At 71.9% G+C, this 57313-nt stretch carries 51 protein-coding genes (2 of these 51 cut by a window edge); 30 read left to right on the top strand and 21 right to left on the bottom strand.

Annotated features, from left to right (window positions below):
- Positions 1-573: the start of an NADP-dependent phosphogluconate dehydrogenase gene (gndA, locus tag ACZ4SW_RS19950; protein ID WP_468244909.1), read on the bottom strand. The gene continues 867 nt to the left of window position 1, outside the view; 573 of the gene's 1440 nt are visible here — the first part of the coding sequence; its start codon is at positions 571-573; the stop codon falls past the left edge of the window.
- A 310-nt stretch (positions 574-883) separates the two neighbouring features.
- Here gndA and ACZ4SW_RS19945 point away from each other — a divergent pair, with 310 nt between their 5' ends.
- Positions 884-2041: a transglycosylase family protein gene (locus ACZ4SW_RS19945; RefSeq protein ID WP_468244906.1), complete on the top strand. Its 1158-nt coding sequence runs from the start codon at positions 884-886 to the stop codon at positions 2039-2041.
- A 39-nt stretch (positions 2042-2080) separates the two neighbouring features.
- On the opposite strand, the gene ACZ4SW_RS19940 is transcribed toward ACZ4SW_RS19945, so the two are convergent.
- On the bottom strand, positions 2081-3166 hold the full coding sequence (locus ACZ4SW_RS19940; protein WP_468244904.1) for a DMT family transporter: 1086 nt from the start codon (positions 3164-3166) through the stop codon (positions 2081-2083).
- Between the two features lie 312 nt (positions 3167-3478).
- On the opposite strand from ACZ4SW_RS19940, the gene ACZ4SW_RS19935 reads away from it, so the two are divergent.
- From ACZ4SW_RS19935 to glgC, 3 genes are all read left to right on the top strand, one after another.
- Positions 3479-4186, top strand: a complete 708-nt coding sequence (locus tag ACZ4SW_RS19935) for a (2Fe-2S)-binding protein (protein WP_468244902.1) — start codon at positions 3479-3481, stop codon at positions 4184-4186.
- A gap of 74 nt (positions 4187-4260) precedes the next feature.
- Positions 4261-5412, top strand: coding sequence for a glycogen synthase (gene glgA / locus ACZ4SW_RS19930; RefSeq protein WP_468244899.1), 1152 nt, complete (start codon positions 4261-4263; stop codon positions 5410-5412).
- A gap of 44 nt (positions 5413-5456) precedes the next feature.
- The gene (glgC, locus tag ACZ4SW_RS19925; RefSeq protein WP_468244896.1) at positions 5457-6677 is read left to right on the top strand and encodes a glucose-1-phosphate adenylyltransferase; all 1221 of its coding nucleotides are present in this window, start codon (positions 5457-5459) and stop codon (positions 6675-6677) included.
- A 27-nt stretch (positions 6678-6704) separates the two neighbouring features.
- Here glgC and ACZ4SW_RS19920 read toward each other — a convergent pair whose 3' ends face one another.
- Positions 6705-7550, bottom strand: a complete 846-nt coding sequence (locus ACZ4SW_RS19920) for an SDR family oxidoreductase (protein ID WP_468244893.1) — start codon at positions 7548-7550, stop codon at positions 6705-6707.
- A 104-nt stretch (positions 7551-7654) separates the two neighbouring features.
- Between ACZ4SW_RS19920 and ACZ4SW_RS19915 the strand changes: the two genes are divergently transcribed.
- From ACZ4SW_RS19915 to ACZ4SW_RS19890, 6 genes are all read left to right on the top strand, one after another.
- On the top strand, positions 7655-8047 hold the full coding sequence (locus ACZ4SW_RS19915) for a winged helix-turn-helix transcriptional regulator (protein ID WP_468244886.1): 393 nt from the start codon (positions 7655-7657) through the stop codon (positions 8045-8047).
- Between the two features lie 78 nt (positions 8048-8125).
- Entirely contained in the window at positions 8126-8383 is a 258-nt protein-coding gene (locus tag ACZ4SW_RS19910; protein ID WP_468244879.1) for a hypothetical protein, read from the top strand.
- 54 nt (positions 8384-8437) lie between these two features.
- Entirely contained in the window at positions 8438-10768 is a 2331-nt protein-coding gene (locus ACZ4SW_RS19905; protein ID WP_468244876.1) for a GH92 family glycosyl hydrolase, read from the top strand.
- A gap of 144 nt (positions 10769-10912) precedes the next feature.
- The gene (locus ACZ4SW_RS19900) at positions 10913-12274 is read left to right on the top strand and encodes a wax ester/triacylglycerol synthase family O-acyltransferase (protein WP_468244873.1); all 1362 of its coding nucleotides are present in this window, start codon (positions 10913-10915) and stop codon (positions 12272-12274) included.
- Positions 12275-12555: 281 nt separating this feature from the next.
- Positions 12556-14046: an SDR family NAD(P)-dependent oxidoreductase gene (locus ACZ4SW_RS19895; protein WP_468244870.1), complete on the top strand. Its 1491-nt coding sequence runs from the start codon at positions 12556-12558 to the stop codon at positions 14044-14046.
- Between the two features lie 99 nt (positions 14047-14145).
- The gene (locus ACZ4SW_RS19890) at positions 14146-14382 is read left to right on the top strand and encodes a hypothetical protein (protein ID WP_468244867.1); all 237 of its coding nucleotides are present in this window, start codon (positions 14146-14148) and stop codon (positions 14380-14382) included.
- 35 nt (positions 14383-14417) lie between these two features.
- Here ACZ4SW_RS19890 and ACZ4SW_RS19885 read toward each other — a convergent pair whose 3' ends face one another.
- The gene (locus ACZ4SW_RS19885) at positions 14418-15239 is read right to left on the bottom strand and encodes an SDR family oxidoreductase (protein ID WP_468244864.1); all 822 of its coding nucleotides are present in this window, start codon (positions 15237-15239) and stop codon (positions 14418-14420) included.
- A gap of 179 nt (positions 15240-15418) precedes the next feature.
- Here ACZ4SW_RS19885 and ACZ4SW_RS19880 point away from each other — a divergent pair, with 179 nt between their 5' ends.
- Complete coding sequence (locus ACZ4SW_RS19880; protein WP_468244862.1) at positions 15419-16120, top strand: nucleotidyltransferase domain-containing protein; 702 nt, start codon at positions 15419-15421, stop codon at positions 16118-16120.
- A 175-nt stretch (positions 16121-16295) separates the two neighbouring features.
- Here ACZ4SW_RS19880 and ACZ4SW_RS19875 read toward each other — a convergent pair whose 3' ends face one another.
- On the bottom strand, positions 16296-16856 hold the full coding sequence (locus ACZ4SW_RS19875) for an HD domain-containing protein (protein ID WP_468244860.1): 561 nt from the start codon (positions 16854-16856) through the stop codon (positions 16296-16298).
- A 484-nt stretch (positions 16857-17340) separates the two neighbouring features.
- Here ACZ4SW_RS19875 and ACZ4SW_RS19870 point away from each other — a divergent pair, with 484 nt between their 5' ends.
- The 4 genes from ACZ4SW_RS19870 (at position 17341) to ACZ4SW_RS19855 (ending at position 20632) form a co-directional block, all read left to right on the top strand.
- The gene (locus tag ACZ4SW_RS19870; RefSeq protein WP_468244857.1) at positions 17341-17517 is read left to right on the top strand and encodes a hypothetical protein; all 177 of its coding nucleotides are present in this window, start codon (positions 17341-17343) and stop codon (positions 17515-17517) included.
- Between the two features lie 54 nt (positions 17518-17571).
- Entirely contained in the window at positions 17572-18054 is a 483-nt protein-coding gene (locus ACZ4SW_RS19865; protein ID WP_468244854.1) for a GNAT family N-acetyltransferase, read from the top strand.
- Between the two features lie 123 nt (positions 18055-18177).
- Positions 18178-19062, top strand: a complete 885-nt coding sequence (locus tag ACZ4SW_RS19860) for an SDR family oxidoreductase (protein ID WP_468244852.1) — start codon at positions 18178-18180, stop codon at positions 19060-19062.
- 43 nt (positions 19063-19105) lie between these two features.
- The gene (locus tag ACZ4SW_RS19855) at positions 19106-20632 is read left to right on the top strand and encodes an FAD-dependent oxidoreductase (RefSeq protein ID WP_468244850.1); all 1527 of its coding nucleotides are present in this window, start codon (positions 19106-19108) and stop codon (positions 20630-20632) included.
- A 55-nt stretch (positions 20633-20687) separates the two neighbouring features.
- Here ACZ4SW_RS19855 and ACZ4SW_RS19850 read toward each other — a convergent pair whose 3' ends face one another.
- The 4 genes from ACZ4SW_RS19850 to ACZ4SW_RS19835 form a co-directional block, all read right to left on the bottom strand.
- Positions 20688-21056, bottom strand: coding sequence for a TraR/DksA family transcriptional regulator (locus ACZ4SW_RS19850; RefSeq protein ID WP_468244847.1), 369 nt, complete (start codon positions 21054-21056; stop codon positions 20688-20690).
- Positions 21057-21100: 44 nt separating this feature from the next.
- Entirely contained in the window at positions 21101-22288 is a 1188-nt protein-coding gene (locus ACZ4SW_RS19845) for an alcohol dehydrogenase catalytic domain-containing protein (RefSeq protein WP_468244844.1), read from the bottom strand.
- A 118-nt stretch (positions 22289-22406) separates the two neighbouring features.
- Positions 22407-24677: a catalase gene (locus tag ACZ4SW_RS19840; RefSeq protein ID WP_468244841.1), complete on the bottom strand. Its 2271-nt coding sequence runs from the start codon at positions 24675-24677 to the stop codon at positions 22407-22409.
- 177 nt (positions 24678-24854) lie between these two features.
- Complete coding sequence (locus ACZ4SW_RS19835) at positions 24855-25028, bottom strand: hypothetical protein (RefSeq protein ID WP_468244839.1); 174 nt, start codon at positions 25026-25028, stop codon at positions 24855-24857.
- A gap of 244 nt (positions 25029-25272) precedes the next feature.
- Between ACZ4SW_RS19835 and ACZ4SW_RS19830 the strand changes: the two genes are divergently transcribed.
- On the top strand, positions 25273-25692 hold the full coding sequence (locus ACZ4SW_RS19830) for a CBS domain-containing protein (RefSeq protein WP_468244836.1): 420 nt from the start codon (positions 25273-25275) through the stop codon (positions 25690-25692).
- A gap of 9 nt (positions 25693-25701) precedes the next feature.
- On the opposite strand, the gene ACZ4SW_RS19825 is transcribed toward ACZ4SW_RS19830, so the two are convergent.
- On the bottom strand, positions 25702-27078 hold the full coding sequence (locus ACZ4SW_RS19825; RefSeq protein WP_468244833.1) for an amidase: 1377 nt from the start codon (positions 27076-27078) through the stop codon (positions 25702-25704).
- Positions 27079-27219: 141 nt separating this feature from the next.
- Complete coding sequence (locus tag ACZ4SW_RS19820) at positions 27220-29406, bottom strand: alpha-galactosidase (protein WP_468244831.1); 2187 nt, start codon at positions 29404-29406, stop codon at positions 27220-27222.
- Between the two features lie 550 nt (positions 29407-29956).
- Here ACZ4SW_RS19820 and ACZ4SW_RS19815 point away from each other — a divergent pair.
- From ACZ4SW_RS19815 to ACZ4SW_RS19800, 4 genes are all read left to right on the top strand, one after another.
- Positions 29957-31138, top strand: a complete 1182-nt coding sequence (locus ACZ4SW_RS19815) for an ROK family protein (protein WP_468244829.1) — start codon at positions 29957-29959, stop codon at positions 31136-31138.
- A gap of 418 nt (positions 31139-31556) precedes the next feature.
- A complete protein-coding gene (locus ACZ4SW_RS19810) occupies positions 31557-33389 on the top strand; it encodes an alpha-galactosidase D (RefSeq protein WP_468244827.1) in 1833 nt (610 codons plus the stop codon).
- Positions 33390-33573: 184 nt separating this feature from the next.
- Positions 33574-35991 carry a glycosyl hydrolase family 95 catalytic domain-containing protein gene (locus ACZ4SW_RS19805; protein WP_468244825.1) on the top strand — a complete coding sequence of 806 codons (2418 nt, stop codon included), beginning with the start codon at positions 33574-33576 and terminating at the stop codon, positions 35989-35991.
- A gap of 191 nt (positions 35992-36182) precedes the next feature.
- Positions 36183-37382 (top strand): SGNH/GDSL hydrolase family protein, encoded by a 1200-nt coding sequence (locus tag ACZ4SW_RS19800; protein WP_468244822.1) that lies wholly within the window; start codon positions 36183-36185, stop codon positions 37380-37382.
- Positions 37383-37691: 309 nt separating this feature from the next.
- Here the strand turns inward: ACZ4SW_RS19800 and ACZ4SW_RS19795 are convergent, their stop codons facing one another.
- A complete protein-coding gene (locus ACZ4SW_RS19795; RefSeq protein ID WP_468244819.1) occupies positions 37692-38393 on the bottom strand; it encodes a FadR/GntR family transcriptional regulator in 702 nt (233 codons plus the stop codon).
- A gap of 164 nt (positions 38394-38557) precedes the next feature.
- On the opposite strand from ACZ4SW_RS19795, the gene ACZ4SW_RS19790 reads away from it, so the two are divergent.
- The 8 genes from ACZ4SW_RS19790 to ACZ4SW_RS19755 all read left to right on the top strand — a co-directional run bounded on the left by ACZ4SW_RS19790 (position 38558) and on the right by ACZ4SW_RS19755 (position 46438).
- Positions 38558-39631, top strand: coding sequence for a sugar ABC transporter substrate-binding protein (locus ACZ4SW_RS19790; protein ID WP_468244816.1), 1074 nt, complete (start codon positions 38558-38560; stop codon positions 39629-39631).
- The gene (locus ACZ4SW_RS19785; RefSeq protein WP_468244813.1) at positions 39628-41124 is read left to right on the top strand and encodes a sugar ABC transporter ATP-binding protein; all 1497 of its coding nucleotides are present in this window, start codon (positions 39628-39630) and stop codon (positions 41122-41124) included. The genes ACZ4SW_RS19790 and ACZ4SW_RS19785 overlap by 4 nt, the downstream gene beginning before the upstream one ends.
- Positions 41117-42142 carry an ABC transporter permease gene (locus tag ACZ4SW_RS19780; RefSeq protein ID WP_468244810.1) on the top strand — a complete coding sequence of 342 codons (1026 nt, stop codon included), beginning with the start codon at positions 41117-41119 and terminating at the stop codon, positions 42140-42142. The genes ACZ4SW_RS19785 and ACZ4SW_RS19780 overlap by 8 nt, the downstream gene beginning before the upstream one ends.
- Before the next feature lie 73 nt (positions 42143-42215).
- Entirely contained in the window at positions 42216-43556 is a 1341-nt protein-coding gene (locus ACZ4SW_RS19775) for an L-fuconate dehydratase (protein ID WP_468244807.1), read from the top strand.
- Positions 43553-44308 carry an SDR family NAD(P)-dependent oxidoreductase gene (locus ACZ4SW_RS19770; RefSeq protein ID WP_468244804.1) on the top strand — a complete coding sequence of 252 codons (756 nt, stop codon included), beginning with the start codon at positions 43553-43555 and terminating at the stop codon, positions 44306-44308. Before ACZ4SW_RS19775 ends, ACZ4SW_RS19770 begins: the two co-directional genes overlap by 4 nt.
- The gene (locus ACZ4SW_RS19765; RefSeq protein WP_468244801.1) at positions 44305-45291 is read left to right on the top strand and encodes an aldo/keto reductase; all 987 of its coding nucleotides are present in this window, start codon (positions 44305-44307) and stop codon (positions 45289-45291) included. Before ACZ4SW_RS19770 ends, ACZ4SW_RS19765 begins: the two co-directional genes overlap by 4 nt.
- On the top strand, positions 45288-45602 hold the full coding sequence (locus ACZ4SW_RS19760; protein WP_468244799.1) for an L-rhamnose mutarotase: 315 nt from the start codon (positions 45288-45290) through the stop codon (positions 45600-45602). The genes ACZ4SW_RS19765 and ACZ4SW_RS19760 overlap by 4 nt, the downstream gene beginning before the upstream one ends.
- On the top strand, positions 45599-46438 hold the full coding sequence (locus ACZ4SW_RS19755; protein WP_468244797.1) for an amidohydrolase family protein: 840 nt from the start codon (positions 45599-45601) through the stop codon (positions 46436-46438). The genes ACZ4SW_RS19760 and ACZ4SW_RS19755 overlap by 4 nt, the downstream gene beginning before the upstream one ends.
- On the opposite strand, the gene ACZ4SW_RS19750 is transcribed toward ACZ4SW_RS19755, so the two are convergent.
- Complete coding sequence (locus tag ACZ4SW_RS19750; RefSeq protein ID WP_468244794.1) at positions 46426-47850, bottom strand: lipase maturation factor family protein; 1425 nt, start codon at positions 47848-47850, stop codon at positions 46426-46428. The two genes, ACZ4SW_RS19755 and ACZ4SW_RS19750, sit on opposite strands and share 13 nt — an antisense overlap.
- A gap of 142 nt (positions 47851-47992) precedes the next feature.
- Between ACZ4SW_RS19750 and ACZ4SW_RS19745 the strand changes: the two genes are divergently transcribed.
- Both ACZ4SW_RS19745 and ACZ4SW_RS19740 read left to right on the top strand, forming a co-directional pair.
- On the top strand, positions 47993-50065 hold the full coding sequence (locus tag ACZ4SW_RS19745; protein ID WP_468244792.1) for a SpoIIE family protein phosphatase: 2073 nt from the start codon (positions 47993-47995) through the stop codon (positions 50063-50065).
- Positions 50066-50112: 47 nt separating this feature from the next.
- Positions 50113-50973, top strand: coding sequence for an Fpg/Nei family DNA glycosylase (locus ACZ4SW_RS19740; protein WP_468244789.1), 861 nt, complete (start codon positions 50113-50115; stop codon positions 50971-50973).
- A gap of 29 nt (positions 50974-51002) precedes the next feature.
- On the opposite strand, the gene ACZ4SW_RS19735 is transcribed toward ACZ4SW_RS19740, so the two are convergent.
- The 8 genes from ACZ4SW_RS19735 to ACZ4SW_RS19700 all read right to left on the bottom strand — a co-directional run.
- Positions 51003-51662, bottom strand: coding sequence for a zf-HC2 domain-containing protein (locus tag ACZ4SW_RS19735; protein ID WP_468244786.1), 660 nt, complete (start codon positions 51660-51662; stop codon positions 51003-51005).
- Positions 51663-51819: 157 nt separating this feature from the next.
- Entirely contained in the window at positions 51820-52335 is a 516-nt protein-coding gene (locus ACZ4SW_RS19730) for a hypothetical protein (protein ID WP_468244784.1), read from the bottom strand.
- A gap of 136 nt (positions 52336-52471) precedes the next feature.
- Complete coding sequence (locus tag ACZ4SW_RS19725) at positions 52472-53020, bottom strand: sigma-70 family RNA polymerase sigma factor (protein ID WP_468244781.1); 549 nt, start codon at positions 53018-53020, stop codon at positions 52472-52474.
- 119 nt (positions 53021-53139) lie between these two features.
- The gene (locus tag ACZ4SW_RS19720) at positions 53140-54564 is read right to left on the bottom strand and encodes an amino acid permease (RefSeq protein WP_468244779.1); all 1425 of its coding nucleotides are present in this window, start codon (positions 54562-54564) and stop codon (positions 53140-53142) included.
- 95 nt (positions 54565-54659) lie between these two features.
- Positions 54660-55121, bottom strand: coding sequence for a universal stress protein (locus tag ACZ4SW_RS19715; RefSeq protein WP_468244776.1), 462 nt, complete (start codon positions 55119-55121; stop codon positions 54660-54662).
- 194 nt (positions 55122-55315) lie between these two features.
- A complete protein-coding gene (locus tag ACZ4SW_RS19710; protein ID WP_468244774.1) occupies positions 55316-55996 on the bottom strand; it encodes a class F sortase in 681 nt (226 codons plus the stop codon).
- A 53-nt stretch (positions 55997-56049) separates the two neighbouring features.
- A complete protein-coding gene (locus ACZ4SW_RS19705) occupies positions 56050-56607 on the bottom strand; it encodes a hypothetical protein (RefSeq protein WP_468244771.1) in 558 nt (185 codons plus the stop codon).
- Between the two features lie 216 nt (positions 56608-56823).
- Positions 56824-57313 carry the 3' portion of a bestrophin-like domain gene (locus tag ACZ4SW_RS19700; RefSeq protein ID WP_468244768.1) on the bottom strand. It continues 275 nt past the right edge of the window, so 490 of the gene's 765 nt are visible here — the last part of the coding sequence; its start codon lies off the right edge, out of view; the stop codon is at positions 56824-56826.

The following is a 57313-nucleotide window of genomic DNA, read 5'->3' as shown; positions in this document are numbered from 1 at the left end:
GATGCCGTTGTGGACCATCTTCACGAAGTGACCGGCGCCGTCGGGGCCGACGTGGGTCACGCACGGCGCGCCGTCCTTCGCCTTGGCGGAGATCTTCTCCAGCATCGGGCCCAGGGACTCGTACGACTCGGGCGAGCCGCCCGGCATGATGCTCGGCCCGTGCAGCGCGCCCTCCTCGCCGCCGGAGATGCCGGTGCCGACGAAGTGGATGCCCCGCTCCCGCAACTCCTTCTCACGGCGGCGGGTGTCCGCGAAGTGCGCGTTGCCGCCGTCGATGATCATGTCACCGGGCTCGAGGAGGGGCGCGAACTCCTCGATCACGGCGTCCGTCGGCCCGCCGGCCTTCACCATGACGATCAGACGCCGGGGCCGCTCCAGCGCCGCGACGAACTCCTCCGCGGACTCGGTCGGCACGAAGTCGCCCTCGTGCCCGAACTCCTTCACCAGCTCATGGGTCCGTGAGACGGTCCGGTTGTGCAGGGCGACCGTATAGCCGTTGCGCGCGAAGTTGCGGGCGAGGTTGCGGCCCATGACCGCGAGACCCGTGACGCCGATCTGGGCTGAAGTGCTCATAACCGTTGGCTCCTAAAGGTCCTGGAATCGGCGGTGCCGGTTCGGTCCTGAAGACATCGACAATTCTGGTTCCGGTCGTGGTCGTCAGTATTGCCCGGTGACCATCCTGACGCGCCGGTACACCCGCCGCACATCCGGAATCTTCCGTCCAGGACCAGGCGCCACGCGTATCGAAGGTTCCCCGCGGGCCGCCGTAACCAGGCGCGATTCCCGGCCAGTTGGCGTGCCGGAGCGGCCGATTCCCCGTCTTGTCATGGCCTGTTCGCGGCGTTTACTTTTTCCCCTCCTGACGCATGTCGAGGGGGCTTCCATGGCCGTACGCGGCCGGCACCGCCGGTATCAGCCGACAAGGATCAACCGTGCCTCGCTCACCGTCACGGCGAGCGGCGCCGGCATGGCGCTTCCGCTCATCGGCACCGGCGTCGCGCACGCCGCCGACGTGGACACCTGGAGCAAGGTCGCCGCCTGCGAGTCCAGCGGCGACTGGGGCATCAACACGGGCAACGGCTACTACGGGGGACTGCAGTTCACCCAGTCCACCTGGGAGGCCTACGGAGGCACGGCGTACGCGCGGCGCGCGGATCTGGCCACCAGGGACCAGCAGATCGCCGTGGCCGAGAAGGTGCTCAAGGGGCAGGGGCCCGGCGCCTGGCCGGTGTGCTCCGTACCCGCCGGTCTCACTCGGGGCGGCCCCGGCCCCGACACCTCGGGGGCCGCCCCGCACACCGCCCAGCGGTCCGTGCGCGACGTGAAGCCGCAGACCACGCCCCAGTCACGGGCGGGCACCACCGAGATGTACACCGTGGTGCAGGGCGACACGCTGTCCGGCATCGCCGACTCGCACCACGTCCAGGGAGGTTGGGAGCGGCTCTACGCGGCCAACCGGACGACGGTCGGCGCGGACCCGGACCTCATCCTGCCCGGCCAGCGGCTGAACCTGCGGGCCACGGCGCCCAGGGCCCCGGCGCACCCGGAGACGACACCGGAGCGGACCCACAAGAAGCCCGAGCGGACCCACCAGCAGGCCCCCCGCAAGACGTCCTCGCACCACAGCGCCACCACCCGCTCCATGGTCGCCCCGGTGAACGCCGCGACGGGCACGCCCTACCACGCCGCGGGGTCGGCGTGGTCGAAGGGCTATCACACCGGCGTCGACTTCCCCGTGCCGACCGGCACGTCCGTGCGGGCGGTCGAGGCCGGGCAGGTGGTCGACGCCGGCTGGGGCGGTGCCTACGGGTACCAGGTGGTCATCCGGCACCCCGACGGCCGTTACACGCAGTACGCCCATCTGTCGGCGATCTCCGTCAGGGACGGGCAGAGCGTGGCGGCCGGCCAGCGCATCGGCCGTTCGGGCTCCACCGGCAACACCACGGGCCCGCATCTGCACTTCGAGGTGCGGACGGGGCCCGGGTTCGGCAGCGACATCGATCCGGTCGCCTATCTCCGCGCGGGTGGTGTCACGGTCTGACACCGGCCGCTCCGGTGCCGGCCGACGGCGACGGACCGGTCAGGACCCGGCCCCGGCGCGATGCCGGTCCAGGACGGGCGCCGGAATGAACACCCCGGCGTGCAGGGGGTCGTACGGGCACGACGGCCCGCCGTACGCGGTGGGGTCCCAGTCCTCGTACGTCTTCCCGGCCCCGTCCTGTTCGCCCGGGACGCGCTGCCGCGCGGACACCGGGAGCTCCGGGGCCGGCCGTTCCGCCGGCCGCGGCTCGGCCACGGGCTCCGTGACGGCCTCGGCGGGCGCCGCCGGCTGCCGGTCGCCGTCGATGCGTTCCGTCGTCAGCAGGATCAGTCCGCCGGCGGCCACGACACCGCAGCCCAGGGCGAGCACGGTGCCGGCGGTGCCGTGGCGGAAGGATTCGCCGAACAAGGTGATGCCCACCGCGGCGGCCGCCACCGGATTGACGACGGTCAGCGTGGCGAGGGGTGCCGCGAGGCCCGCGTCCCGGTAGGAGGCCTGCGACACCAGCAGACCGGCCGTCGCGAAGACGCCTATGGCCGCCAGGCTCGGCAGGTCCGCGCGGGAGACACCGCCGGTCCAGTCCACGGCGACCGTCTTGGTGAACACCGACGACATGCCGAACGCGACACCGGACGCCACCGCCAACAGCACACTGCGCACCGCCGGGTGCCGGCGCGTCGCCCGCCCCGCGACCATCAGCGCCGCCACGCCACCGGCCGTGACCAGGGCCAGCGCCGTCCGCTGGGCCTGGCCGAGGGAGTGCGTGTCGGAGGCACCGACCAGGGACAGCAGGCCCGCGAGGCCCACGGTCGCCATGACGGCGCCGCGCCAGGCGGTCGCCCCGGCCCCGCGGCCCACGCACAGGGCCGCCATCGGCAGTGCGAACACGATGGTCAGCGCGCCCAGCGGCTGGACCAGGCTCAGGGGGCCGTAGGCGAGCGCCGCCACGTGCAGCAGCCCGCCGAGACCGTTCAGCACGACCGCCGCCCACCAGGCCGGCCTGCGCAGCGGCGCGTAGGACCGGTCGGGCGCGGACACGGCGACCTGCTCCTGCACGATCGCCCCGCCGGCGTACGCGACGGCGGAGACGAGCGACAGGAGCACGGACAACGCGAGGCCGCTCATCGGCGACTCCTTCGCGAGGGGCCGGGGCGGGCGGCCCGGCGCGGCGAACGGTCTTCTTCCATGGTCAACACGATGCCGCCCGAGGCTCTTCCCGTCGTCGTCCCTGAGCACGCATTGGGTCATACTGCCGATGGAGTACGAGGGCGTCTCCCTCCTCCCCAAGAGGGGTGCCGGGGAGCGAAGTCCCCTGGATCGGAGCCCGGAGCCCGGAGCCCGGAGCCCGGAGCCCGGAGCCAGGAACCCGGAACCCGGAGCCAGGAACCCGGAGCCAGGAACCCGGGCCCCTGGGCGTTCTTGGTAGGACTGACCTTCGTGGACCTCGACCCCGATCTCTCGGCGCTCGGCGCGCTCGGCGGCTTCTTCGTGCTGCGCACCGGGGCGCCGCCGCGCGGTCCCCTGCCCACGCTCGCGCAGGCGTACGCGCCCGGGTCGTCCGAAGGCGGGCCGGATCCCCTCGCCTTGCGCATCCGCAAGGTCGCCGACAGCCTGCGGACGCCGGAACTCCGGGTCGCCGCCTCCCTCGCCCACCAGGGTCTGGCGGCCCGGCTCTGGTCCGTCGCGCTCGGCTGCGCGGTGCTCTACGGGAGGGTGCCCGACCTCGATCCCCGGTTGCTGCACTGGGACCCGGAGGGCGGTGTGCCGGACGACCTGTGGCTGAGCGAGGTGCGCCCGCTGCCCGTGGCCTCGCTCGGCCCGGCCGTACGCGATGGACACCTCGTGCCCCTTGCCGCCGCCCTCGGCGACCGCCACCGCGTCTCCGAGCGACTGTTGTGGGGCAACGCGGGCTCCGCGCTCGCCGGCGGTGTCCGCATGCTCGACCGGTGGGCACGGGAGGCCGGCCGTACGGACGTGGCGGAGCGGGCCCGCTCGCTCGCCGCGGGACTGTTCGCGCAGCCCGGCCTGTCCGGCACCCTGGATCCCGCCACCGGCCGCCGCCGGAGCTGCTGCCTCTACTACCGGCTGCCCGCGGGCGGACTGTGCGGCGACTGCTGCTTCGACCGCCCGCCGCGGCGCGCGTGAACACGGGTGGTCTTCCGCAACGGCCGCATCTGGGTGACCATGTGGGAACGAACCGCTGAGACAGGGGGTACCGGGTGCGTGTGGGACTGCTGACCCGGGAGTACCCGCCGGACGTGTACGGCGGTGCGGGCGTCCATGTCGAGTTCCTCGCCCGGGAGTTGCGCTCCCTCGTCGACCTGGACGTGCACTGCTGGGGCGAGGGAGGAGCGGGTGGCGTCATACGCCACCGGCCGTGGACCGGCCTGGACTCGGCCAACGACGCGCTGCGCACCTTCTCCGTGGACCTGGCCATGGCCTCCGCGCTCCAGGGCCGCGAGCTGGTCCACTCGCACACCTGGTACGCCAACCTCGCCGGCCACCTCGCCAAGCTGCTCTACGGCGTCCCGCACGTGATGACCGCGCACTCGCTGGAACCGCTGCGCCCCTGGAAGGCCGAGCAGCTCGGCGGCGGGTACGCCCTGTCCAGTTGGGCGGAGCGCACCGCGATCGAGGCCGCGGACGCCGTGATCGCCGTCTCCGGCGCCATGCGCGACGACATCCTGGCCTGCTACCCGGCCCTCGACCCGGCGCGGGTGCACGTCGTGCACAACGGCATCGACACCACCCTGTACCGGCCGGACCCCGGCACGGACGTCCTCGACCGCATCGGCCTCGACCCGGACCGCCCCTACGTCCTGTTCGTCGGGCGGATCACCCGCCAGAAGGGCGTGCCCCATCTGCTGCGCGCGGTGCGGCACATCGACCCGGCGGCCCAGGTCGTCCTGTGCGCGGGCGCGCCGGACACCCCCGAGATCGACCGCGAGTTCCGCGACCTGTTCGAGGAGCTGAGCAGGGGCCGCCAAGGCGTGCACTGGATCCCCAAGATGCTGCCGCGTCCGGAAGTGATCCAGCTCCTGACCCACGCCACCGTGTTCGTCTGCCCGTCGGTGTACGAGCCGCTCGGCATCGTCAACCTGGAGGCCATGGCCTGCGGCACCGCCGTGGTGGCCTCGCGTACCGGCGGCATCCCGGAGGTCGTGGACGACGGCCGCACCGGCCTGCTGGTCGACGTGGACGACGGCTTCGAGGAGCATCTCGCGCGGGCCCTCGACGCCGTCCTCGCCGACCCGGTGGCCGCGCGGCGGATGGGCGAGGCCGGAAGGCGGCGGGCGGCGGAGGAGTTCGGCTGGGACGCGGTGGCCCGGCGCACGGTCCGACTGTACGAGGATGTCCTCGGGCAGGGGTAGTAATCAGCAAAGTGCAGCACAAGCGGGCGTAGAGGGGCGGCGGCATGCGGCGCGGTGGACCTTCGGTGCTGGGAATCGTACTGGCCGGCGGGGAGGGGAAGCGGCTGATGCCGCTGACCGCCGACCGCGCGAAACCGGCCGTGACCTTCGGCGGGACCTACCGCCTCGTGGACTTCGTCCTGTCGAACCTCGTCAACGGCGACATCCTGCGCATCTGCGTGCTCACGCAGTACAAGTCGCACTCGCTGGACCGGCACATCACCACGACCTGGCGGATGTCCAGCCTGCTGGGCAACTACGTCACCCCGGTCCCGGCCCAGCAGCGGCTCGGCCCGCGGTGGTACCTGGGCAGCGCGGACGCGATCCTGCAGTCGCTGAACCTGATCCACGACGAACAGCCGGAGTACGTCGCGGTGTTCGGCGCCGACCACGTCTACCGCATGGACCCGCGGCAGATGCTCGCACAGCACATCGAGGGCGGCGCCGGTGTGACGGTCGCGGGCATACGGGTGCCGCGTGCGGAGTCCTCCTCCTTCGGCGTGATCACGCCCGGCACGGACGGCCAGACGGTCGAGCGTTTCCTGGAGAAGCCCGCCGATCCCCCCGGTCTGCCGGGTGAGCCCGACACGATCTTCGCCTCCATGGGCAACTACATCTTCACCACCAAGGTGCTGATCGAGGCGTTGCAGCGGGACGCCGAGGACCAGAACTCGGTGCACGACATGGGCGGTTCGATCCTGCCCCAGCTCACCGAGCGCGGCGAGGCCCAGCTCTACGACTTCAGCACCAACCACGTGCCCGGGGAGACCAGCCGCGACCGGGGCTACTGGCGGGACGTGGGCACCCTGGACGCCTACTACGAGGCGCACATGGACCTGATCGCGGAGCGCCCGGCCTTCAACCTGTACAACCGCAACTGGCCCATCTACACGCACTCCTACCAGCTCTCGCCGGCCCGCTTCAACGCGGGCGGCATCGCCAGCGAGTCGATCATCAGCGCCGGGTGCCTGGTCCGGGGACAGGTGACGCGCTCGGTTCTGTCGCCGGGTGTCGTGGTGGACCCGGGCGCCGTGGTCCAGGGTTCGGTCCTGCACGACAACGTCCACGTCGGCCGGGGCGCGATCGTCCGCGGCGCGGTCCTCGACAAGAACGTGGAGGTGCCCCCGGGCGCGACGATCGGTGTCAACCCGGGACGGGACGCGGAGCTGTACACGATGTCGAAGGGCGGAGTGATCGCGCTGGGGAAGGGACAGCGGGTGTCGTAGCGGCCGGGACCGCCACCGGCCCGCCGCTCAGCGGAAGGCGGCGACGTGCTCCCGGGCCCAGTCGGCGAAGGGGCGGGCCGGGCGGCCCAGGACGCGCTGGACGTCGGGGCTGACGCGCTGCTCGGCGGGTGTCGGCTCGCCCAGGATGGCCAGCGTGGTCTCGACGACGGGCGCGGGCATGAACCGCGCCATCTCCGCGCGGGCCTCGTCACCGGTCTGCTCGATGAACCGTACGGGTTCGCCGAGCGCGTCCCCGATCGCCTGCGCCCGTTGCCGGGGAGTGGTGAGGGCCGGTCCGGTCAACTCGTGGATGAGGCCCTGGTGACCGTCCTCGCGCAGCGCCGCCGCGGCGACCTCGGCGATGTCGCCGGGGTCGACGGTCGGCAGTCCGACATCGCCGAACGGCGCTGCGACGGTTCGCCGGGCACGGATCGCCTCGGCCCAGGCGTAGGCGTTGGAGTGGAAGCCGCCGGGCCGAAGGATCGTCCACGGCAGGCCCGACTCCCGTACGGCGTCCTCGATGGCGCGCGCGACGCCCCCGTGCGAGCCCGACTCGGGCCTGGTCACGACCCCTTGGGAAGAGAGCAGCACCACCCGTTCGACACCGCCGGCCTTGGCGGCGTCCAGGATGTCCCGCGGGCTCAGCAGGTGCGCGCTGGGGCCGCCGTTCTGGAGGAAGAGCGCGTCGGCGCCGTCGAACACGGGCCGGAGGCTCTCGGGGTCGGTCAGGTCCGCCGTCCGCCGCCGCACGCCCTCCGGCATGTCGGCCTCCGAGATCCCACGCGACGTCGCGGTCACCTGCTCGCCGTCGGCCACGAGGATCTGCACGAGCGCCCGGCCGACGTTGCCGGTCGCTCCCGTCACTACGAACATGGTCAACTCCCTGTTTTTCCACGGTGATTGCCGATACACAGGGACGCTAACACCGTCGGTATAGTAGGTACCTACAGGAAAGTGGCTATCCCAAAGGGGTGCGCATGGCCGGTGAAGCGACCTGGGCGGCGTCGGCCGCGACCGATCCCGAACTCGCCTGCCCCATCGCCCCGGTCGTCGACATCGTGTTCAGCCGTTGGACGACCCCCCTCCTGTGGACCCTCCACACCCACGGCCGTCAGCGCTTCGTCGAACTCCAGCGGCGCATCGACAGGATCACGCCCAAGGTGCTGACCCAGCGGCTGAGGCAACTGGAGCGCGACGGGCTGATCGTGCGCACGTACCACCCGGAGGTCCCCCCACGGGTCGAGTACGAGATCAGCGAACTCGGTCGCAGTCTCGCGCCGCTCTTCGCGCACCTCGCGGAATGGTCCGCCGAGCACCTGGACGAGGTCGAACGGGCCCGGAACGACTACGACACCGGTTCGGCCCGGTAGCACCATCGGGCGGCACGGGCGGGTGAACGGCCGCCGTTCGGGAAGAACCTCGGCGCGCACATCCTCGTTCCCCATCCCGTGAAGTCGCAGCTCTCCGGCATCGAGCGGCACGAGGACCGTATGGGGTACCGCCGCACCTTCAGCGTGCCCGCCGGCCGGCCGATCGGCGCCGGGCAGGCGGCTCCGGCTCACCCACGACTCGTGGATGTCGACCGCGGTCTGCTCACCCGCTCCCGCAGGGTTCTCGAGCCGGACCCCGCGCGTCTGCGGGTCGCGCACCAGGCGCTGATCCGCGACGCGTCACGGAACGACCCCACCGGTTACCCGGGAAACTGACGCCCCGCCACCACCATGTGCTCGACGACATCGATCCTCCGGAGGTCTTCCGAGATGAGACGCACCCGGCGCCTGCGCCTCGCCGCCGCGAGCACGGTGGTGGCCGCGACGCTGTGCCTCCCACCGGCCGCGCATGCCGCCGAGCCGCGCGACGGCGGGCTCACCGGTCTGGTCAACCCGTTCATCGGCACGCAGGACGAGGGCAACACCTTCCCCGGCGCCGCCGTGCCCTTCGGCATGGTGCAGTTCTCCCCGGACACCGGCCACAACACCGGCTACGACCACACCCAGAACCGGATCCGCGGCTTCTCCCTGGTGCACCTCTCCGGCGTCGGCTGCGCCATCGGAGGAGACCTGCCGGTGCTGCCGACGACGGGTGACGTGACCGAGACGGACTACGCCAAGTACGCGGCCACGTTCAGCCACGCGAACGAGCAGGCGAGCCCCGGCTACTACCGGGTCGGCCTCGACAGCGGCATCGACGCGGAACTGACGGCGTCCCAGCGCGCCGCCGTGCAGCGCTACACCTTCCCGGCCACCGACAAGGCGAACGTGCTGCTCAACGCGGGCCAGGCGCTGCACAAGAACGTGTCCTCCAAGGTGGAGATCCTCGACGACCGCACCGTGCGCACCGAGATCACGGGCAGCGGCTTCTGCCGCTCCACCCGGCCGTACACGGTCTACACGGTCACCCGCTTCAACCGGCCGTTCACCGCACACGGGACCTGGTACCAGGACTCGATCACCCCGGGGGCGACGAAGTCGTCGGGGCCCGGGCGCAACGGCGCGTACGTCACGTTCGACACCAGGAAGGACCGCACGGTGGAGGCGACCACCGCGCTGTCGTACGTCGACGCCCATGGCGCCGACGTCAACCTCGGTGCCACGAACGGCCGTTCGTTCGACGCGGTGCGGGAGGCCGCCCGACGGGCCTGGGAGGACCGACTCGACGACGTGCGGGTCCAGGGCGGCGACGCCACCCTGCGCACCACCTTCTACTCCTCGCTGTACCGGTCGCTCCTGGCGCCGAACATCGGCAGCGACGCCGACGGCCGCTACACCGGCTGGGACCAGAAGGTCCACCGCGCGCAGGGCTTCACGTACTACCAGAACTGGTCGCTGTGGGACACCTACCGCACCCAGTCCCAACTGCTGTCCCTGCTCGCGCCGCGCGAGGCGCGCGACATGGCGGTCTCCCTGCTCAAGGTCGACGAGGAGGGCGGCTGGCTGCCCAAGTGGGGCTACGGACCGGTCGAGACGAACATCATGAGCGGCGACCCCGTCACCCCGTACCTCACCCATGCCTACCACCAGGGACTGCTCACGGGGTACGAGGAGCGGGCCTACCGCGCGCTGAAGAAGAACGCCGACGGCGTGCCGCCCGCCGACACCATGTACACGGGCCGCGAGGCGAACCGCGAGTACATCGGCCACGGCTTCGCGCCCTACATCAAGAGCCGCCCCTACGCCAAGCCCGGCGACTCCGACTACCACCACGGCGGGTCGGTGACGCTGGAGTACGCGCTGGCCGACGCCATGCTCGCGCAGATGGCGCGCGACCTGGGGCATCCGGCGGACGCCGCCCGCTACGCCGCCCGGTCGCAGAACTACCGCACCCTCTTGGACCCCTCGACCGGCTTCTTCCGCGCCCGGGACGCCTCCGGAGCCTTCGCCGGACCGGCCGACCCCGCCCGGAGCGAGGGGTTCCACGAGGGCACCGCCTGGCAGTACCAGTGGCTCGTGCCGCAGGACCTGCCCGGCATGGTCGGCCTCATCGGCGGCCGGAAGGCGGCCAACGACCGGCTCGACGCCTTCTTCGCCTACGGCGAGCTGCTGCGGGACCCGGCGAGGACCGCGCGCGAGGTGTGGGTGCACGGGCCGTACGCCTACTACAACGCGGACCGGTACAACCCGCAGAACGAGCCGGACCTGATCGCCCCGTACACGTATCTGTCGACCGGTCAGCCGTGGAAGACCACGGACGTGGTCCACGCGGCGCTGACCCTCTTCACCGACGGGCCGACCGGGGTGACCGGCAACGACGACCTCGGCACCATGTCCGCCTGGAACGTGCTGTCGTCCATCGGCCTCTTCCCCGTGCAGCCCGGCTATCCCACCTGGGGCCTGACCACCCCGGTGTTCGACCGGGTCGACCTGGCCCTCGACCGGGCGTACTACCCGCGCGGAGGGCTGAGCATCACCGCACCCGGCACCTCGCGAAGCGACCGGTACATCGAGAAGGTGCGCATCGACGGAACGGCGTACGAACGCACGTACGTCACGACGGACGCGTTGCGCCGTCTGGGCACGCTGGAGTTCACGGTCGGCGCGCGGCCGTCCGGGTGGGGCACGGCGCCCCAGGCCGCGCCGCCCCCGCTGAAATGACTTCTTCCGCCACATAAGTCCCGCCTCTCTCGGCGAGGCGGGACTTAATCCGCTGTTAACTGTACGTAGCCTGATCGTACTTGACCGTAATCGTCTGTCGGAGGTTGACTCGTGCTTCCCTCATCGTCGACGCGAGGCAAGCCATTGACTTCTGACCTGCTCGCACCACTCGACCTGGCGTTCTGGAACATCGAGTCCGCCCGGCACCCCATGCACCTCGGTGCCCTCGGCGTGTTCTCGTGCCAGTCGCCGACCGCGGGCGCCCATGCCGCGGATCTGCTCGCGGCCCGCGCCGCCGCCGTGCCGGGCCTGCGCATGCGCATCCGCGACGTCTGGCTGCCGGACGTCCGCCTGCCGCGCGGCCTGGCCGCCGCGCGCCTGCCGCTCGCCCTGGGCGGCGCGGCCCGGGAAGCGGACCCCGACTTCGACCCCCTGCGCCATGTGCGGCTGCACGCGCCCACCGCCGACTTCCACGCCGAGGCCGGGCGGCTGATGGAGCGCTCGCTGGAACGCGGCCGACCGCCGTGGGAGGCGCACGTGCTGCCGGGGGAGTCCGGAACCTCCTTCGCCGTGCTCTTCAAGTTCCACCACGCGCTCGCCGACGGGCTGCGCGCGCTCACCCTGGCGGCCGCCGTCCTGGACCCGATGGACATGCCCGAACCCCGGCCGCGCCCGCCCGAGCCCGTCCGCGGCATCCTGCCCGATGTGCGCAGGCTCCCGGGACTGCTGCGCGGCACGCTCGCCGACGTGGGGCGCGCCCTGGACATCGGCGCCTCCGTCGCCGTGTCCACCCTGGGCACGCGCTCGTCGTCCGCGCTGATCTCCCAGCCCAGCGGCACCCGCCGCACGGCCGGCGTGTCCATCGACCTCGACGATGTGCACCGCATCCGCAAGTCGGCGGGCGGCACCGTCAACGACGTGCTGATCGCGGTCGTCGCGGGCGCCCTGCGGCGCTGGCTGGACGAGCGCGGCGACGGCAGCGCGGGCGTCGAACCCCGGGCTCTGATCCCGGTCTCCAAGCGCCGGCCGCGCACCGCGCACCCACAGGGCAACCGGCTCTCCGGCTACCTGATACGGCTCCCGGTCGCCGACCCGGACCCGCTGGAGCGGCTGCGGACGGTCCGTACGGCCATGGACCGCAACAAGGACGCCGGACCCAACCGGGGCGCGGGCGCCGTCGCGCTGCTCGCCGACCATGTGCCCGCCCTGGGCCACCGGCTGGGCGGACCGCTGGTCAGCCAGGCCGCGCGGCTCTGGTTCGACATCCTGGTCACCAGCGTCCCGCTGCCCAGCCTCGGCCTGAGGCTCGGCGGCAACCCGCTGGCCGAGGTCTACCCGCTCGCTCCCCTGGCCCGCGGCCAGTCCCTGGCGGTGGCGATCTCGACGTACCGCGGCCGCGTCCACTACGGACTGGTCGCCGACGGCCGGGCGGTACCCGACCTGGAGCGCCTGGCCCGGGCGGTCCCGGACGAGATGGAGACCCTGCTGGCGGCCTGCCGCATCTGAAGGGGGCGGCGCGTGCTCCCGGTGCCCTGAGCGGTGCCGGGAGCACGCCTCATCCGCGGTGGTGAGCGGCGGATCTCGGTGCGTCCCGGGGTGCCCCTGCGCACAGACCTCGGGGCGCTCGGCGGCGAGGTCGCACGCCGACTGCGAGGGTCCGGGCCACCTCGCCCGCCCGGACGTGATCACCGCGGGTTTGGTGACCCGCCCCCGCCCTCCGTAAAATTCCGCGTTCGAAAGCGAGCGCGGTCGGAGCGCTGCGCGGGTGAGTGAGGAACGGCAGCGCGATGACCTTGACAGAGGACGCCCCCGTGGGCGGCGGCTCGGCGGCCCCGGACGAGGTGGCGTACGGCCCCGGCATCGATCCGGAGCGCCTGGCCGTCTGCCTCAGTGTGCTGGAGGAACTGGACAAGCTGGACGTCGACCATCCCGACGCGGTCAAGGTGCGCCGCGCGACCTCCCACATCTACCGCACGGTCAAGCAGCGCCGCCGCCAGGAGCGCCGGGCCGCCAAGACCGCCCATGACAAGGCCGTCACCGAGGCCACCGCCACGGGGTCCGCGCAGCGCATCGACGACGAGACCGAGGGCATCCTGCCGTCGTCGCGGACCGGGGAGGGCCAGATCGCCGGGATACTCCGGCGCCCCCGCTCCTGCTACGTCTGCAAGACCCGCTACGTCGAGGTCGACTACTTCTACCACCAGCTCTGCCCGCGGTGCGCCGACGAGAACCGGGCCCGCCGCGACGCCCGCGCCGACCTCACCGGCAAGCGCGCCCTGCTCACCGGTGGCCGCGCCAAGATCGGCATGTACATCGCGCTGCGCCTGCTGCGCGACGGCGCCCACACCACGATCACCACGCGCTTCCCGAACGACGCGATCCGCCGCTTCAAGGCCCAGCCCGACAGCGACGAGTGGATCCACCGGCTGAAGATCGTCGGCATCGACCTGCGCGACCCGGCCCAGGTGGTGGCGCTCGCCGACTCGGTCGCCGCCGAGGGACCGCTGGACATCCTGATCAACAACGCGGCGCAGACCGTGCGCCGCTCCCCGGGCGCCTACAGCGAACTGGTCGCCGCCGAGTCCGCTCCGCTCCCGGCGGGCGAGCTGCCGGCCGCGGAGGTCATCGGCACGTTCGGCTCCGGGGCCGTGGCCGCGCTGCCCGTCGCCGGTGGCGGCGCGCTGACCGCGCAGGACGTCACCGACCTCGCGCTGGTCTCGGGCTCGGCGTCCCTGGAGCGCATCGCGGCCGGTACGGCCATCGACGCCGGCGGCCTCGTCCCCGACCTGCACGACACCAACAGCTGGGTGCAGACGGTGGAGGAGGTCACGCCCGTCGAACTGCTGGAGGTCCAGCTCTGCAACTCGACGGCGCCCTTCATCCTGATCAGCCGCCTGCGCCCGGCGATGGCGGCGTCCAGGGCCCGTCGCACCTACATCGTGAACGTCTCCGCCATGGAGGGCGTCTTCAACCGCGGCTACAAGGGCGCGGGCCATCCGCACACCAACATGGCCAAGGCCGCCCTGAACATGCTCACCCGCACCAGCGCCCAGGAGATGTTCGAGAAGGACCGCATCCTGATGACGGCCGTCGACACCGGCTGGATCACCGACGAGCGCCCGCACCCGGACAAGGTGCGCCTGGCGGACGCGGGCTTCCACGCTCCGCTCGACCTCGTGGACGGCGCGGCCCGGGTATACGATCCGATTGTGCGCGGCGAGCAGGGCGAGGACCTGTACGGCGTCTTCCTGAAGGACTACGCGCCGGGGAAGTGGTGAGCCCGGAAGCGGCCCGGAGGCGGTGACGCGGCGCCCTCGGTGCGTCATGCGGCGCCGGCCGGAAACTCGTCCTGGACGAGCACCGCGCTAGGAGGTCCCGTGTCCAGTCCACATGAGATCGATCCCCGCGCCGCAGGCGACCCCCGCAACGTCTACCCGAGCGACGAACAGTTCTACATGTCCGATCGCCCGCCGGACTGCGTCCTGCCGGAGGACCGCCCGCGCGGCGGAGGCGGTACGCCGCCTCCGCTGAAGCACCGGGGAACCTGGGCCACGGTCGGCCTGATCGTGTGCATCGTGCTGGTGATCGCGGCCGGGATCGCGCTGTTCCCGTGAGCGACCGTGGCGACCGGGACGGGTGGGCGGCACCGTCACGACAGGGGCGGCGCCGATGACCGCAGCCGGTCGTGAACGGCGTACGCCCCGGAGGCCGAGGCCCCCGGGGCGTACGCCGCCCTGACCCGGGTGCCGCCGTCGACCAGCAGGTCGGCGCCGGTGACCCAGCTCGCCGCGTCCGAGGCGAGCCACACCACGGCCCGCGCCACGTCCTCGGGCTCGCCGATGCGGCCGAGCGGAAGCCCTGCCGCGACCGCGTCCTCGTCGCCCTCCCAGACGAAGCGGGCCATCTCCGTGCGGACCAGTCCGGGCGAGACCGAGTTGACCCGCACCCCGGGCGCCAGCTCGCCCGCCAGTTGCCGGGTCAGGTGCAGCAGGGCGGCCTTGCTGGTGCCGTACGCGCCCACGTGGGGTCCCACATGGGCGGCACCCTCGGTGCAGACGGTGACCACCGAGCCGCCGTGCTCCCTCATCCAGGCCCGCCAGGCGCACTGCACGAGCCGCAGCGGCGCCTCCACGTTCACGGCGAACGCCTCCCGCCAGCGGTCGGGGTCGGCGTCCATCAGCGGACCGTGGGGCTGGTTGGTCGCGGCGTTGTTGACCACGACGTCGATGCGCCCCCACGCGCGCAGGGCCAGCTCGGTGACCTCCCGCAGGTGGGCCGGATCGGCGACGCTGCCCGCGAGCCCCACGCCGCCGAGTTCCCGTGCGGTCCGCCGGACCGCGTCCGGGTCCCGCGCGGTCACGCACACCCGCGCTCCGGCACGCACGAGCGCCCCGGCGACGGCTCTCCCGATGCCCCGCGTGCCACCGGTGACGATGGCCACCCTGCCCTCGAGCCCGTACGGCGACGTCATCGACGTACCGTCTCATGACGGACCGTCAGAGACCAGCCCGCGGCCGCTGCCACGCGGGGGCGGCCGTACGAAAAACTGTTCGCCGCCATGTCGACTCGATGGCTAACGTGCCGCCATGACCTGGCTCTTCGCTGCCGGGGCCCCTCCTGAGCCATGAGAACCAAGGAAGGCGGCCGTCCGTGACCGTCCCGAACCTCCTGCTGTCCGGCATCGTCGGCTCCACCGCGTACGGGCTCGCCCACGAGGGCTCCGACGTGGACCGGCTCGGCCTGTTCGCGGCCCCCACCGAGCGGCTGCACGGGCTGCACCCGCCGAAGGAGTCCCACGTCGGCACCGCCCCCGACCGCACCCTGCACGAAGCCGCGAAGTGGTGCCGGCTCGCCCTCGGCGGCAATCCGACCGCGATGGAACTCGTGTGGCTTCCGGACGAGTTGTACGAGGTGCGCACCCCGCTCGGCGACGAGCTGATCGGCATCCGTACGTCGTTCCTGTGCGCCAGGCGTATCCGCGACGCCTACCTCGGCTACGCCACCCAGCAGTTCCGCCGCCTGGAGTCCCGGGGCGACGGCTCCTTCTCCGCGGACACCCGCGGACGCACCGCCAAACACGCCCGCCACCTCAAGCGACTGTGCCACCAGGGCCTGGAGCTGTACACCACCGGGCGCCTGACCATCCGCCTGGAGAACCCGGAGGAGTACCACGAGTTCGGCGACCGCGTGGCCGTCGACCCGACGGTCGCTCTGCCGCTGCTCCGCTTCTACGAGAACGCCTTCGCCGAGGCGCGCCCCGCGCTGCCGGAACGGCCGGACGAGACGGCCGTCGAGGCATGGCTGCGCCGCGTCCGCGCCCACTTCTACGCACCCGGCGCACGGGCCGGGTGACAGCCCCGGATTCCGGGCGGGCGGGGAACGTCCACGGGCGTCCGGCGGGGCGCCCGTGCCCGAGCGGAGCCGATCACGAGGAAGGCCGGGACGGCACGGACGGCGCGGGCCCTGCGCGGCCAGGCCGGCGGTGCCGGATACGGTCGGTCCGCTTGCGCCCCGCGGCGTGTCGCCCTCAGTCGACGGCCTCCAGCCGCGCGTGCCGGGCCGCCACGAGTTCCAGCACCGTCCGCCAGTCCTCCAGCACCCCCGCGTCGAGGCCCCCCACCTGGGCCGCCTCGTCCGCCTGGCGCAGGGCGAGCGCGTCATCGGCCAGCGGGTCGTGTTCGAAGGCGGCGGCCTCGGCGGGCGTGAGCGGCCCGCCGGGCGGGGGCGGGGCCGAGGTGCCCTGCGCCGACGAGCCCCGCCGCGGGGAGACGGCGGAGAGATAGCGTGCGGCGACCGCGTGCAGGCGTACGAGACGCGAGACCCGTTCGCCGAGCAACGGCCGTACGGCGTCGGCCGCGCGGTCGGCATGCCGGACGTCGTCGCCCCGCCCCAGCAGCGGGCCGATGCCCTGCACCAGCCCGGCCACCTGGAGTTCCTTGTCCGCGGGGCGACTTCGGCGCAGCAGGGCGGCGGTCTGCAGGGCGTGTTCGTGCAGGTCGGCCGGGCGGCCGCGGCCGCCCGGGGTGTTCCGCGCGCCCCGGCAGGCGTGCAGCAGGTCCATCAGCTCCTCGACGCTGCGCAGCTCCATGCGTCAGTCCTCCCGCGAGAAAAGCCGTTGCCGGTCGTCAGCAGATCAGAAGGAGCTTGCGTACCGGCCAACGGCACTTGAACTGAGCACCGTGCGCGCCGGTCCGTACACCTGCCGTACCGGTGGGCAGTTCGAGAAGAGAACCGAACGGGTGTCCGCGAACCGTGTCGAACGCTGCCAAACAGGCGGAAAACGCTGCGGGATGATGCCGTACGACTCAAGACAGTTACACGGTTGTTTCAGCCCCATCGAGCGGCGCCGCGCTCATTTGGTTAACCTGGGGTGTACGGACAGCCTTTGGGGTCCTACCCACACCCATGGTCCGTCCCGGGACAAGCCGGTCACCACGGCCTGCTCTCGCACGAGTTGCCGGCGCCACCGCGTCCGACCCTTTTTTCACTCATACCCGACCGGACGTCGAGGGCACAGCGGAACACTGGACCGGAATGTCCCTGAGGGTTACCCGACACATAAGGAGTGCGCGGTGACACCGGAGAAGACGCATCACGAACAGCGCCCCAAGGAACGCATGGACCGCGGGGGCCGTCGTACCGAGAAGAAGCTCGGCAGTCTGGACGTGTGGGCCCGTTCGGCCCCCATCCGGCTGGCCGGTTACGAGGACGACCTCGCCGAGCCGCACATCCTGCCGAGCGTGGACTGACCCGCCCGGACCCGTCGTGATCACTGACGGCATGGGCGTGCCAGACTCACGCCCATGCTGATCAGACAAGCCGCGGCCGAGGACTGGCCGCGGATCTGGCCGTTCTGGCACCGCATCGTCGCCGCCGGGGAGACCTACACCTGGGACCCGGACACCGGTGAGGAGGCGGCCCGCGCCCTGTGGATGGCGCCGGCCAAGCGCGTGTACGTCGCCGAGGACGACACCGGGGCGGTCGTCGGCTCGGCCTACGTGACGCCCAACTACGGCGGCCCCGCGGCCGGTATCGCCAACGCCGGGTTCATGGTGGACCCCGACCGGGCGGGGCAGGGCATCGGCCGTGCCCTCGCCGAGTACATCCTGGCCGCCGCGAAGGCCCAGGGCTACCGGGGCATGGTCTTCAACGCGGTCGTCGAGAGCAATCCCGCGGTGGCGCTGTGGACGTCCCTGGGTTTCGAGATCGTCGGCACGATCCCGGAGGCGTACGACCATCCCCGGTTGGGAAGGGTGGGGCTGCACGTCATGTACCGGGCGCTGTAGGGGCGGCGCCGGGACGGCTGGAGCGAACGGCCGCAATCGAACGATCGAACAAATGCTCATCGCTAAGGTGTTCGATTAATCTGTGCATGTGTCGACCCGCCCGCCGGGGGGACTCGGCGCAGCGTGAACGACAACGCACCACAGCACCCCGGAAAGCAGCATCCCCAGCCGGAGTTCCCCCAGCAGGACCAGCCGCATCCGGGCTGGACCGGCCCGATGGACCCGCCGCCGGACCACGGCGAGGAGTCGTACCGCGGCAGCGGTCTCCTCACGGACCGGAAGGCCGTCATCACCGGCGGCGACTCCGGAATCGGGCGTGCCGTCGCACTCGCCTACGCACGGGAGGGCGCGGACGTCCTGTTCACCCATCTGGAGCAGGAGAGCGGCGAGGCCCGCGAGACGGCGCGTCTGGTCGAGGACGCCGGCCGCAAGGCGGTCCCCGTGTCCTGCGACATCCGTGACGAGGAACAGTGCGACCGGCTCATCGAACGGGCGCTGGCCGAGTTCGGGCGCATCGACGTCCTGGTCAACAACGCGGCCTACCAGATGGCCCAGTCCGACGGCATCCAGGCCATCACCACCGAACAGTTCGACCGGGTGATGCGGACGAACCTGTACGGGATGTTCTGGCTGTGCAAGAAGGCGCTGCCGCACATCCCGCCCGGCGGATCGATCATCAACACCACGTCCGTCCAGGCGTACAAGCCCAGTCCGCACCTGCTCGACTACGCCACCACCAAGGGCGCCATCGTCACCTTCACGCAGGGCCTGGCACAGATGGTCGCCTCCGACGGCGTCCGGGTGAACGCCGTGGCCCCCGGGCCCGTGTGGACCCCGCTGATCCCGGCCACGCTCCCGGACACCACGACGTTCGGCAAGCAGGCGCCCCTGGGCAGGCCCGCCCAGCCCGCCGAGATGGCCCCCGCCTACGTCTTCCTCGCCTCGCAGCACGCGAGCTACATCACCGCCGAGATCGTCAACGCCACCGGCGGCACACCGCTGCCCTGACCGGCCACGCTTCGACGGACCCGCCCGGGGAACCCGGACCCCCATGAGCGACCACAGCGGCATGCAGACGTCGTACTGGATCGAATCGGCGCCCGGAGTTCCCCGGCCGGCCCTCACCGAGGACATCACCGTCGACGTGGCCGTCGTCGGGGCCGGGATGGCGGGCCTGAGCACCGCCTGGGAGGTGGCGCGGGGCGGCCGCAGCGTCGCCGTGCTGGAGGCCGGCCGGCTCGCCGAGGGTGTCACCGGGCACACGACCGCCAAGCTCACCGCGCTGCACTCCCTCGTCTACCAGCGGCTGCGTCACACCCGGGGCGAGGACGGCGCGCGGCTGTACGGCCGTTCCCAGATGGAGGCGATCGGTCACGCCGCCGAACTGGTGGACGAGCTCGGCATCGACTGCGAATGGGAGACGGCACCGGCGTTCACCTACGCGACGGACCAGGACCGCGTGCCCGAGCTGCGCGCCGAGGCGGAGGCGGCCCGGGCGGCCGGGCTGCCCGCGGAGTTCGTCACCGAGACGGACCTGCCCTTTCCCGTGGCCGGCGCGGTCAGGGTGGCCGAACAGGTGCAGTTCCATCCGCGCAAGTACCTCCTCGCGCTCGCCGAGGCGCTGGTGCGCGGTGGCGGGCAACTGTACGAGCACACCCGCGTGGTCGGGCTGCACGAAGGGGAGCCGTGCCGGCTGACCACCGAGGACGGGCACACGGTCACGGCGCGGGACGTCGTGGTGGCCACCCATTACCCGATCTTCGACCGGGCGATGCTCTTCGCCCGGCTCTCGCCGCGCCGCGAGGTCGTGCTGACGGCACCGATCGACGCCGGTCGCGCGCCGCGGGGCATGTACATCACCCCCGAGGAGAACACACGGTCCGTCCGCACCACTCCCTACCAGAACGGGACGCGTCTGCTGGTCGTGACCGGTGAGCACTTCACCCCGGGCACCTCCGACACCGGGGAACACCTCGCCCGGCTGGCCGACTGGGCCACCGGGCACTTCGGGCCGCTGGAGTTCAGGCACCGCTGGGCCACCCAGGACAACGACTCCTCGGACACCGTGCCGCTCGTCGGGCCCCTGCACGCGGCGAGCCACCACACCTACGTCGCCACCGGCTTCGGCGGCTGGGGCCTCAGCGGCGGTGTCATGGCGGGACTCCTGCTGTCCGCGCTGATCGACGGCCGCGAGCCGCCGTGGACGCGGTTGTACGACCCGCGCCGGGTCGGCACCGTCCTGCGCGAGGCGCCCGCCTTCCTGAAGTACCAGGCGAAGGTCGCCCAGCACTTCGTGGGGGACCGCCTGGCACCGTTCACGGGCGGAGGCTCGGTGGACGAGCTGGCTCCGGGAGACGGCGCGGTGCTGCGCGTCGGCGGCCACGTGTGCGCCGTGTCCCGGGACGACGCAGGGCGGCTGCACGCCGTGTCGGCGCGCTGCACCCACCTGGGCTGCCTGGTCGCCTTCAACCGCGCCGAGCAGGCATGGGAGTGCCCCTGTCACGGCTCCCGCTTCGACGTCGACGGACGCGTCCTGCAGGGCCCGGCCACACGGCCGCTGGAGCAGCGGGACGTCTGAGGGCTCTGGCGACGCCCACGGGCACAGCGGGCGACCGGGCGTGCGGACGCCGGGTTCACATCCCGGCGTCCGCCCCCGTCCGCGCGCAGGCGATGCAGAGGTCCGTGTGCGGAACCGCCAGCAGACGGTCGCGCCCGATCTCCCCGCCGCAGGCCGTGCACCGGCCGAAGCCGGGCGCCCCCACCCGGGACAGGGTGGCGAGGATCCGGTCCAGCAGCGTCCGGGCGCGCTCGGTGTCCGTGCGCAGGCGCTCCAGGGCGGTCGTCTTGGCGCTCGCGTCGCCCGCGTCCAGGTCGCAGTCCGCGGACAGGGCGGACATCTGCGCCTCGGCCGCCGCGAGCTCCACGCGCAGCGCGTCCGCTTCGGCGGTGAGCCGCTCGGCGATGTCGCGCAGATCGTCGGTCGACAGTTCCGTCGTCGGCATGGGTACGTCACCTCGGGCTCGGTCGGCTCGGTTCGCGGGGATGGTCACGGCTTGAGGAGGGTCTTGACCATCCCGTCCTCCTTGGCCTGGAACATCGCGTACGCCTTGGGGCCGTCCTCGAGCGGCATGGCGTGGGTCTTGAAGCCGTCGACACCGAGCGGGTCCTCGTCCGTGAGCAGGGGCAGGATGTCCTCCACCCAGTTCCAGACGTTCGCCTGGCCCATGCGCACCTGGATCTGCTTGTCGAACATGGTCAGCAGGGGCATGGGGCTCGCGGCCCCGCCGTACACCCCCGAGATGGACAGGGTGCCGCCCCGGCGTACCAGGTCGATCGCCGTGTGCAGGGCGCCCAGCCGGTCCACCCCGGCGTGCTCCATGAGCGGCTGCGCCACCGCGTCGGGCAGATGACCGGTCAGCCACTGCGCGGCCTTGGCGAACGGCGCGCCGTGCGCCTCCATGCCGACGGCGTCGATCACGGCGTCCGGTCCCCGCCCGCCGGTCAGCTCCCGCACGGCCTCGGTCAGGTCCTTGCCGCTGTGCCGGCGCAGGTCGAAGCAGGTCACCCCGTGCGCCGCGGCGCGTTCCAGCCGCTCGTCCACCAGGTCCACGCCGATGACCAGACCGGCGCCCCGGTGCCGGGCGATACGGGTGCACATGTCGCCGATGGGCCCGAGTCCCAGGACGGCCACGCTGCCGCCCTCGGGCACCGCCGCGTACTCCACGGCCTGCCAGGCGGTCGGCAGGACGTCCGACAAGTACACATACCGGTCGTCCGGCGGTCCCTCGGGCACCTTGATGGGCAGCTTGTCGCCGAACGGCACCCGCATCAGCTCCGCCTGCCCGCCGGGCACCTGCCCGTACAGCTTGGTGTACCCGAACAGGGCGGCGCCGGTGCCGCGCTCCCGGACCTGCGTGGTCTCGCACTGCGAGTGCAGGCCCTGGTTGCACATGAAACAGTCACGGCATGAGACGTTGAACGGGATGACCACCCGGTCTCCCGGCTTCAGCGTGCGAACCTGCGGCCCGACCTCCTCGACGACGCCCATGGGTTCGTGGCCCAGGATGTCGCCCGGGTCGATGTAGGGGCCGAAGAGTTCGTACAGGTGGAGGTCGGAACCGCAGATCCCGCTGGAGGTGACCCTGACGATGACGTCGTCGGGCTTCTCGATCCGGGGGTCGGGGACGGTCTCCACGCGGACGTCGCGTCGGCCCTGCCAGGTCAGTGCTCGCATGTTCTGCTCCTGAGGTCTTGCCGCATGCCGGGTCGGCACCGGCCTTCCGCGTACCGGGCTCCCGGTCCGAGTCCCCGGGGCTCCCGGTTCGACACACCGACGTGGGGGCCGACGACGGTCACACGCGGGAGGCGAACCGCTCCCAGACGCGGTGCTTGGTCAGCAGCCCGGTGATCTGCTCCAGCGCGCCGGAGCCGGACTCCGCGGTGACGACACCGGCGGCGTCCGTGGGCACACCGGCCGCCCGGAGCGCGGCCTCGGCGCCGGCCCAGCCGCCGATGGCCTTGCCGTGCCGGAAGGCCTCCGAGAGCAGCAGCAGCACCCGGGGATCGACGCTGCCGTCGGCTCCCGGCTCCCCGGCCTTGGCGTCGCGCGCGCCGTACGCGTCGGGGGCGGGCGCCGGGGCGCCGACCACCAGCACGGCGTCGTACTCGACGGACCGGGCGGTGGCGAAGCTGCGCTGGACGGTGACGGGCTCGCCGTCCGGGTCGAGCTTTCCGCCGGTGGGCGCGATGATCAGGGGCACCATGCCCGCGGTGAACGCCGCCTCCCGCACCGCGCGCAGACCGTCCAGGTCGGTGCTGCCGTCGGTGACGACGCCGATGACGCGCCCGTCCAGCGGCCAGGTCTGGCCCACCTGCGACAGGGCGGGACTGGGGTCGACGGCGACGATCGGCGCGGTGGCCTCGGGGGCGGGCAGACCGAGGCCGGCGGCGACCTGTTCGCACAGCTCGGGGTCGATGTTGGCGAGGACCTGCAGCCCTCGTTCCTTGACGGCCTGTTCGTAGCACTTGCCGAGTTCGAAGGTGTAGGCGGCGACCAGGTGTTCCCGCTCCACCGGGCTCAGGCTCAGCCAGAACATCCTCGGCTGGGTGAAGTGGTCCGCGAAGGAGGCCGGTGCCGTCCGGGTCTTCGTCGCCTCCGGGATCCGCACCGGGGTCTCGACGTACGCGTGGTCGCCCGCGCCCGCCGTGAAGGGACAGCCGCCGTCGAGGGAGTTGGGCCGGTAGGGCGCCACTCCGGTGTGCACGGCGGTCTGGTGCATGCCGTCGCGCAGCATGTCGTTCACCGGGGCGTGCGGGCGGTTGACCGGGATCTGCGCGAAGTTCGGGCCGCCCAGGCGGGTGATCTGGGTGTCCAGGTAGGAGAAGAGGCGGCCGGCCAGCAGCGGGTCGTCGGTGATGTCGATGCCGGGCACGAGGTGGCCGGGGTGGAAGGCGACCTGCTCGGTCTCGGCGAAGAAGTTCGTCGGGTTGGCGTTGAGCGTGAGCAGGCCGACGGGCTGCACCGGCGCCAGTTCCTCGGGAACGATGTTCGTCGGGTCCAGCAGATCGATGCCCTCGAAGGTCTGCTCGGGGGTGTCCGGGAACGTCTGGATGCCCAGTTCCCACTGCGGATACGCGCCCGCCTCGATCGCGTCGGCCAGGTCCCGCCGGTGGAAGTCCGGGTCCGTGCCGCCGATGAGCTGGGCCTCCTCCCACACCAGGGAGTGCACGCCGAGCCTCGGCTTCCAGTGGAACTTCACCAGCGTGGTGGCGCCCTCCGCGTTCACCAGCCGGAACGTGTGGACGCCGAAGCCCTCCATCATCCGGAAGGAGCGCGGAATGCCGCGGTCGGACATGTTCCACATCGTGTGGAACGTGGCCTCGGTGTGCAGGGTGACGAAGTCCCAGAACGTGTCGTGCGCGCTCTGCGCCTGCGGTATCTCCCGGTCGGGGTGCGGCTTGGCGGCGTGGACGACGTCCGGGAACTTGATCGCGTCCTGGATGAAGAACACCGGGATGTTGTTGCCGACCAGGTCGAAGACGCCCTCGCCGGTGTAGAACTTGGTCGCGAAACCCCGGGTGTCGCGTACGGTGTCGGCCGACCCCCGGGAGCCGAGCACCGTGGAGAACCGGACGAACACCGGTGTCTCGACGTCCTGCTGCAGGAAGGCCGCCTTGGTGACGTTCGCGGCGGTGCCGTAGCTCTGGAACACCCCGTGGGCCGCGGCGCCCCGGGCGTGGACGACCCGCTCGGGAATGCGCTCGTGGTCGAAGTGGGTGATTTTCTCCCGCAGGTGGTGGTCCTGCAGTAGAACGGGCCCGCGCTCACCGGCCTTCAGGGAGTGGTCCGTGTCGGGGAGGCGGTTGCCCTGCGCGGTGGTGAGATAGGAGCCGCTCTGGGCCCGCGCCGTCGGGTCCGCTTCCGTGGGACGGCCGGTCGGGCCGACCGCCGCCGGGGTCGCCTGGTCCGGCTTGGGCGGCAGCGGCGGCCTCGGCTCGGTCGGCTCCGCCGACTCGGGCGCCTCGGCGCCGGGCCTGCCCGGGATGCCGCCGTCGCCCTGCCCGTCGCCGCGCAGCGCGTCGACCACCTTGTCCTTCATGCCTTTGACCGGGTTCTCACTCATGCGGTTGCCGCCTTCCGGGCGTGTCGTCCACGCGGCGACGGCCCGCGGAGGGGAAGGCCCTCCCGGGCCCCTGGGCAAAACGCCGCGCTCCCGTTCGCTTGCCTCGCCTGGGTACCCACGCCTGCGTCGATGAAGCGTGTACGCCGCAGCCACATCACCCGGTCGTGCCGGGCGGCCTCAGTCCTCGCCCCGGACGATGTTTCCCTCCTGGTCGCGGCGCGGCCAGGGCCTCTTCCCGTCGTCGACGGCCGGCACGCAGGTGCGCAGGCCGTTCTCACGGGGTCGGCGGGCCTGGGCCCAGCCGGTCTCGGGCGGGCGGACGACGGGCTTCTCACTTGGCTGTGCGGTCACGACAGTTCATCTTCCTTCTGCATCCTCGAGCGCGCCGGGCCTCATGTCGCCGGGGCCTCACGGCGCTTGCCGACCGAGTCCCCAGGGACGGCGCGGGGAAACGGACCGACGGCGTCCGCGGCGCGGCGTCGAGGGCGCCCAAGTGCGTACCGGCCGGAACGACCGGGTGAGGCGCCGGGTTCGCCGGGTACCCGGCGGCCGACCGCGGTGACCGGCACCGCGGCGATGCGCGAAGGGAGACATGATGGCCCAGCACGTACGCGACGTCATGACCGCCGCACCCGTGACGGTCGAACCGCAGACCCCGGTGGCGACCGTCGCCCAGGTGATGCGCGACCAGAACATCGGCGCCGTCCTCGTGACGGAGGGGGACCGGCTGCGCGGACTGGTCAGCGACCGCGACCTGGTGGTGCGCACGGTCGCGGAGGGAGCGGACCCGCGGGAGACCACGGTGGGGCGCGCGTGCAGCGGCGACCTGGTCACCGTGAGCCCCGAGGACGAACTGGACAGCGCGGTACGGCTGATGCGCGAGCACTCCGTGCGCCGTGTCCCCGTCGTCGAGAACGGGGAGCCCGTGGGCATCGTGTCCCTCGGCGACCTGGCCATCGAGCGCGACCCGGAGTCGGCGCTCGGTGACATCAGCGTCGCGAAGTCCAACCGGTAAGACGGACGTTCAGCCGGCCGGCTCGGAGCGCGCGGCAGGGCCCCCGCCCAGCGGCGCGGTGCGCCGCCAGGGCCGGAGGGACTCCAACTGGGCCGCCACGTCCAGCAGTTCCCGCTCCGCGCCCGGCCGCCCCACCAGCTGCACCGCGCAGGGCGCGCCGTTGGGAAGGGTGTCGAACGGGACCGACATCGCGGGCCAGCCCGTGAGGTTCCACGGCGGTGTCATGGGGGAGTAGGCGGTGTTCGTCAGCACGTTGCGCAGCCAGCCGCGCTCGTGCCAGCCGTCGGCGACCGGGCCGCGGCGGGCGAGCGTGGGGGTGAGCAGCACGTCGTGCGCGCCGAAGAACGGTTCGAGGAGCCGGCGCAGTCGTTCACGGCGGTCTCCTGACCTGACGCCGCCCACGAAACGGCGCCCCACCGCCGCGTGCACCCGGGTGCGCCGGGCCAGCCGCCGAGGATCGAGGCCCTCGGCGTCGACCGCCGTACCCGCCGTCCAGTGCGCCAGCGACGTCATGCCCAGCCACCAGGGGTACGGCGGCTCGTCCGGGCGCACGTCGTGCCCCGCCCTCGACAGCAGCGCGGCCGCCGCGCGCGCCGCGTCCGCGTACGGGCGGCTCACCGTGACGCCGAGCAGCGGGCTGCGCAGGGAGAGCGCGATCCTGCGCGGCGCGGTTCCCGGCACATGATCCTGCGCCGTCCCCGCCAGGACGTCGAACACCAGCCGTGCGTCCTCGACCGTCGTCGCCAGCGGCCCGTTCTCCGACATCCCGAACCAGTCGCCGTTGCCGATCCCCGCCGGGACCGTCCCGCGCCCCGGCTTGAGGGTGACGAGTCCGCAGTTGGCGGCCGGGATGCGCAGCGACCCCATGCCGTCGTTGCCGAGCGCGACGGGCACCATCCCGGCGGCCACCGCCGCCGCGCTGCCGCCGGAGGAGCCGCCCGCCGTGCGCGTGAGGTCCCACGGGTTGCGCGCGGTCCCGTGCACTCCTTCCGTGGTGCCGAAGACACACAGCTCCGGCACGTTCGTCAGACCGACCACCACCGCGCCCGCCGCGCGCAGTCGGGCCACCGTGACATGGTCCTGCTCGGCGGGCGCGTCGGGGGTCGCGGCCGAGCCGTTGCGGGTCGACTCGCCGCGCACCGCCAGATTGTCCTTCACCGCCACGGGAACACCGGCCAGCGGCAGGTCGGCCAGGTCCGCGCGCGCCGCGACCTCGTCGGCCTCGGCGAGCGCCGCCTCAGCGCGCACCAGGCGGAAGGCGCCGACGCGGCCGTCCAACTCCTCGATGCGCGCGAGGTGTTCGGCCACCACCTCGCGCGGGGTGGCCCGCTTCTCCCGTACGGCGGCGGCGATCTCGACGGCGGTCCGGCCGACCCAGTTGGACACGGGCGCTCCCTGTCGGTGCTCTGCGTGACTGACGCGTGAACGTACTGACGAGTACGAGCAGCACTGTGCCCTGCGGGCGGGCGCCACGTCGAGGGCCCGGGGGAGACCTGTCACCAGGGTCACCCCCGGACCGCACGCCTGTCACTGACCGTCGGTGCGCCGCACCTCCAGCAGCAGCGCCTGGTCCGGGTTGAGGTTCGGCATGGGCAGTCCGGCCACCGTGAGCACCGCACCGGGCAGCGTCAGCCAGTCGTCGAGAGCGGCCGTCAGCCACGCCGGGCCGGAGGTCTGGTGGAAGGACGGAAGCCCCAGTTCGGTGCGGACCCGTACCCGGTAACCGGCCTCGGCGGCGAGCCCCGGCAACCGCACCCGCCCGGACTGCCCCTCGGGGGAGGTGGCCACCCGGGCCCAGCAGTAGAGCGCCGCCGACCCGTCGTGCGCGACGACCCCGTGCAGCAGGGTCGCCTCGCCGGCGAGGTCGGCGCGGACCGTACGGCCGCCGTGCAGCAGGGGACGCAGTTCGCGGTAGAGCGCTGCCCAGGCGGTGAGCCGGGCGAGTTCCTCCGGGGTGCAGCGGGTGATGTCCTGTTCGATGCCGGCGTGTCCGAACAGGGCCGTGGTCAGCCGGAAGCTGTCGGAGCTGACCCGGCCGGTGGTGTGGCTGGTCGCGGCCCCGACGTGGGCGCCGATCAGCTCGGGGGGCAGCAGTTGCGCCGTCCACCGCTGGATGGCCTGGCGCTCCACCGGATCGTTGCAGTCCGAGGCCCACACCCGGTCGGTACGGGCCAGGATGCCCAGGTCCACCCGGCCGCCGCCGCTGGCGCAGCTCTCGATCTCCAGATCGGGGTGGCGTTCCTTGAGGGCGTCGATCAGCCGGTAGAGCGCGAGTACCTGGGCGTGCGCGACGGGGCGGTCGGCGGGACCGTGCACCGCCTCGTGGAGCTCCCGGTTGTGGTCCCACTTCAGATAGGCGATGCCGTACTGCTTCACCAGGGCGTCCAGCGCGCCCAGCAGGTAGTCCCACACCTGCGGGTTGGCCAGGTCCAGGACGTGCTGGTGCCGGGACGACGGACCGACGCCGCGCGCCGGGCCGAGCACCCAGTCGGGGTGCTCCCTGGCCAGGTCGGAGTCCAGGTTGACCATCTCGGGCTCGACCCACAGCCCGAACTCCATGCCGAGCGAGCGGACATGGTCGACCAGTGGCGTCAGCCCCTCGGGCCACACCACCGGGTCCACCGTCCAGTCGCCCAGTCCGGCGTGGTCCGAGCGGCGCCCGCGGAACCAGCCGTCGTCGAGCACGAAACGCTCGACACCGACCTCGGCGGCCTTGTCGGCCAGCCGCAGCAGCCGGTCCAGGTCGTGGTCGAAGTACACCGCCTCCCAGCTGTTGAGGATCAGGGGGCGGGGGGTGCGCGGGTGGGCGGGCCGGGAGCGCAGCAGGGCGTGGAAACGGTCCGCGAGTCCGTCGAGTCCTTCGTCGGACCAGGTGAAGTGGCACACCGGAGTGGTGTACGAGTCACCGGGAGCGAGCCGGATCTCCCCGGGCCGCAGCAGTTCGCCGCCGCCGAGCACCGCGGCATGGGTGCCCGCGCCCTCCGGCAACTGCTCGACCAGATACCGCTGGTCGCCGCTCCAGGCGAGGTGTACGCCCCACACCTCGCCCTGGCGGAAACCGAACCCCGGCACGCCGACCGTGACCAGGTACGGCGAGTCCAGGCCGGGCTTGCCACGCCGCACCTCGCGGGCGTACGTGCCGAAGCCCAGCGGGCGGCGCTGCGGGGACCGCTCCCGGCTCCACTTGCCGGTGAAGTCCAGGATCTCCGCGGCCCGGCGGGGCAGCGGCAGCATGGTGGTGACCTGCGCGAGGTCGTACGGCTGGGCGGCGGCGTCCGGCCGGCGGCCGATCCGCGTCTGCACGCCCAGGACGCCGGAGGGCTCCAGACGGTAGGTCACGGTGACGTCGAGTCCGGCTCCGGGGTCGGTGAGGTCCAGGGCCAGTTCCCCGCCCTCGTCCTGCGGGCGGTACGACGCCTCGGCCAGGCGCAGCCGTGGAGCGGCGGCGGCACCGGCCAGATGGCCCTGGTGGGCCGGGGTTCCGGACCAGCCGTCCGCCTCGGTGGGCCAGATGGTGAACCGGCGCGGGATGTCGATGGAGTTGTTCAGCACGGCGGGCTCGCCGGTCAGCGCGAGCGCCGCCAGGCCGTCCTCCGGAAGGTCGCCCAGATCGGCTCCCCAGTGCAGGACTCTGGGCACCGGCTCGGCGAGCTCCACGACGAGTGAGGTGCCGGCCGCGCGCAGATTCACGATCCGCGCGGTGGTGTCAGGCATGCAGAGTCCTTTCCAAGGGGCCGGTCCGCCGGACGCCCCCGGGCCGGGGCCGCGTCCGGCGCCCGGACAACCGGTTGCCGTCGGTGGTTCAGCTCTTCGCGAGCAGCGTCCTGCTCTTGTCCCGCCTGTCCGTGAACACGGAGTCGCCCGCCTCGCCGGCGCAGTACGCCTCGAGCAGCGGCTCCGGCGCGTCCTGCGGGGCGGCGCCGTTGCCGCGGTCCCGGGAGGGTGGAAGACCTTGTTCCTCATCGTGTCGGTGACGACGGACAGGTCCCCTCCCTCGGCGGCCGGCGCCTTGGCCGAGAAGGCCAGGGCGGCCGGGGCCGACGGGAAGAATGTACCTGTCTGGGAGGCCTTGGGTCGGCACCTTGATCCTCACCTTCGCGGAGTGCCGCGCAGAAGTTGTGTGCAGCCAACCCTGCCTTCGATCACGTGTCAACACACGGCTGACGTCTGTGTTTTCCAGGCTCCTGGCGGTCGACGCGGGTTCTTCAAAAGAAGCTTGCTTTTTTCATTGACAGTGAAAAAGAACGTCCCTAGGTTTCCGGCCATGCGCTCGACCCCCTCCCCTGAGGCGGTACCGGCGATGACGCCGGCCGCTTCCCTGGTCTTCACCACGCTGCTCTCGCACGGTCCGCTCACCCGGGCCGAGACGGCGCGGCGCACCAGGCTCTCCCCGGCCGCCATCACCAAGGCGGTGCGCCCGCTGATGGAGCTCGGCTACCTGGTCGAGGGCGTGGACGAACGGGCGCGGCCCGCTGTGGGACGTCCGGCCGGCCTGGTGTGGGTGGACGCCGGGAGGGCACTGTTCATCGGGATCAAGGTGACGGGTGACGAGATCATCGCCGTGCTGGCCGACCTGTGCTGCCGCATCCGGATCTCCCGGCACGTGCGGCTCACGGGCCGCGAGCCGGAAACGGTTCTCCCCGCCCTCACCGCGCTGGTGCAGGAACTGCTCACGGAGGCCGACGGATTCGGGGTACCGGTGCGGGGGCTGGGCATCGCGATCTCGGGGGACGTGGACCGCGCGAACGGTGTGGTCCGCTACTCGCCCTTCCTGGAGTGGCGGGACGTACCGCTCGCCGAAGTCGTGGGGACCGCGACCGGGCTGCCGGTCACGGTCGACAACGACGTGCGGGCGTTCACGGTCGCCGAGCACTGGTTCGGGGCCGGGGTCGGGCTCTCGAACTTCGCCCTGGTGACCGTGGGCGCCGGCATCGGCTGTGGTCTGGTGGTGCACGGACGGGTGGTCTCGGGGGCGCACGGCGTGGCCGGCGAGATCGGACATCTGTCCATCGACCCGCTCGGCCCCCTCTGCCACTGCGGCAACCGGGGGTGCGTGGAGGCGATCGCGGCGGACCCCGCGATACTCCGCGCAGTGCGCGAGGCCACGGGCAAGCACGTGACCGCCGCAGCCGAGGCACTGGACCTGGCGCACAGCGGAGAGCCCGGTGTCAGAGCGGTCTACACGCGGGCCGGTGAAGCCATCGGCAAGGCCATCGGCTCCCTGGTGAACCTCCTCGGTCCCGAGCGGGTGATCATCTCCGGGGAGGGCCTGGCCGCCTACGACCTTTTCGCCGAAAGCATCCGGGACGCGTACGCCGCGTCGGCCTTCGGTACCGCTTCGCACTGCGACGTGATGACGCGTCCCCTGCCCTTCGAGGAGTGGGCGCGTGGCGCCGCCGCCACCGCGATCCAGTCCTTCATCGGATCAGACACGTACGAGGAGTAGCAATGACGCTGCACAGCCGCCCTCGGACCGCCCCACGACCCGGCCGCCGAACCGTCTACCAGGGGCTGCTCGGCGGTGGGGACCGAGACGGGTGACAACCGTCCGGTCATCTTCGCACCGACCGGCCCCAAGGGCTCGTACCTCACCACCTCCGGCCCCATCGCGGCAGGTACTTGTCATGATCGCGATCCTCAGGCCGCTGATGCACCGCGCGCTGCGGCGAGACGTCGTCAGCGGGCTCACCATCGGCTCGGGCGAGGGCTGAGCCGCCTGCCCGACGCCCCGGCGGCCGGTCGCCCGGCCGCTTCCCCCGGCGACTCGTCCGGAACAACGCCGTCCCCTGCCCGGAACAACGCCCGCCCCCCACCGGGCACAACCGTGCGATTCCGCCTTTCCCACCATCAGGAGGCCCCGGCCCATGCGGTCATCCTCGTACAGAGCCCTGCTGGTCCTGGCCGTCACGGCCGGACTCACCACAGCCGTCCCCGTCTCGGCCCCCCAGGCCACGGCCGCCCCCGCCCCGTCCGCGACCGCGGCCGTCACCTCCGCTGCGGCCACCGTGGACGCCACCTCCGGCGTGGCGGCCAAGCCGTACATGGGCTGGTCGAGCTGGAGCATGCAGTCCTCCAAGTACCCGGGCCTGAACCCGACCGGCGACTACAGCTACCTCACCGAGGCGAACGTCCTGAAGCAGACGGACGCCCTCTCCACCACCCTGAAGAAGTACGGCTACGACCACGTCAACATCGACGCCGGCTGGTGGATGGACGACAACTGGACACCCGGGTACGACCAGTACGGCCGGCAGACGCCCGACCCGGTCCGATTCCCGCACGGCATGAAGTCGGTGGCCGACCACATCCACTCCAAGGGCCTCAAGGCCGGCATCTACCTGCCCGTCGGCCTGGAGAAGGGGGCGTACGGCGACGGCAAGGTGCCGGTCCGGAACGCCCCCGGCTGCACCACCGCGGACGTCGTCTACCCGGACCTGCGCACCACCAACGGCTGGGACAGCGCCTACAAGCTGAACTTCGGCAACCCCTGCGCGCAGAAGTACGTCGATTCCCAGGCGCAGATGTTCGCGGACTGGGGCTATGACTTCCTGAAGCTGGACGGGGTGGGTCCGGGCTCGTTCAAGTCCGGTGACGACTACGACAACGTCGCGGACGTCGCCGCCTGGCACCAGGCCATCGCCGCCACCGGGCGCCCGATCCACCTCGAGCTCTCCTGGTCGCTCGACATCGGCCACGCCGCGGACTGGAAGAAGTACTCCGACGGCTGGCGCATCGACACCGACGTGGAGTGCTACTGCGACACCTTGGTCACCTGGGAGAACTCGGTCAACGACCGGTGGAACGACGCCCCGGCGTGGAGCAGCAAGGCAGGCCCGGGCGGCTGGAACGACCTCGACGCGATCGACGTCGGCAACGGGGCCATGGACGGCCTCACCAACGCCGAACGGCAGAGCTACATGACCCTGTGGGCCATCAACAAATCACCCCTGTTCACCGGTGACGACCTCACCAAGCTGGACGACTACGGTCTCTCCCTGCTGACCAACCAGGAAGTCATCGCCGTCGACCAGAACAACTCGCCCGTCGCGCGTCCCGTCACCCCGATGGGCGACCAGCAGGTCTGGGGAGCCGCGAACTCCGACGGCAGTTACACCGTGGCCCTGTTCAACCTCGGCGCTTCGCCGGCCTCCGTCACCGCGAACTGGGCGTCCTTCGGCTTCACGGGCGCGGCCTCCGTACGCGATCTGTGGAAGCACCAGAACCTCGGGACGTACAAGAACAAGATCACCGCAGCGCTGCCCGCGCACGGCTCACGGCTGTTCACCGTCAGGCCCGGCGGCGCACCGCTGGACACCACCGGCTACGAGGCCGAGTCCGCGAACAACACCCTGACCGGCAACGCCTCCGTCGCCACGTGCGGCTCCTGCTCCGGCGGCAAGAAGGTCGGCAACCTCTACCTCGACAGCAAGCTGCAGTTCAACGACATCACGGTGAAGAAGGACGGCATCTACACCGTCAAGGTCGCCTACGTCAGCGGCGACCCGCGCTCGGTGACCGTCTACTCCAACAGCGGCAACGGCACCCGCCTCGCGTTCCCGTCCACGGGCGACTGGGGCACGGTCGAAACCGTCAGCGTCCAGCTGGCCCTGAAGGCGGGCTCCAACAGCATCACGTTCGACAGCGGCTGGGACTACTCCCCTGACATCGACAGGATCGACGTACCCAAGTCCGCCTGATCCCTCCGCGGGGCCCCGTGGTGACACGGACCGGGGCCCCGCCACCCGGGACCGTCCCAGCCCCCCGGCACGGTCCCACAACGACCGGGCGTGCCCACGTCCGCCGTATTCGCCCCGCACAACACCCGACGGCCCACATCCGTCGTTCCCGCATGCGCCGTTCCCCGGACCTGGAGTGCACATCGTGGACACCCAGCACACCGCATCACACGACCGCCCGCCGAGCCGCAGGGGGTTCCTCGCTCTCGCCGCCACGGCCGGCGCGGCCGCCGCCCTCGGCGGTCTGCCCGCCTTCACCGCCTCGGCGGCCCCCGTCCGCCCCACCACCTCGCCGCTGCTGTCCGCGGCCGCCGCCGCCGAGAACCGGCTCTGGTGGCAGGCTCCCGGCTCCCCCGACTCGATGATCCGGCAAGGACTGCCGGTCGGGAACGGGCGCCTCGGAGCGCTCGCCGGCAACGACCCCTCCAGCGAACTGCTGACGATCACCGACGCCACCCTGTGGACCGGTGGCCTCAACGACACTTTGCAGGCCGACGGCCAGTTCCCCTACGGCCGCGGAGACTTCGGCTCCCTGACCCTGCTGGCCGAGCTCACCGTCGACATCCCCGGGCACGACCTGGGCTCCGTCAACGACTACCGTCGCTCCCTCGACCTGGCCCAGGGCCTCGTCGGTGCCTCGTACGGCTTCTCCGGCACCACCTACCAGCGGCAGATCTTCGCCAGCCGCCCCGACGACGTCATCGTCCTGCACTTCTCCCAGCAGGGCGGCGGCAGCTACACAGGTACCGTCTCCCTGGCGGGCACCCACGGCGAGTCCACCACCGCCGACAGCGCCGGGCGCTGTCTCTCGTTCGGCGCCGCCCTCGCCAACGGGCTGAAGTACGGCGCCGCCGTCACGGCCTACAGCGGCACCGGCAGGATCGCCGTCAACGGTACGTCGATCTCCTTCACCGGCTGCAAGGACCTCACCGTCGTCGTCAGTGGCGGCACCGACTACGCGCCCGACGCGGCGGCCGGGTTCCGCGACCCGTCCGTGGATCCGGAGCGCCTGGCACGGACCAAGGTCCTCAACGCGGCCCGACACTCGGCGAGCACCCTGCTGCACACCCATGTCGCCGACTTCCGCCCGGTGTTCGAACAGTTGGACATCAACCTCGGTACGTCGTCCGCGGCACAGCGCAAGCTGGACACCTGGCAACGAGTCCAGGCCCGCTACCGGGACAACGTGCCCGACCCCGAACTCGAGGCGGCCTACCTGCAGTTCGGCCGCTACCTGATGATCTCCGGGTCGCGTGGCAGCCTTCCGATGGGCCTGCAGGGCCCATGGCTGGACGGCAACGACCCGGACTGGATGGGCGACTACCACACGGACATCAACCTCCAGATGAACTACTGGATGGCCGACCGCGCCGGCCTGTCCGACTGCTTCGACGCCTTCACGGACTACTGCCTTGCGCAGCTACCGTCCTGGACGGACGTCACCCGGCGGCTGTTCAACAGCGCGACCAACAGGTACCGCAACTCCAGCGGCAGGATCGCCGGCTGGACCGTGGCCATCTCCACCAACCCCTACGGCGGAGGCGGCTGGTGGTGGCACCCGGCCGGCAACGCCTGGCTCTGCCAAAACCTGTTCGAGCACTACGAGTACACGCAGGACCGCGCTTACCTGGAAAAGATCTACCCTCTCGTCAAGGGCGCCGTGGAGTTCTGGGAGGCCCGCCTCATCACCACGACCGTCACCGACGCCTCCGGAGCCTCACGCGAGGTCCTGGTCGCCGACAGCGACTGGTCGCCCGAGCAGGGTCCGCTGGACGCCAAGGGCATCACCTACGCCCAGGAACTGGTGTGGAACCTCTTCGGCAACTACCACACCGCAACGCGGGTGCTCGGCAGGGACACCTCCTACAGCGCGACCATCGACGGTCTGCGCCAGCGCCTGTACCTGCCCGTGGTCAGCCCCAAGACCGGCTGGCTGGAGGAGTGGATGTCGCCCGACAACCTCGGCGAGACCACACACCGGCACCTCTCCCCGCTCATCGGCCTCTTCCCCGGCGACCGGATCCGCCCGGACGACTCCACGCCGAAGGACGTCCTCGCCGGCGCGACCGCCCTCCTGACCGCCCGCGGCATGAACAGCTACGGCTGGGCCAACGCCTGGCGCAGCCTGTGCTGGGCCCGGCTGAAGAACGCGGAGAAGGCCTACCAACTGGTCGTCAACAACCTGAAGCCGTCGGTGGGCGGAAGCAACGGCACCGCACCGAACCTCTTCGACATCATGGACATGGGGCAGGGCCGCGGCATCTTCCAGATCGACGCGAACTTCGGCACCCCCTCCGCGATCATCGAGATGCTGGTCTACTCGCGGCCGGGCCACGTCGAGTTGCTGCCCGCGCTGCCCGACGCGTGGGCGGCATCCGGCTCGGTGTCCGGCGTCGGCGTCCGCGGCGGCTTCGTGGCCGACCTCAGTTGGAAGAACGGCAAGGTCACCCAGGTGACGCTGAAGAGCGTCGGTGGCCGCGACACGACCGTCGTCGCAGGCAGCACCTCGCGGAAGATCAGCCTCACCCCCGGTGAGTCCGTCACGCTGGGCAATCTCGGATGAGGCCGGACCGGCACGCACGACGCCTCTTCGTACGCCCCCACACCACCCCGGCCAGGGCCGGTGAGCCCGGCGCGCCGTGGACCACGAGCAGAGTGGAGAGACTGACGATGCCCCAGAAGAACCAGAGCCGGGCAGCGGGGCGCCGACCGCGTCGCAGGTCTTTGGCGTCCGTGGTCGGTGCGTTGACGGGCATGGTTCTGGCGGTCGTTCCGCTGAGCACCGCCGATGTGGCGAGCGCCGCCACGCCTTCCCCGGCCGGCAAGGGCACCCGGGTCAGCGCCTGGTCGCCCAGCATGACGACGGGCGGCCCGTCCTTCACCGACCAGACCATCCGGATGGTGGTGCACAGCAGCGTCGCAGGTTCGGGCGCGCGCATCACCCTGTCCAACCGCTACAGCACCACCCCGCTGGACATCGGCGCCGTGGACGTGGCCGCGCAGGCGAGCGGCGGAGAGGCGACGCGCGGCACCGTCCGGAACGTCACCTTCGGCCACTCCGTCCACGTCACGATCCCCGCCGGCGAAGAGGCGGTCAGCGACGTCGTCCCGATCTCCGTCAGCGCCGGGCAGAATCTGCTCGTCAGTCTCTACGTGCCCGGCACGACGGGCATGTCGACCTGGCACTCCGACGCGTTCGACACGACCTACATCGCCTCCGGCAATCACACCGGTGACGACGGCGCCGCCGCCTTCGGCACCACCACGACCTCGTGGTACTACCTGGCCGGGCTGGACGTCGTGTCGCCCACCGCAAGGGGAACCGTCGTCGCCTTCGGCGACTCCATCACCGACGGCTACCACTCCTCCACGGGCACCTACACCCGGTGGCCCGACTTCCTGGGACGTCGGCTGGGAGCCGGACCGGGACCGCAGAGGCTGAGTGTCGTCGACGCCGGCATCGGCGGCAACCGGGTCCTCACCGACGTCCCCAACCTGTGGCAGGGGGTGAGCGCCCTCAAGCGCTTCGGGCACGACGCCCTCGGCCGGCCAGGCGTCAAGGACGTGATCCTCTTCGAAGGCATCAACGACATCGGCAACAACGCCGGCCCGGGCGGCCGGCCGCTGACCGCCCAGGACCTCGTCAACGGCTACCGAACCCTGATCGACGAGGCCCATGCCGCCCACGTCGACGTCATCGGAGCAACCCTGATGCCCGACGAGGGCAATGGGTACTACACGCCTGCCGCCGAGACGATCCGCCAGAGTGTCAACCAGTGGATCCGGGCCGGCGGTGCCTTCGACGGCGTCATCGACTTCGACCGGGCCATGCGCGACCCCGCGAACCCCGCCGCCCTCAACCCGGCCTACGACTCGGGCGACCACATCCACCCGAACGACGCGGGCATGAAGGCCATGGCCGACGCGATCGACCTACGGCTGCTGCACACCTGACGCACGCAGTCGGCGGTCCCCAGGGATGTCGTGCCCACGAGCCGGGAACGGCTCGTGGGCACTCCGTTCCGTTTCCGGCGACGCCGAGGGTGACGAGGAGGGGACCCGCCGCCGCGCCCGCGCTCCGCGCCCGCCTTCCCCGTCCGCGCCCGGTCCGCAGGCGTCGACGGGCCTCCGCGACTCCGGTGTGCAGGACGCTGCCGGTCGACGCCCCGGCACGCGGCTGAGAACCCCGAAGCCGCGGTCGCCGTCGGCACTTCGGGCACCACGCGATCGCGCCGCACCAGCGCCCGGGATCCGGTAGGCCGATCAGGAGGGGAGCTGGGTGCGCAGCCACTCCTCCACCTCGCCGACGTGCGCGGCGGCCGCCGCTCGGGCCGCCTCCGGGTCGTGGGCGGCCAGGGCGCGGTGGATCGCGGCGTGCTCGCGGCGGGTGCGGGCGAAGGCGCCCTCCTCCTCGTAGCCGCGCCACACGCGGGCCCGGAAGGTCCGCGAGGACAGGCCCTCCAGGATCGCCGCCATCGTCTCGTTGCCCGCCGCGACGGCGATCTCCCGGTGGAAGGCGAGGTCGTGCGCGAGGATCTCCTCCGGATCGTCCGTCGCGTTCATCGCCGCCAAGTGCTTCTCCACCTCGGCGAGTTGCTCGTCCGTGATGCGCGCCGCCGCCAGCGCCGTCGCCGTCGACTCCAGGACCCGCCGCACCTCCAGCAGCTCCACCAGGCGCTGCCCGCGCGAGAGGTCGGCCACCACGCCGAACGTCTCCAGGAGGTCCCCCGCCTCGAGCTGGGTGACATAGATGCCCGAGCCGTGCCTGGCCTCCAGCACACCGAGGACCGTCAGCGCGCGGATCGCCTCCCGCATCGAACTGCGCGAGATGCCGAGCCGGGCGGCCAGGTCGCGTTCCGTCGGCAGGCGCTGCCCCGGCTCGAGCCGACCCTCGGCGATCATCGCCTTGATCTGCTCGATGGCGCGCTGCGTCACGGTGCCCTTGTACGGGGCTGTCTCGTCCACGCCACTCCTCCACTCGCCGGGTGCGTCGCAGTCTAATCACCAAGGTGGTCGGACCACTATGGCCATCTGGCGGGAAAATGTGCCGTCGAAGGGTGTTCCGGCGGGGGAGTGGTCTGATAAGTATGCGGTCATCTGCTCGAACACGCTCAACGAGGAGCTGCCAGATGCCCGGCAGAACACTGAGGAAGCGGAACAGGCCCCGGATCATCGGCGCGGCGGCCCTCGCCGTCGGCGCCTCGCTCGTGCTCGCCGCATGCGGCAGCACCAAGGACACCGGCGCAGCCGCCGGCGCGGGCGGCGACGGCACCGGCAAGGTGGGGGTGATCCTGCCCCTGCTGACCTCGCCGTTCTGGCAGTCGTACAACGACTACGTGCCCAAGATGGCGAAGTCCCAGGGCGTCGACGCCCTCAAGACCGTCAACTCCAACAGCGACCCGTCGCAGCAGATCACCGACATCAACAACGAGCTGAACCAGGGCGTCAAGGGCCTGGTCGTCGCCCCGCTGGACAGCGCCGCCATCCAGGCCGGCCTCGACCAGGCGGACCGCAAGGGCGTGCCCGTGGTGGCCGTCGACGTGGCGCCCGACAAGGGCAAGGTCGCGATGGTGGTGCGCGCCGACAACGTCGCGTACGGCGAGAAGGCGTGCGACTATCTCGGACAGCACATCACCAGCGGCAAGGTCGTGCAGGTCATGGGCGACCTCGCGTCCGTCAACGGCCGTGACCGGTCCGAGGCGTTCCGCTCCTGCGTCAAGAAGAAGTACCCCAAGCTGAAGGTCCTGGAGATCCCCGCCAAGTGGGAGTCCGACACCGCGGCCTCCAAGCTGGACACCCTGCTGAACGCCAACCCCGACATCAAGGGCATCTACCTGCAGGCCGGCGGCGTCTACCTCGCGCCCACCCTGCAGACCCTGAAGTCCAAGAACATGCTGAAGGCGGCCGGCAAGAGCGGCCACATCGTCATCGTGTCCAACGACGGCATCCCGCAGGAGTTCGACGCCATCCGCAAGGGCGAGATCGACGCCACCGTCTCCCAGCCCGCGGACGCCTACGCCAAGTACGGCATGTACTACATCAAGGCCGCGATGGAGGGGAAGACGTTCAAGCCCGGCCCCACCGACCACGACTCCACCATCGTCAAGCTGCCGAACGGCATCCTGGAGGACCAGCTGCCCGCCCCGCTGGTCACCAAGGACAACGTCGACGACCCCAAGCTCTGGGGCAACACGGTCAAATGAGCACCCCACTGGTCGAGGCGAGGGGCATCGTCAAGCGGTACGGTCCCACGGTCGCCCTGCAGGACGGGCAGCTCACCGTGCTCCCCGGTGAGTCCCACGCCCTCGTCGGCCGCAACGGCGCCGGCAAGTCCACCCTGGTCAACGTCCTCACCGGACTCCAGGCCCCCGACGAGGGCACGGTCCTCTTCGACGGTGAGCCCGCACCCCCGCTCGCCGACCGCGACGCCTGGCGCCGCAAGGTCGCCTGCGTGTACCAGAAGCCCACGGTCGTCCCGGAGCTGACGGTCGCCGAGAACCTGCTCATCAACCGGCAGCCCACCGGGCGCGGCGGCCTCATCAGCTGGCGGAGGCTGCGGGCCGAGGCCGCCGAGGTGCTCGCGACCTGGGATGTCCACGTGGACCCCGAGGCCCGCACCGCCGACCTCAAGGTCGAGGACCGCCAGATGGTGGAGATCGCCCGGGCGCTGAGCTTCGGCGCCCGGTTCATCATCCTGGACGAGCCGACCGCCCAGCTCGACAACCGGGAGATCGAACGCCTCTTCACACGGATGCGGGCGCTCCAGGACTCCGGTGTCACCTTCCTGTTCATCTCCCACCACCTCCAGGAGGTCTACGAGGTCTGCCAGACCGTCACCGTCCTGCGCGACGCCCGCTGGATCACCACGGCCCCCGTCGCCGACCTGCCGCGTGCGGCCCTGGTGGAGGCCATGGCCGGAGAGGCCGTCGCCGAACGCGCGGCCGCCGTGCGGGACGCCGTCGCGGACGACGCGCGGGTCGCCCTCGAAGCCCACGGGCTCAGCTCCCAGACGTACCAGGACATCCACCTCACCGTCCGCCACGGAGAGGTCGTCGGACTCGCCGGCTCCAGCGGCAGCGGCAAGATCGAACTCGCCGAGACCCTGGCCGGACTGCACACCCCGGCCGGCGGCACGGCCCGGCTCGACGGCAGGCCGCTGCCGTTCGGCGACGTGCAGGCGGCGCTCAGGGCCGGCGTCGGCTGCGTACCCCGCGACCGCCACGAACAGGGCATGGTCCCCGGCATGTCCGTCGGCGACAACGCCACCATGAGCGTCCTGGACCGCCTCGGCCGCCACGGGTTCGTCGGCACCCGGCGCAAACGCGGCTTCGCCACCGACCTCATCCACCGCCTCGACATCCACGCCGAGGGACCCGACCAACCCGTCTCCGACCTGTCCGGCGGCAACGCGCAGAAGGTCGTCATGGCCCGCGCCCTGGCCTCCGACCCGCGCCTGCTCGTACTGATCAACCCCACCGCGGGCGTCGACGTGAAGTCCAAGGAGTCGCTGCTGTCCCGGGTGGACAGCGCCCGCGAGGACGGCACCGCCGTGCTCGTCGTCTCCGACGAACTCGACGACCTGCGCCGCTGCGACCGCGTCCTCGTCCTCTTCCACGGCCGGATCGTCGCCGAGCACCCGGCGGGCTGGCACGACCACGAGCTGATCGCCTCCATCGAAGGAGTGGACCATGGCTGACACCAAGGCCCCGCCGCTCACGCCCCTCCCGGTCCCCGACGCCCGCTCGGCCAAGGCCGTCATGCTCCGCCGGGCCCGTGAACTCGCCCTGCTCCCGGCCCTGGTGCTGCTGATGGTGCTCGGCGCGTTCGTCAACGACTCCTTCCTCACCGAACGCAACATCGTCTCCATCCTCGGCGCGTCCGCGGCGCTCGCGATGGTCGTGCTCGCCGAGTCGCTCGTCCTGATCACCGGCAAGTTCGACCTGTCCCTGGAATCCGTCGTCGGCATCGCCCCGGCCGTGGGCGCCCTGCTCGTCCTGCCCGCCGCCCAGTCCGGCTGGGGCACCACATGGCCCACCGCGCTCGCCCTGGTCGCGATCCTCGTCGTCGGCGCGGCGATCGGCGCCTTCAACGGCATCCTGGTGGTCAGGTTCAAGCTCAACGCGTTCATCGTCACCCTCGCGATGCTGATCGTCCTGCGCGGTCTGCTGGTCGGCGCGACCAAGGGCAAGACGCTGTTCGGGATGCCCGACGCGTTCTTCACGCTGGCCACCACCACCTTCCTGCGGGTGCCGCTGTCGGTGTGGCTGGCCGCGGTCGCCTTCGCGGTCGCCGGGCTCGTCCTGCGGTACCACCGCGTAGGCCGCGCCCTCTACGCGATCGGCGGCAACGCGGACGCGGCCCGTGCGGCCGGCATCCGCGTGGAGCGCGTCATGCTCGGCGTCTTCGTGGTCGCGGGCGTCCTCGCCTCCGTCGGCGGGATCATGCAGACCGGCTACGTCGGCGCGATCAGCGCCAACCAGGGCCAGAACATGATCTTCACGGTGTTCGCGGCGGCGGTCATCGGCGGCATCAGCCTCGACGGCGGCAAGGGCACCATGCTCGGCGCCCTCACCGGTGTGCTCCTGCTGGGTGTCGTGCAGAACCTGCTCACCCTCGCCCAGGTGCCGTCGTTCTGGATCCAGGCCATCTACGGCGGCATCATCCTCGTCGCCCTGGTGATCGCGCGGGTGACGACGGGCCGTGCCCAGGACTGACCTGCTTCGTTGTCGTACAGCGCCGTACGACGCCCTCGTGCACGACCTCGTGCCCCGGACCGAAAGGCCTGCCGTGTCCCCAACCGCCGCCCGCATCACCGCGATCGACACCTTCGACATCCGTTTCCCCACCTCGCGGGAGCTCGACGGCTCCGACGCGATGAATCCGGACCCCGACTACTCGGCCGCCTACCTGGTGCTGCGCACGGACGCGGCCGACGGCCTGGAGGGGCACGGGCTCACGTTCACCATCGGGCGGGGAAACGACGTCCAGGTCGCCGCGATCGAGGCACTGCGCGGACATGTGGTCGGACGCGAGGTGGACGACGTGTGCGCCGACCCGGGACTGGTCTTCCACGACCTGATCGGCGACAGTCAGCTCCGCTGGCTGGGACCGGAGAAGGGCGTGATGCACATGGCGATCGGCGCGGTCGTCAACGCCCTGTGGGACCTGGCCGCCAAGCGGGCCGGCAAGCCGCTGTGGCGGCTGCTCGCCGAGGCCGACCCCGAGTGGCTGGTCCGCCAGGTCGACTTCCGCTACATCACCGACGCGCTCACTCCCGAGGAGGCACTGGAGCTGCTCGGGCGCGGCAAGCAGGGCGCCGAGGAGCGGGCCGCCCGGCTCGTGGCCCGGGGCTACCCCGCCTACACCACCTCCGCCGGCTGGCTCGGCTACACCGACGAAAAGCTCACCCGTCTCGCCGCGCAGGCCGTCGCCGACGGCTTCCGGCAGATCAAGCTGAAGGTCGGTGCCGACCTCGCCGACGACGTACGCCGCTGCCGGGTCGCCCGCTCCGTCGTCGGCCCGGACGTCCGGATCGCCATCGACGCCAACCAGCGCTGGGGCGTGGAGGAGGCGATCACCTGGACCAAGGCGCTCGCCGAGTTCGACCCGTACTGGGTCGAGGAGCCGACCAGCCCCGACGACGTCCTCGGCCACGCGGCGATCCGCCGGGCCGTGGCCCCGGTGAGGGTCGCCACCGGCGAACACGTGCAGAACCGCGTCATCTTCAAGCAGCTCCTCCAGGCCGGGGCGATCGACGTGCTCCAGATGGACGCGGCCCGCGTGGGCGGCGTCAACGAGAACCTCGCGATCCTGCTGCTGGCCGCCAAGTTCGGCGTGCCGGTGTGCCCCCACGCGGGCGGCGTCGGTCTGTGCGAGCTGGTCCAGCACCTGTCGATGTTCGACTTCGTCGCGCTCTCCGGCACCACCGAGGACCGGATGATCGAATACGTGGACCATCTGCACGAGCACTTCCTCGACCCGGTGGTGGTCCGGGAGGGACACTACGCGGCACCCGCCGCGCCGGGATTCTCCGCCGCGATGCGTCCCGAGTCCATCGCGGAGTACACGTTCCCCGGCGGCACCTTCTGGGCCGCCGACCTCGACCGCACGAAGGGGCATGCCGCATGAGCGACTTCGAGGGCATCAGGGCCCTGGTGACCGGCGGGGCGTCCGGCATCGGGCGGGCCACCGCGGAGCTGCTGGCCGAGCGCGGAGCCCGGGTGGCCGTCCTGGACCTCGATCCCTCGTCGGTGGACAAGCCGCTGCTCGCCCACCGGGCGGACGTCGGCGACGACGCCTCCGTACGGGCCGCCGTGGCCGCCGCCGTCGCCGACCTCGGCGGCCTGGACGTGCTGGTCAACAACGCGGGCATCGGCGCCCAGGGCACCGTGGAGGACAACGACGACGAGCAGTGGCGGCGGGTGCTCGACGTCAACGTGCTCGGCATCGTCCGGACGACCCGCGCCGCACTGCCGCACCTGCGCCGCTCGGCCCACGCGGCGATCGTCAACACCTGCTCCATCGCCGCCACGGCGGGCCTGCCGCAGCGGGCCCTGTACAGCGCCAGCAAAGGTGCCGTGTACTCGCTGACCCTCGCCATGGCCGCCGACCACGTCCGCGAGGGCATCCGCGTCAACTGCGTCAACCCCGGCACCGTCGACACCCCTTGGGTCGGCAGGCTCCTCGACGCCGCCCCCGACCCGGCCGCCGAACGGGCCGCGCTCCAGGCCCGCCAGCCCACCGGCCGCCTGGTCACGGCCGCCGAAGTGGCGGGCGCCATCGCCTACTTGGCGAGCCCCCTGTCCGGCGCCACCACGGGAACCGCCCTCGCCGTGGACGGCGGCATGCAGGGCCTCAGGCTGCGGCCGGTGGGCCGGTGAGCGCGCTCGGCCGCAGCGGCGTCCAGGTCAGCGAGCTGGCCTTCGGCGCCGCCGGCATCGGCAACCTGTTCACCGAGGTGAGCGAGGAGCAGGCGTACGAGGCGGTCCAGGCCGCCTGGCGCAGCGGGATCCGCTACTTCGACACCGCCCCGCACTACGGGCTCGGCCTGTCCGAACGCCGCCTCGGCGCGGCCCTGCGCGAGCACCCCCGGGCCGCGTACACGGTCTCCACCAAGGTGGGCCGCCTTCTCCAGCCGACGGACGCGGGCGGCGACGACCTGGCGAACGGCTTCGCGGTCCCCGCCACCCACCGCCGCGTGTGGGACTTCAGCGCGGACGGCGTACGACGCAGCCTGGAGGCGAGCCTGCGGCGGCTCGGCCTGGACCGGGTGGACGTGGTCTACCTGCACGACCCGGACGACCACGCCGAGCAGGCGTTCCGCGAGGGCTACCCGGCGCTGGAGAAGCTGCGCTCCGAGGGCGTCGTGGGCGCGATCGGCGCGGGCATGAACCAGACCGCGATGCTGACCCGGTTCGTGCGCGAGACGGACGTGGACGTGGTGCTGTGCGCGGGCCGGTACACCCTCCTCGACCAGCGCGCCCTGACCGAGCTGCTGCCGGCGGCGGCCGAGCGCGGGGTCTCGGTCGTCGTCGGCGGCGCCTTCAACTCCGGCCTGCTGGCCGATCCGCGGCCGGGCGCCACGTTCGACTACGCCACGGCACCCGGCGAGTTGCTCGACCGGGCCCTGCGCCTGAAGACGCTCGCGGAACACCACGGCACCACACTGCGGGCAGCGGCCCTGGCCTTCTGCTCCGCGCACCCGGCCGTGGCGAGCGTACTGGTGGGCGCCCGCTCGGCGGCCGAGATACGCGACTGCGCCGAGCAGTTCGCGGCGACCGTACCGGCCGGATTCTGGCAGGAGTCGAGACGGGCGGGTCTCCTGCCGACGCACGCGCCCGTGCCCGCCGAGGAGCCGCGATGAGAGTAGCCCTGCACACCAGGGTCCGTGCCGACCGGATCGAGGAATACGAGGCCGCCCACCGGGAGGTGCCCGAGGAGCTGACGGAGGCGATCCGCGCCGCCGGGGCCACCTCCTGGACCATCTGGCGCAGCAGGGCCGACCTCTTCCACGTGCTGGAGTGCGAGGACTACGGGCGACTGCTGGCCGAGCTGGAGAAGCTGCCGGTCAACGTCGCCTGGCAGGCGCGGATGGCGGAACTGCTCGACGTGGTGCACGACTACTCTGCCGAAGGTGCGGACGCGGGTCTGCCGGTGGTCTGGGAGCTGCCGTGACGGTGGACGCACACCACCACGTGTGGGACCTCTCCGTCCGCGACCAGGACTGGATCAGGGGCCCGGAACTCGAGCCGATCCGCCGCAGCTTCACGATCGCGGACCTGGAGCGCCAGGCCCGCCCCGTCGGCGTCGACCGCACCGTACTCGTACAGACGGTCACGGTGGCCGAGGAGACACCGGAGTTCCTGGCCCTGGCGGAGCAGAACGGCATCGTCGCGGGCGTCGTCGGCTGGACGGACCTGACGAGCCCCGACGTGGCGGACGCCCTGGCCCGGCTGCGGGAGCTGCCGGGAGGGCCGTATCTGCGCGGCATCCGCCACCAGGTCCAGGGTGAGGCGGACCCCGAGTGGCTGCTGCGCCCCGACGTACGCCGGGGCCTGGCCGCCGTCGCGGAGGCGGGACTGGTGTACGACCTGGTGGTGCTGCCCCACCAGCTCCCGGCGTGCGTCGAGGCGGCCGCGCGGCTCCCCGGACTCACCTTCGTCCTCGACCATGCCGGCAAGCCCCCCATCGCCTCCGGGGCCCTGGAACCCTGGGCGTCCCGCATCCGTGCCCTCGCCGCCCTGCCGAACACCGTCTGCAAGCTGTCGGGCTTGGTGACGGAGGCGGACTGGAAGACCTGGCGGCCGGCGGACCTGCGCCCCTACGCGGACACGGTCCTGGACGCCTTCGGCCCGTCCCGGCTGATGTTCGGCTCGGACTGGCCGGTGTGCACGCTGGCGGCGTCGTACGCGGAGGTCGCCCACTGCGCCGGCCTGCTGACCGCGGGACTCGGCGACGACGAGCGCCACCGGATCTTCGAGGGCACCGCCACCCGCGTCTACCGGCTGTGAGCCGCCGGCGTGGCCAGCCGCGTCGGCGGCATGAACTCCCGGACGTAGGTCCGGTGCCAGCACGCACCCGTCTCCCGCAGTTCACGCCATGTCGTGTACCGGTAGCGGAACAGGCGGGCCCGGATGTAGCGCGGCGGCTCGTCCGCGGGGAACGGGGAGCGGCGCAGGAGCTTCAGGGTGTCGCGGTCGTTCTCCAGGAGCCGTTCGACCAGGCCGCCGAACCAGGAGCCCGCGTACGCGGGGGAGAGCGCCGCGAACCACATCAGCCAGTCGAGCCGCAGGTGGTACGGGGCGAACTGGCGCGGCCAGTGCCGTGGGTCGCCCGGTTTGCCCTTGAACTCGTACTCCCGCCACTCGGAGTCCTCCCGCGGCATGTCGTCCGCGGTGCCCTCCACCACCACCTCGTACCGGATCCGGCTGACACTGCCGAACGCGCCGTAGGTGTTGACCAGGTGCAGCGGGTCGAAGGAACGGTTCATGATCTGGCCGCGGGAGATCATGTTGCGCACGGGGTGGTAGCCGAGGGCGAGCAGGCCCGCGCCGACCACCAGGACCAGCACCTCGTACCACAGGGGGGCACCGGGGACCTTCGGGGCGGTGGTGGGGAACAGGACCGCCGACAGACCCAGCACGATCGTGATCCAGTTCAGCCAGGAGAAGTTGCCCGACAGGACGAGCCAGAGCTGGGTCACGATCATCAGGGAGGCGGCGGCCGTCGCGACCGGCTGCGGGGTGAACAGCAGCACCGGGACGACCAGTTGGGTGACGTGGTTGGCCGCCACCTCGACCCGGTGCAGCGGCCTCGGCAGATGGTGGAAGAACCAGCTCAGCGGGCCCGGCATCGGCTGGGTCTCGTGGTGGTAGTCCAGGCACGTCAGCTTCCGCCAGCAGGCGTCCCCACGCATCTTGATCAGTCCGGCGCCGAACTCCAGACGGAACAGGATCCAGCGCAACAGGAACAGCACCACGATCGGCGGAGCGACCTCGTCGTTGCCCAGGAACACCGCCAGGAAGCCGACCTCCAGCAGCAGCGACTCCCAGCCGAACGAGTACCAGGTCTGGCCGACGTTGACGATCGACAGGTACAGCAGCCACGGGATCAGCCACAGCACCATCCCCGCCCACAGCGGCACCAGCGAGTCGGCCCCCGCGACCAGCGCCGCCGACACCGCGCACCCCGCCCACGACCAGGCGGCGAAGAAGCGGTCCGAGTAGTGGAGGTGGAAGACGCTGGGCGCCAGCCTGAACGGCACCCGGGCGACGTACCGCGGCACCGGCAGCATGCCGCGCTCCCCGATCAGCGCCCGGAACTGCAGTGCCGCGCTCAGGAAGGCGACCAGGTACACGACCGCCAGCGCCCGCTGGAAGACCAGTCGGCTCAGCCAGTACTCCGGTGCGACGAACCAGTCCACGGCAACCGCTCCTCTCCCTCCAGTGTCACCCGGTACCCCCGGCCGGGCGGGTCAGGCCGTCACTCCCCGTACACCGCTGCTCAGGATGCGTGACGCACGGGCAGAAGTCGAAGAATCCGGCAATCCCTGGCATGGTGGCCCCATGGTTGATCGGGGAGGGAGCACCCTGTCACTCCCGGAGGACTGGCCCGCCCACCCGGATCCGATCCTGGCGCTCAATCGCATGGGCAGCTTCGACTGGGACCTGGACACCGGGCTGTTCCACATGGACGCCCGGGCCCACGAGATCTTCGACCTGCGCCCCGAGGAGTACGACGGCCGCCCCGAGACCCTGAGGCTGCGCGTCCCGCCGTCCGAGGGACGCCGTATCGACGCCCTGATCGCCCGGGCCATCAAGGACGGCAGCGAGAACTACGGCACCTACTTCCGCGTCCGCTGCCGCAACGGCACCCTGCGCTGGACCCACACCCAGGGATACATCCGGCGCGACGCGACGGGCCGCCCGCGCCGGATCATCGGCATCGTCCGCGACGCCACCCAGGAACTGCGCGACGGCCTGGCCCGCAGTGAACAGATGGTCCAGGACGAGGCGCTGCGCCGGCAGACGGACGTCGTCGAGTCCACCACCGCCGCGCTCGCCCACGCCCGCACCGTCCAGGACGTCATCGACGTGCTCGAGGACAGCCACGGCCTCACCCACCTCGGCGCGGCGAGCCTCGTGATGGGCCTGGTGGAGGCGGGCCGCATCCGGATCGTCGCCGAGGGCCCCGAGGGCAGCTCGGTGCCCGGCACCCGCGTCACCCGCATCGACGAGCCGTACCCGATGAGCGAGGTGGTGCGGACGCTGCGCCCGAGGTTCATCGAGTCGCCGGAGGAGTTCGCCGAGCGCTACCCGATCCTGTGGCCGCGTCTGACAGGCCTGCGCATCACCTCCGCCGCCTATCTGCCGCTCGTCGCGCAGGCGCGCCCCATCGGCGCCATGGGCCTGCTCTACGACGACCGGCGCGGCTTCACCCCCGACGAGCGCAACGTCCTCGTCGCGCTCGGCAGCAGCATCGCGCAGAGCCTGCAACGCGCGATGCTCTACGAACAGGAGAAGGACCTCGCCCAGGGCCTCCAGCAGGCGATGCTGCCGCGCTCCATCCCCAGTGTGCCCGGCGCCGACGTCGCCGTCCGCTACCGCTCGGCGGCCCTCGGCCGGGACATCGGCGGCGACTGGTACGACGTGATCCCGCTGCCCGGGGACCGGGTCGGCGCCGTCATCGGCGACGTCCAGGGCCACGACACGCACGCCGCCGCCGTCATGGGCCAGCTCCGCATCGTCCTGCGCGCCTACGCGGCCGAGGGCCACCCGCCCGCCACCGTGATGGCCCGCGCCTCCGTCTTCCTCGAGGAACTCGACACCGAACGCTTCGCCACCTGCCTGTACGCCGAGGCCGACCTGGCCACCGGAGTGGTGCAACTGGTCCGCGCCGGCCATCTCGACCCGCTGCTGAGGCTGTCCGACGGCGGCTGTCGGCGGCTGCCCGTCGAGGGCGGGCTGCCGCTCGGACTGTCCGCCGAGTTCCACCGTCTCGACTACCCGGTCACCACGGTGGAGATGGAGATCGGCCAGACCCTGGTGATGTGCACCGACGGGCTGATCGAAGAGCCGGGCGCCGACCTCGACGAGGGCGTGCACACCCTTCAGGAGCTGGTCTGCGCCGGCCCCGGCGACGTGCGCGACCTCGCCGACCGGCTCATCGACGTGGCCGACGAGCGGGGCGGCGACGACGACGTGGCCCTGCTGCTCCTGCAGCGCCGGGGTCTCGCCCGGCGGGCCGGCGGCCGCCTCCAGCAGCACGTCCCGCCCGGTGACCCGGAGGCCCTCACCGCCGCCCGGCACATGATCCGCGCCGCCGTCCGCGCATGGGGCGCCGGCGAGCGTTCCGACGAGATCGAACTCGTCGCCGACGAGCTGATCACCAACGTCCTCGTGCACACCGAAGGCGCCGCCGTCGTCACCCTGCGGGTCCTCACCGGCCATGCCCGCCGCTTCCGCGTCGAGGTCGAGGACGCCTCCAGCGCCCTGCCCCGCCGCCGGGACGCGGGCGAGTCGGAGGTCTCGGGCCGGGGCCTGCTGCTCGTGGACCGGCTCGCCGACGTGTGGGGTGTGGAGGCCCGCGGCGGCGGCAAGGTCGTATGGGGCGAGTTCATGGTCCAGGAACGCGGCTGACGGACGCGACGGGTGGCGGCGTCGGTGGCGGGTGGCACTCTGGACGCATGCCGGAACTGCCCGAGGTCGAAGCGCTCAAGGACTTCCTCGCCGACCGTCTCGTCGGCCACGAGGTGGTGCGGGTGCTGCCCGTCGCGATCAGCGTCCTGAAGACCTACGACCCGCCGGTCACCGCTCTGGAGGGCCGCGAGGTCACGGCCGTCGCCCGGTACGGCAAGTTCCTGGACCTGGACGCGGGCGGACTGCACTTCGTGACGCACCTGGCCCGTGCGGGCTGGCTCCAGTGGAAGGACCGCCTGCCCGACGGCGCGCCCCGCCCCGGGAAGGGCCCGCTCGCGTTGCGGGTCGCGCTGGAGACCGGGGAGGGCTTCGACCTGACGGAGGCGGGCACGCAGAAGCGGCTCGCGGTGTATGTCGTGCCCGATCCGCTGCAGGTCCCGGGTATCGCCCGCCTGGGGCCCGACCCGTTGGCCGCCGGCTTCGACGAGCAGCGCCTGGGCGAGCTGCTGACGGGCGAGCGACGGCAGATCAAGGGCGCGCTGCGCGACCAGAGCCTGATCGCGGGCATCGGCAACGCCTACAGCGACGAGATCCTGCACGCCGCCCGGATGTCCCCGTTCAAGCCGACGTCGTCGCTGTCACCGCAGGACGTCCACCGCCTGTACGACGCGCTGCGCACGACGCTCACCGAGGCGGTCGAGCGTTCGCGCGGGCTGGCCGCGGGTCGCCTGAAGGCCGAGAAGAAGAGCGGCCTCAGGGTCCACGGGCGCACCGGGGAGCCGTGCCCGGTGTGCGGCGACACGATCCGCGAGGTGTCCTTCAGCGACTCCTCGCTGCAGTACTGCCCGACCTGCCAGACGGGCGGCAGGCCGCTGGCGGACCGCAGACTGTCCCGGCTGCTCAAGTAGCGGTTCGACGGGGGCGGCCCGGCGGCCGGTCAGTGGGTCTTCAGGGTGACCAGGTGCTGTCCGTCCTTGGTACGCACATCGAAGTGGTCGATCTCCTCCGACCGCATCCCCGAGCCGCCCTGGAGCGTGGTCGGCTCACCGTCCTCCGCGGGATCCATCCAGCTCGCCACCGTCTGCTCCGAGCCGTCCTTGCCGACCGCGACGAGCCGGCAGGGGTGCGGTCCCGACCGGTCCTTGACCGTCACGTCGATCTGGCTGCCCCACTCCCGGTCGTGTGCGGTGATCTTCGCCCACACGCCCGTGTCCGGATCGGTCGCCGTCATGGCCGTCGCGGTGACGGACGTCGAGCCGTGCCCGGCCACGACGGCCACCGTCGGCCCTCCGACGGCGAACACCACGGCCGCCGCGACCGCGTACAGCCAGCGCCTGCGCCCGCTGCGGTGCTTGGTCGCCACCTCGTCGAGCAGCCGCTCCAGCAGTCGAGGCCCGGGGGTCGCGAAGGGGTGCACGGACCGCGGGGTCGCCCTCCGGTAGAGCATCAACTGGCGCGCGGCATGGCGGAACTCCGTCACGTGCGCCGCGCACGTCGGGCACTCCATGAGGTGGTCCTCGAAGCGGAAGGCTTCCGCCTCGTCCAGCACGCCCAGCGCGTAGGCGCCGACGTCGCGATGGCGTTCCAGGGACCTCATACCAAATCCTCAGGCCGGGGGGCGGGGTGGGGGTGGTGCTGCTGTTGCCCACCGGTACGGACCAGGCGGCCGAATCACTCAAGGCCGTTACCGAATCGCGGCCAAGAAAGGTGTTCGGAGCCGCCGGGCCGGCGGATTGGTCGTCCGGGAAACTTCTTCAGAAGAGATGGATGGCGAGGTGTCCCAGGGGAAGTCCGAGCTGCCAGGCCGGCGTCCACACCTTGGGGCCGTCGTCCTCACCGACCACCGGGCCGCCGCCCGGCACCGCGTCCAGGTCGGGGGCGAGCAGCTCGGTCTCCTCCAGCCAGCGCCAGGCCGCCGCGGCCAGCTCCAGGTCCGGCGCGGGGCCGCCCGACCGGGCCGCTTCCGCGGACAGCTCCGCCATCCGCTCGCACACCCAGTCCTGCCACGGCTGGTCGTACGCCGTCAGCGAAAGCCAGGTCTCCAGTTGCGAGACGACCCGGATGCGGGAGAGCTCGCCACCGGTGTCGGACAGGAAGATCGTCAACGCCAGGGCGTCGCGCCCGGCACGGAACTCGAAGGACGTGGGCGGCATCAGGTCGCCGGTACGCAGGAGTTCGTCCGCGATGTACTCGGCGTACAGCCATGCCATGGGGACGGTCAGCTCACCGCCGCCGGTGCCGTCCGTGCTCTCGTGGCCTCTGTACAGCATTCCTTCCTGCCTTCCTCCGGTGCGTGCGCGTCGCCCGAGACTCGGGCCCCAGTCCGCAACACGGATGAGGCAAGCCCATTGCTCAACCATGGTCGGCAGCAAGGCGCTTTGCGAAGACTTGACTCTGTGGTCGGTTTCACCGCAGGTCGGCCGCGTATCCCGGAAGGACTCGGCGCAGGGCGCGCAGCGCGTAGTACGCGCGGGACTTCACGGTACCCGGCGGAATGCCCAGGGTTCGGGCGGCCTCCGCCACACTGGCCCCGCGGAAGTACACCTGCACCAGGACTTCCCTGTGCTCGGGAGTGAGTGTCTTCACAGCCCGCCGTACGTCGAGCCTCGCGGCGGCCCGTTCGGCGTGGTCGGCGATCACGCGGGCGTTCTCCGGGACGCAGTCGCCGACCTCGGCGGGACGCGCCTGGCGCGCCCGCTCGGCGTCGATGGCGAGCCGCCGGCCGACGGTGAGCAGCCAGGGGCGCACGGAGTCGAAATCAGGCGCGCGGAGCGCTTCGGGGTGCTGCCAGGCGCGTACGAGCGTCTCCTGCAGCAGGTCCTCGGCGCGCTGGCGGTCGCCGTCCGAGAGCCTGAGCAGCAGCGCGAAGAGCGGGCGGCCGTGCTCGCGCTGGAGCTCGGCCAGCTCGTGCTCGGCGGTCGTCCCGGTGGTGGGGGTGGTGCTCGCGGCCGTCATGGGCGTATGGCAACGCGCCGTCGGCCGCCGGGACAGGGCCGGGACGCGGCGGTGCGGTGGGCGGTCGCTGTTCGTCGGTGAACGGTGCGGTGAGCGGTCGGCCGTGCCGTGGCGCGCCGTCAGGGTGAGCGCGGGGCCTCGGCCAGCTCGGAGTGCCGGTAGGAGTAGGTGAAGTAGACGATCTGTCCGATCGCGAACCACACGGCGAACCGCACCCATGTCTCCCACTGCAGGAACGTGATCAGCCAGAGCGAGAACACCACGCCCATCGCCGGGACGAACGGCATCCAGGGCGTGCGGAAGGTGCGGGGCAGGTCCGGCCGCCGGTAGCGCAGCACGATCACCGCCGTGCACACCACGACGAACGCCAAGAGGATCCCGATGTTCGTCAGTTCGGCCGCCTGGGCGATCGGCAGGAACCCCGCGATGAGGGCCGAGGCGATCCCGACGATCCACGTCACCCGGGTGGGGACGTGGCGTGTGGGGTGGGTCTTGGCGAACCACGGGGGCAGCAGGCCGTCGCGCGACATGGAGAACCACACCCGGGTGACGCCCAGCATGAACGTGAACATGACCGTCAGAATGCCGATGATGGCGCCGACCGCGATCACGTCCGCCAGCCCGCTGAGCCCCACCGCCTTGAACGCGCTCGAGAAGCCGCTCTCCTTGTCGATGTGGCGGTAGTTCTGCATGCCCGTCAGGACCAGGCACGCCGCCACGTACAGCACCATGGAGATGGCCAGCGAGTAGACGATGGCCTTCGGCATGTGGCGCTGGGCGTCCTTGGACTCCTCCGCGGCGGTCGACATGGCGTCGTAGCCGAAGACCGCGAAGAACACGGTCGCCGCACCGGTGAACGCGCCGCCGACGCCGTACGGGAAGAACGGGTGGTAGTTGCCGCCGTCGATGTGGAAGACGCCGACGGCGATCACCAGCAGCACCACGAGGATCTTCAGCGCCACGACGAGCGTCTCGAAACGGGCGGCGTTGCGGATGCCGAGGTTCAGCAGGTAGGCGATCAGCAGACACAGCACGACCGCGAACAGGTCCACCCGATGGCCCGCGCCCGTGCCCGGCGCGCCCAGCATCCAGGCCGGCAGGTGCGCACCCATCTCGCCGACGAGGAAGCCGAAGTAACCGGAGATGCCGATGGCGACCACCGCCACGATCGCCGTGTACTCCAGCAGCAGGTCCCAGCCGATGAACCAGCCGGCGTACTCGCCGAGCACCGCGTAGCCGTACGTGTAGGCCGATCCCGCCTTCGGGATGAGCCCGGCGAACTCGGCGTACGACAGGGCGGCGGCCGCGCTCGCCAGGCCCGCGATCAGGAACGACACCAGGACAGCGGGGCCGGCGGTGCCGTTGGCGACCGTGCCGGCGAGGGTGAAGATGCCCGCGCCGATGATCCCGCCGACACCGATCGCGGTGAGCTGCCACAGGCCGAGTGAGCGCTCGAGCCGGGGGCCCTCGCCCGCTTCCGTCTCCTCGATGTGCTCGATGGGTTTGCGGCGGAGAATCCCCTCGCCCCCACGGACCCCGGCCATGAGCCTCACCTCTTCGCGGGTCTCTTCCCGGACGGTAATGCGCTGGCCGGATCATGATGACGCAGCGGCGCCGGGGAGGGAAGACGGCGGCGCCGTTACGGTACGACCGTCACCGGCCAGCGGCCCGCCTTCACCAGGCGGACCGCCACCGAGCCGACGATGCGGTGGCCGGCCTGCTCGGAGGCGCCCACCACGACGGCGTCCGCCTTGAGGTCGTCGGCCGCCTTGACCAGGCCGTTGTAGGGATCACCGCGGAAGGTGTGGAACTCCCAGCGCACCTCGAACACGTCCCTCAGCCGCTCGGCCGCATCGCGGATCTGTGCCACCAGATCCTCCGCTATCCGGTCGGTCGTCTCCGCCACCGGCACCCCGAGAGCCGCACCGGCCGCCATCACCGGCTGCACGTACACGACGGCGAGCAGCGCGTGCTGCCGCCTGGCGAGACCGCCGGCGTAGGCCGCGGCCCGCATGGAGGAGTCGGAGCCGTCCACCCCGACGAGGATGACCTTGGGCCCGTCGGTGCCCCGCTCGAACTGGTGCGAGTGCTGTTCCGTCACACCGGTGAGGCTATCGGAATCCGCAGGTCCGGGCCGCTGCGGGCAGGGTCCGCACCTGGGAGTGCGTCCAGGACCGCAGACCGTGGCGGCCCTGCGCGTCCATCCGCCGTTCCCGCTGGAGGCCGGCTGACACCTCACCGTGCCCGGGCGGCGCCCGGCCCGAGGAGGCCGCCGGGCCCACGCACCGGCCCCGCTCAGCGGACCGCGACCAGCCGGGCGAACACCACCACGTTCCCCGCGTAGTTCCCGTCGATGAACGCTCCGCCGCAGGTGATGACCCGCAGCTCCGGGGCCCCTGTGTTCCCGTAGACGCGGTCGCCGGGGAAGTGCGCCTTGTCGAAGACCTCGTTGCCGTAGATCTCGAACACGGCCGTCCTTCCGTCCTGGCGGCGGACCTCGATCTGATGGCCCTTCCCCAGCGCGCCGAGCCCGTAGAAGACGGCCGGCCCCTCGTGGTTGTCGACGTGGCCCACGATCACGGCCGTGCCCTTCTCGCCGGGTGAGACCGCGCCGGTGAACCAGCCCGCCAGGTTCGGATCGTCCGGCGGCGGCGCGGCCACCCAGCCGGACGTGTCCAGGCCGACCGGTATGACGGGGGCGTCGACACGCAGCGCCGGGATGCGGACGCGCTGCACCGCGGAGTACGGCAGCGGATCGGGCGGGTTCGGCAGGCCGGCGGTTGAGCCGGAGGCCGTGCCGGAGCCCGAGCGGGAGTCGGGGGCCGCCGCCGTCGCGGGCTGGGGCGGACCCGTCTGGGACTCGCCCGAACCGTTCCGCACCAGGGCGAGGCCCGTCAGCAGCACAAGGGCGATCACGCCCCAGGGGGCGCGCTTGCGCTGATGCCCCTCTCCTTCGGCCGGCCCGGATGCAGACATTCGCCATCACCTCCCGGCGCCGCCGTCCCGCCGCGCCGCGCACGCTGTGACCGTCAGGAGGCGCTGCCGCGGCGACGGCGGAGCGTCAGATACCAGGCCGTGCCGACCGAACCCAGGACGAGCGCCGCACCCACGGCGGTCTTCTCCAGGTCGAAGCCGCCGATGCTGCCGCCCTCACCCGCATGCACGCCGTGCCGTGGCCGGTCTTCCTCACCGCGCCCCTCCCCGCGGCGCGAGTCCTCGTCGCGGTCGTTCCGCCCGGCCGCCATGACGAGCAGCCGGTGGCCGGACTGGTGGCCGCACTGGAACATCACGTCGAACGTGGTGCCCGGCAGGGCGTTCCGGCCGACCGTGACCGTGGCCGAGTTCCGGCCCCGGGGAATGGTGACGTCGTCGTCGAAGGCGCCCGAGAAGACCTTGGCGTCGCCGTTGCACCCCCGGACCGGCAGGTTGATCCGCCCGCCGGGAGCCACGGAGTCCGGTTCCAGGTTGTAGGAGAATCCCGAGCGGTGGGCGGCGTCCTCGCCACTGGCGGCGGCCGTCGTACACGCCGTGAGGGCCAGGGCGCTGACGCCCAGCATTGCGGCCGAAGCGACGCGAATCGCGCGCATGGTGAGCCTCCAGGTCTAAGAGGAGCCGTGCTGCGGACCTGTTCCGCCTGCGTCGGAAATGCACCTCGTTGCCTGAAACGCTAAGAAAAGGGATGTGCGAGCGCGAGAGCAGTAGTGCGGACGGGGTAAGCGTGTCTGCCGCTCAGGGGAGGGGAGGCGGGCGAATGGGGGACGGACGCGTGCGGCGCCCGCCCCCCTGAGGACCCGTGGGACCCGTCACCCGTGCAGCTGCGGGAACAGCGCGAGGAACGGCTCGGCGGAGGCCGAGACGCCCCGGCTGTAGGGCGCGTCGAAGTCCCAGATCAGAAAGAGCAGGAAGGCGATCAGCGCCGAGAACAGTCCGGCCAGGACGAGTTCCCGGGCCGTGCGCCGGATCTGCAGCGCGAACACCATCCCGATGGTGACCACCGCTCCCGTGACCAGACCGAACCACACCACCGGCGGCATGGTCGAGCCGGTCGCGTCGGCGCGCGCGTTGCGTGCCGCGTCGGCCGCCGTCACCTGGTCCACGAGCGGCTGGTACGCCTGCGCCTCGTAGTCCGTCTTCGGGCGGTAGTCGGTGACGTCCTGACGGATCTTCTCGAACAGCTCCCGGCCGCGGTCGGTCATCTCACCGTGGTCGGCCATGGCCTTCCACTCGGTGGTGACGACCTGGCCGACGTACGCGTTGACGTCGGCGCGGACGCGGTCGCGGACGTCGGCCGGA

The organism is Streptomyces sp. NPDC028331 (assembly GCF_055565775.1).
This window is presented reverse-complemented; position numbering and strand designations above follow the sequence as displayed.

Coding starts and splice junctions, on each gene's coding strand:
- ACZ4SW_RS19945 (WP_468244906.1), top strand. CDS start 884: ATGGCCGTACGCGGCCGGCACCGCCGGTATCAGCCGACAAGGATCAAC.
- ACZ4SW_RS19940 (WP_468244904.1), bottom strand. CDS start 3,166: ATGAGCGGCCTCGCGTTGTCCGTGCTCCTGTCGCTCGTCTCCGCCGTC.
- glgC (WP_468244896.1), top strand. CDS start 5,457: ATGCGGCGCGGTGGACCTTCGGTGCTGGGAATCGTACTGGCCGGCGGG.
- ACZ4SW_RS19920 (WP_468244893.1), bottom strand. CDS start 7,550: ATGTTCGTAGTGACGGGAGCGACCGGCAACGTCGGCCGGGCGCTCGTG.
- ACZ4SW_RS19915 (WP_468244886.1), top strand. CDS start 7,655: ATGGCCGGTGAAGCGACCTGGGCGGCGTCGGCCGCGACCGATCCCGAA.
- ACZ4SW_RS19905 (WP_468244876.1), top strand. CDS start 8,438: ATGAGACGCACCCGGCGCCTGCGCCTCGCCGCCGCGAGCACGGTGGTG.
- ACZ4SW_RS19895 (WP_468244870.1), top strand. CDS start 12,556: ATGACCTTGACAGAGGACGCCCCCGTGGGCGGCGGCTCGGCGGCCCCG.
- ACZ4SW_RS19885 (WP_468244864.1), bottom strand. CDS start 15,239: ATGACGTCGCCGTACGGGCTCGAGGGCAGGGTGGCCATCGTCACCGGT.
- ACZ4SW_RS19875 (WP_468244860.1), bottom strand. CDS start 16,856: ATGGAGCTGCGCAGCGTCGAGGAGCTGATGGACCTGCTGCACGCCTGC.
- ACZ4SW_RS19865 (WP_468244854.1), top strand. CDS start 17,572: ATGCTGATCAGACAAGCCGCGGCCGAGGACTGGCCGCGGATCTGGCCG.
- ACZ4SW_RS19855 (WP_468244850.1), top strand. CDS start 19,106: ATGAGCGACCACAGCGGCATGCAGACGTCGTACTGGATCGAATCGGCG.
- ACZ4SW_RS19850 (WP_468244847.1), bottom strand. CDS start 21,056: ATGCCGACGACGGAACTGTCGACCGACGATCTGCGCGACATCGCCGAG.
- ACZ4SW_RS19845 (WP_468244844.1), bottom strand. CDS start 22,288: ATGCGAGCACTGACCTGGCAGGGCCGACGCGACGTCCGCGTGGAGACC.
- ACZ4SW_RS19840 (WP_468244841.1), bottom strand. CDS start 24,677: ATGAGTGAGAACCCGGTCAAAGGCATGAAGGACAAGGTGGTCGACGCG.
- ACZ4SW_RS19830 (WP_468244836.1), top strand. CDS start 25,273: ATGGCCCAGCACGTACGCGACGTCATGACCGCCGCACCCGTGACGGTC.
- ACZ4SW_RS19820 (WP_468244831.1), bottom strand. CDS start 29,406: ATGCCTGACACCACCGCGCGGATCGTGAATCTGCGCGCGGCCGGCACC.
- ACZ4SW_RS19815 (WP_468244829.1), top strand. CDS start 29,957: ATGCGCTCGACCCCCTCCCCTGAGGCGGTACCGGCGATGACGCCGGCC.
- ACZ4SW_RS19810 (WP_468244827.1), top strand. CDS start 31,557: ATGCGGTCATCCTCGTACAGAGCCCTGCTGGTCCTGGCCGTCACGGCC.
- ACZ4SW_RS19800 (WP_468244822.1), top strand. CDS start 36,183: ATGGTTCTGGCGGTCGTTCCGCTGAGCACCGCCGATGTGGCGAGCGCC.
- ACZ4SW_RS19790 (WP_468244816.1), top strand. CDS start 38,558: ATGCCCGGCAGAACACTGAGGAAGCGGAACAGGCCCCGGATCATCGGC.
- ACZ4SW_RS19785 (WP_468244813.1), top strand. CDS start 39,628: ATGAGCACCCCACTGGTCGAGGCGAGGGGCATCGTCAAGCGGTACGGT.
- ACZ4SW_RS19780 (WP_468244810.1), top strand. CDS start 41,117: ATGGCTGACACCAAGGCCCCGCCGCTCACGCCCCTCCCGGTCCCCGAC.
- ACZ4SW_RS19770 (WP_468244804.1), top strand. CDS start 43,553: ATGAGCGACTTCGAGGGCATCAGGGCCCTGGTGACCGGCGGGGCGTCC.
- ACZ4SW_RS19760 (WP_468244799.1), top strand. CDS start 45,288: ATGAGAGTAGCCCTGCACACCAGGGTCCGTGCCGACCGGATCGAGGAA.
- ACZ4SW_RS19745 (WP_468244792.1), top strand. CDS start 47,993: ATGGTTGATCGGGGAGGGAGCACCCTGTCACTCCCGGAGGACTGGCCC.
- ACZ4SW_RS19740 (WP_468244789.1), top strand. CDS start 50,113: ATGCCGGAACTGCCCGAGGTCGAAGCGCTCAAGGACTTCCTCGCCGAC.
- ACZ4SW_RS19735 (WP_468244786.1), bottom strand. CDS start 51,662: ATGAGGTCCCTGGAACGCCATCGCGACGTCGGCGCCTACGCGCTGGGC.
- ACZ4SW_RS19730 (WP_468244784.1), bottom strand. CDS start 52,335: ATGCTGTACAGAGGCCACGAGAGCACGGACGGCACCGGCGGCGGTGAG.
- ACZ4SW_RS19725 (WP_468244781.1), bottom strand. CDS start 53,020: ATGACGGCCGCGAGCACCACCCCCACCACCGGGACGACCGCCGAGCAC.
- ACZ4SW_RS19720 (WP_468244779.1), bottom strand. CDS start 54,564: ATGGCCGGGGTCCGTGGGGGCGAGGGGATTCTCCGCCGCAAACCCATC.
- ACZ4SW_RS19710 (WP_468244774.1), bottom strand. CDS start 55,996: ATGTCTGCATCCGGGCCGGCCGAAGGAGAGGGGCATCAGCGCAAGCGC.
- ACZ4SW_RS19705 (WP_468244771.1), bottom strand. CDS start 56,607: ATGCGCGCGATTCGCGTCGCTTCGGCCGCAATGCTGGGCGTCAGCGCC.